This is a genomic window from Microbulbifer aestuariivivens (genome assembly GCF_039545115.1).
GTDB lineage: Bacteria > Pseudomonadota > Gammaproteobacteria > Pseudomonadales > Cellvibrionaceae > Microbulbifer > Microbulbifer aestuariivivens.
Genome location: NZ_BAABRT010000002.1, coordinates 1 through 57,671, shown reverse-complemented (window position 1 = coordinate 57,671; position 57,671 = coordinate 1). Strand labels below are relative to the sequence as shown.

The 57,671-nt window shown below is 57.8% G+C and carries 49 protein-coding genes (1 of these 49 running past the window's edge); 26 read left to right on the top strand and 23 right to left on the bottom strand.

Features of this window, described 5'->3' with window-relative positions:
* The 3 genes from leuB to leuC all read right to left on the bottom strand — a co-directional run.
* Positions 1-969, bottom strand: the 5' portion of a protein-coding gene (gene leuB / locus ABEA58_RS01445) for a 3-isopropylmalate dehydrogenase (protein WP_345548153.1). Its footprint begins 105 nt before the window's first position; 969 of the gene's 1,074 nt are visible here — the first part of the coding sequence; the start codon lies at positions 967-969; its stop codon lies beyond the left edge, outside the window.
* A gap of 484 nt (positions 970-1,453) precedes the next feature.
* Positions 1,454-2,101: a 3-isopropylmalate dehydratase small subunit gene (gene leuD, locus ABEA58_RS01440; protein ID WP_345548151.1), complete on the bottom strand. Its 648-nt coding sequence runs from the start codon at positions 2,099-2,101 to the stop codon at positions 1,454-1,456.
* Complete coding sequence (gene leuC, locus ABEA58_RS01435; protein WP_345548149.1) at positions 2,098-3,555, bottom strand: 3-isopropylmalate dehydratase large subunit; 1,458 nt, start codon at positions 3,553-3,555, stop codon at positions 2,098-2,100. The genes leuD and leuC overlap by 4 nt, the downstream gene beginning before the upstream one ends.
* Before the next feature lie 172 nt (positions 3,556-3,727).
* Here leuC and ABEA58_RS01430 point away from each other — a divergent pair, with 172 nt between their 5' ends.
* Entirely contained in the window at positions 3,728-4,627 is a 900-nt protein-coding gene (locus tag ABEA58_RS01430; RefSeq protein ID WP_345548147.1) for a LysR family transcriptional regulator, read from the top strand.
* A 111-nt stretch (positions 4,628-4,738) separates the two neighbouring features.
* Positions 4,739-5,476, top strand: a complete 738-nt coding sequence (locus ABEA58_RS01425) for a TIGR04219 family outer membrane beta-barrel protein (RefSeq protein ID WP_345548145.1) — start codon at positions 4,739-4,741, stop codon at positions 5,474-5,476.
* A 201-nt stretch (positions 5,477-5,677) separates the two neighbouring features.
* Here ABEA58_RS01425 and aroC read toward each other — a convergent pair whose 3' ends face one another.
* Positions 5,678-6,769 (bottom strand): chorismate synthase, encoded by a 1,092-nt coding sequence (aroC, locus tag ABEA58_RS01420; protein ID WP_345548143.1) that lies wholly within the window; start codon positions 6,767-6,769, stop codon positions 5,678-5,680.
* A 130-nt stretch (positions 6,770-6,899) separates the two neighbouring features.
* Positions 6,900-7,841 carry a 50S ribosomal protein L3 N(5)-glutamine methyltransferase gene (prmB, locus tag ABEA58_RS01415; RefSeq protein WP_345548141.1) on the bottom strand — a complete coding sequence of 314 codons (942 nt, stop codon included), beginning with the start codon at positions 7,839-7,841 and terminating at the stop codon, positions 6,900-6,902.
* 190 nt (positions 7,842-8,031) lie between these two features.
* On the opposite strand from prmB, the gene folE reads away from it, so the two are divergent.
* Positions 8,032-8,571 (top strand): GTP cyclohydrolase I FolE, encoded by a 540-nt coding sequence (folE, locus tag ABEA58_RS01410; protein ID WP_345548139.1) that lies wholly within the window; start codon positions 8,032-8,034, stop codon positions 8,569-8,571.
* Between the two features lie 95 nt (positions 8,572-8,666).
* Positions 8,667-9,011, top strand: a complete 345-nt coding sequence (locus tag ABEA58_RS01405; RefSeq protein ID WP_345548472.1) for a 5-carboxymethyl-2-hydroxymuconate Delta-isomerase — start codon at positions 8,667-8,669, stop codon at positions 9,009-9,011.
* Between the two features lie 6 nt (positions 9,012-9,017).
* Here ABEA58_RS01405 and ABEA58_RS01400 read toward each other — a convergent pair whose 3' ends face one another.
* From ABEA58_RS01400 to ABEA58_RS01370, 7 genes are all read right to left on the bottom strand, one after another.
* Positions 9,018-9,893, bottom strand: a complete 876-nt coding sequence (locus tag ABEA58_RS01400; protein WP_345548137.1) for an alpha/beta fold hydrolase — start codon at positions 9,891-9,893, stop codon at positions 9,018-9,020.
* Positions 9,894-10,015: 122 nt separating this feature from the next.
* Positions 10,016-10,471, bottom strand: a complete 456-nt coding sequence (sixA, locus tag ABEA58_RS01395) for a phosphohistidine phosphatase SixA (RefSeq protein WP_345548135.1) — start codon at positions 10,469-10,471, stop codon at positions 10,016-10,018.
* 16 nt (positions 10,472-10,487) lie between these two features.
* Positions 10,488-11,177: a DUF4389 domain-containing protein gene (locus ABEA58_RS01390; RefSeq protein WP_345548134.1), complete on the bottom strand. Its 690-nt coding sequence runs from the start codon at positions 11,175-11,177 to the stop codon at positions 10,488-10,490.
* 12 nt (positions 11,178-11,189) lie between these two features.
* A complete protein-coding gene (locus tag ABEA58_RS01385; RefSeq protein WP_345548132.1) occupies positions 11,190-12,224 on the bottom strand; it encodes an NAD(P)H-dependent glycerol-3-phosphate dehydrogenase in 1,035 nt (344 codons plus the stop codon).
* Between the two features lie 310 nt (positions 12,225-12,534).
* Positions 12,535-14,448, bottom strand: coding sequence for a molecular chaperone HtpG (gene htpG / locus ABEA58_RS01380; protein WP_345548130.1), 1,914 nt, complete (start codon positions 14,446-14,448; stop codon positions 12,535-12,537).
* A gap of 372 nt (positions 14,449-14,820) precedes the next feature.
* Positions 14,821-16,017: a serine hydrolase domain-containing protein gene (locus tag ABEA58_RS01375; RefSeq protein ID WP_345548128.1), complete on the bottom strand. Its 1,197-nt coding sequence runs from the start codon at positions 16,015-16,017 to the stop codon at positions 14,821-14,823.
* A gap of 267 nt (positions 16,018-16,284) precedes the next feature.
* Positions 16,285-16,887, bottom strand: a complete 603-nt coding sequence (locus tag ABEA58_RS01370) for a peroxiredoxin (RefSeq protein WP_345548126.1) — start codon at positions 16,885-16,887, stop codon at positions 16,285-16,287.
* Between the two features lie 546 nt (positions 16,888-17,433).
* Here ABEA58_RS01370 and ABEA58_RS01365 point away from each other — a divergent pair.
* From ABEA58_RS01365 to bfr, 3 genes are all read left to right on the top strand, one after another.
* A complete protein-coding gene (locus tag ABEA58_RS01365) occupies positions 17,434-17,658 on the top strand; it encodes a bacterioferritin-associated ferredoxin (protein ID WP_425563503.1) in 225 nt (74 codons plus the stop codon).
* Positions 17,659-17,878: 220 nt separating this feature from the next.
* Entirely contained in the window at positions 17,879-19,231 is a 1,353-nt protein-coding gene (locus ABEA58_RS01360; RefSeq protein ID WP_345548124.1) for a DUF2254 domain-containing protein, read from the top strand.
* Between the two features lie 286 nt (positions 19,232-19,517).
* Positions 19,518-20,000, top strand: coding sequence for a bacterioferritin (bfr, locus tag ABEA58_RS01355; protein ID WP_345548121.1), 483 nt, complete (start codon positions 19,518-19,520; stop codon positions 19,998-20,000).
* A gap of 143 nt (positions 20,001-20,143) precedes the next feature.
* Here the strand turns inward: bfr and grxD are convergent, their stop codons facing one another.
* Entirely contained in the window at positions 20,144-20,479 is a 336-nt protein-coding gene (gene grxD, locus ABEA58_RS01350) for a Grx4 family monothiol glutaredoxin (RefSeq protein ID WP_345548119.1), read from the bottom strand.
* Positions 20,480-20,765: 286 nt separating this feature from the next.
* Here grxD and ABEA58_RS01345 point away from each other — a divergent pair, with 286 nt between their 5' ends.
* From ABEA58_RS01345 to ABEA58_RS01300, 10 genes are all read left to right on the top strand, one after another.
* Positions 20,766-21,953 carry an aspartate aminotransferase family protein gene (locus ABEA58_RS01345; RefSeq protein ID WP_345548118.1) on the top strand — a complete coding sequence of 396 codons (1,188 nt, stop codon included), beginning with the start codon at positions 20,766-20,768 and terminating at the stop codon, positions 21,951-21,953.
* A 16-nt stretch (positions 21,954-21,969) separates the two neighbouring features.
* Positions 21,970-22,884, top strand: coding sequence for an ornithine carbamoyltransferase (gene argF / locus ABEA58_RS01340; protein ID WP_345548116.1), 915 nt, complete (start codon positions 21,970-21,972; stop codon positions 22,882-22,884).
* Between the two features lie 802 nt (positions 22,885-23,686).
* Entirely contained in the window at positions 23,687-26,611 is a 2,925-nt protein-coding gene (locus ABEA58_RS01335) for a ribonucleoside-diphosphate reductase subunit alpha (RefSeq protein ID WP_345548114.1), read from the top strand.
* A gap of 423 nt (positions 26,612-27,034) precedes the next feature.
* Positions 27,035-28,321 carry a ribonucleotide-diphosphate reductase subunit beta gene (locus tag ABEA58_RS01330; protein ID WP_345548112.1) on the top strand — a complete coding sequence of 429 codons (1,287 nt, stop codon included), beginning with the start codon at positions 27,035-27,037 and terminating at the stop codon, positions 28,319-28,321.
* A 190-nt stretch (positions 28,322-28,511) separates the two neighbouring features.
* Positions 28,512-28,859: a zinc metallopeptidase gene (locus ABEA58_RS01325; protein WP_345548110.1), complete on the top strand. Its 348-nt coding sequence runs from the start codon at positions 28,512-28,514 to the stop codon at positions 28,857-28,859.
* The gene (locus ABEA58_RS01320) at positions 28,775-29,191 is read left to right on the top strand and encodes a zinc metallopeptidase (RefSeq protein WP_345548108.1); all 417 of its coding nucleotides are present in this window, start codon (positions 28,775-28,777) and stop codon (positions 29,189-29,191) included. Before ABEA58_RS01325 ends, ABEA58_RS01320 begins: the two co-directional genes overlap by 85 nt.
* 302 nt (positions 29,192-29,493) lie before the next feature.
* Positions 29,494-30,315: an oxidoreductase gene (locus tag ABEA58_RS01315; protein ID WP_345548106.1), complete on the top strand. Its 822-nt coding sequence runs from the start codon at positions 29,494-29,496 to the stop codon at positions 30,313-30,315.
* Between the two features lie 314 nt (positions 30,316-30,629).
* Positions 30,630-32,171 (top strand): ankyrin repeat domain-containing protein, encoded by a 1,542-nt coding sequence (locus tag ABEA58_RS01310; RefSeq protein WP_345548104.1) that lies wholly within the window; start codon positions 30,630-30,632, stop codon positions 32,169-32,171.
* Complete coding sequence (locus tag ABEA58_RS01305; RefSeq protein ID WP_345548102.1) at positions 32,171-32,548, top strand: hypothetical protein; 378 nt, start codon at positions 32,171-32,173, stop codon at positions 32,546-32,548. The genes ABEA58_RS01310 and ABEA58_RS01305 overlap by 1 nt, the downstream gene beginning before the upstream one ends.
* 420 nt (positions 32,549-32,968) lie before the next feature.
* Positions 32,969-33,685, top strand: a complete 717-nt coding sequence (locus ABEA58_RS01300; protein WP_345548100.1) for an NYN domain-containing protein — start codon at positions 32,969-32,971, stop codon at positions 33,683-33,685.
* 60 nt (positions 33,686-33,745) lie between these two features.
* Here the strand turns inward: ABEA58_RS01300 and ABEA58_RS01295 are convergent, their stop codons facing one another.
* The gene (locus ABEA58_RS01295; protein ID WP_345548098.1) at positions 33,746-34,429 is read right to left on the bottom strand and encodes a spermine/spermidine synthase domain-containing protein; all 684 of its coding nucleotides are present in this window, start codon (positions 34,427-34,429) and stop codon (positions 33,746-33,748) included.
* 209 nt (positions 34,430-34,638) lie between these two features.
* Entirely contained in the window at positions 34,639-36,519 is a 1,881-nt protein-coding gene (locus ABEA58_RS01290; RefSeq protein ID WP_345548096.1) for a cation:proton antiporter, read from the bottom strand.
* 339 nt (positions 36,520-36,858) lie between these two features.
* On the opposite strand from ABEA58_RS01290, the gene ABEA58_RS01285 reads away from it, so the two are divergent.
* From ABEA58_RS01285 to ABEA58_RS01275, 3 genes are all read left to right on the top strand, one after another.
* The gene (locus ABEA58_RS01285) at positions 36,859-37,449 is read left to right on the top strand and encodes a class I SAM-dependent DNA methyltransferase (protein ID WP_345548094.1); all 591 of its coding nucleotides are present in this window, start codon (positions 36,859-36,861) and stop codon (positions 37,447-37,449) included.
* A 538-nt stretch (positions 37,450-37,987) separates the two neighbouring features.
* On the top strand, positions 37,988-39,376 hold the full coding sequence (locus ABEA58_RS01280) for a glutamine synthetase family protein (protein ID WP_345548092.1): 1,389 nt from the start codon (positions 37,988-37,990) through the stop codon (positions 39,374-39,376).
* A gap of 80 nt (positions 39,377-39,456) precedes the next feature.
* The gene (locus ABEA58_RS01275) at positions 39,457-40,191 is read left to right on the top strand and encodes a nitroreductase (protein ID WP_345548090.1); all 735 of its coding nucleotides are present in this window, start codon (positions 39,457-39,459) and stop codon (positions 40,189-40,191) included.
* A 388-nt stretch (positions 40,192-40,579) separates the two neighbouring features.
* Here the strand turns inward: ABEA58_RS01275 and ABEA58_RS01270 are convergent, their stop codons facing one another.
* The 3 genes from ABEA58_RS01270 to ABEA58_RS01260 form a co-directional block, all read right to left on the bottom strand.
* Positions 40,580-40,774 carry a hypothetical protein gene (locus ABEA58_RS01270; protein WP_345548088.1) on the bottom strand — a complete coding sequence of 65 codons (195 nt, stop codon included), beginning with the start codon at positions 40,772-40,774 and terminating at the stop codon, positions 40,580-40,582.
* 48 nt (positions 40,775-40,822) lie between these two features.
* Positions 40,823-41,944: a transporter family protein gene (locus ABEA58_RS01265; RefSeq protein ID WP_345548085.1), complete on the bottom strand. Its 1,122-nt coding sequence runs from the start codon at positions 41,942-41,944 to the stop codon at positions 40,823-40,825.
* Positions 41,945-42,017: 73 nt separating this feature from the next.
* Positions 42,018-42,482 (bottom strand): hypothetical protein, encoded by a 465-nt coding sequence (locus tag ABEA58_RS01260; RefSeq protein WP_345548083.1) that lies wholly within the window; start codon positions 42,480-42,482, stop codon positions 42,018-42,020.
* A gap of 1,244 nt (positions 42,483-43,726) precedes the next feature.
* Between ABEA58_RS01260 and ABEA58_RS01255 the strand changes: the two genes are divergently transcribed.
* The gene (locus tag ABEA58_RS01255; RefSeq protein ID WP_345548081.1) at positions 43,727-44,113 is read left to right on the top strand and encodes a DUF2750 domain-containing protein; all 387 of its coding nucleotides are present in this window, start codon (positions 43,727-43,729) and stop codon (positions 44,111-44,113) included.
* Positions 44,114-44,641: 528 nt separating this feature from the next.
* Positions 44,642-45,208, top strand: a complete 567-nt coding sequence (locus ABEA58_RS01250) for an SOUL family heme-binding protein (protein ID WP_345548079.1) — start codon at positions 44,642-44,644, stop codon at positions 45,206-45,208.
* 201 nt (positions 45,209-45,409) lie between these two features.
* On the opposite strand, the gene ABEA58_RS01245 is transcribed toward ABEA58_RS01250, so the two are convergent.
* From ABEA58_RS01245 to ABEA58_RS01235, 3 genes are all read right to left on the bottom strand, one after another.
* The gene (locus ABEA58_RS01245; RefSeq protein WP_345548077.1) at positions 45,410-46,327 is read right to left on the bottom strand and encodes a hypothetical protein; all 918 of its coding nucleotides are present in this window, start codon (positions 46,325-46,327) and stop codon (positions 45,410-45,412) included.
* A 282-nt stretch (positions 46,328-46,609) separates the two neighbouring features.
* Complete coding sequence (locus ABEA58_RS01240; RefSeq protein WP_345548075.1) at positions 46,610-49,114, bottom strand: TonB-dependent receptor; 2,505 nt, start codon at positions 49,112-49,114, stop codon at positions 46,610-46,612.
* 398 nt (positions 49,115-49,512) lie between these two features.
* Positions 49,513-50,181 (bottom strand): DNA-3-methyladenine glycosylase I, encoded by a 669-nt coding sequence (locus tag ABEA58_RS01235; RefSeq protein ID WP_345548073.1) that lies wholly within the window; start codon positions 50,179-50,181, stop codon positions 49,513-49,515.
* A gap of 373 nt (positions 50,182-50,554) precedes the next feature.
* On the opposite strand from ABEA58_RS01235, the gene ABEA58_RS01230 reads away from it, so the two are divergent.
* Positions 50,555-51,910, top strand: coding sequence for a 3-oxoacyl-ACP reductase (locus ABEA58_RS01230; protein WP_345548071.1), 1,356 nt, complete (start codon positions 50,555-50,557; stop codon positions 51,908-51,910).
* 272 nt (positions 51,911-52,182) lie between these two features.
* Here ABEA58_RS01230 and ABEA58_RS01225 read toward each other — a convergent pair whose 3' ends face one another.
* Positions 52,183-53,559, bottom strand: coding sequence for an SLC13 family permease (locus tag ABEA58_RS01225; RefSeq protein WP_345548070.1), 1,377 nt, complete (start codon positions 53,557-53,559; stop codon positions 52,183-52,185).
* A gap of 410 nt (positions 53,560-53,969) precedes the next feature.
* Between ABEA58_RS01225 and ABEA58_RS01220 the strand changes: the two genes are divergently transcribed.
* Together ABEA58_RS01220 and ABEA58_RS01215 are read left to right on the top strand one after the other, a co-directional pair.
* Positions 53,970-55,385 (top strand): Na+/H+ antiporter NhaC family protein, encoded by a 1,416-nt coding sequence (locus tag ABEA58_RS01220; RefSeq protein ID WP_345548069.1) that lies wholly within the window; start codon positions 53,970-53,972, stop codon positions 55,383-55,385.
* A 156-nt stretch (positions 55,386-55,541) separates the two neighbouring features.
* On the top strand, positions 55,542-56,180 hold the full coding sequence (locus tag ABEA58_RS01215; RefSeq protein ID WP_345548067.1) for an SLATT domain-containing protein: 639 nt from the start codon (positions 55,542-55,544) through the stop codon (positions 56,178-56,180).
* A 230-nt stretch (positions 56,181-56,410) separates the two neighbouring features.
* Here the strand turns inward: ABEA58_RS01215 and ABEA58_RS01210 are convergent, their stop codons facing one another.
* Positions 56,411-57,289, bottom strand: a complete 879-nt coding sequence (locus tag ABEA58_RS01210) for an aldo/keto reductase (RefSeq protein ID WP_345548065.1) — start codon at positions 57,287-57,289, stop codon at positions 56,411-56,413.
* A 186-nt stretch (positions 57,290-57,475) separates the two neighbouring features.
* On the opposite strand from ABEA58_RS01210, the gene ABEA58_RS01205 reads away from it, so the two are divergent.
* The coding region (locus ABEA58_RS01205; protein WP_486348257.1) for a transposase at positions 57,476-57,671 on the top strand (196 nt) is incomplete at its 3' end.

The window sequence follows — 57,671 nt, the reverse complement described above, 5'->3', positions numbered from 1 at the left end:
GACGGCGCTTTCGATCGCGGAAGCCGCCTCGCCCATATCCAGTGAGTAACGCAGCATCATGGCCGCAGACAAAATAGTGGCCAGCGGATTGGCCACCCCCTGCCCGGCAATATCCGGCGCAGAGCCGTGACAGGGCTCGTACAGGCCGAAACCGCTCTCATTCATGGAAGCGGACGGCAGCATACCGATGGAGCCGGTGAGCATGGCGGCCGCATCGGAGAGGATATCGCCGAACATATTGCCGGTCACCAGTACGTCGAACTGCTTGGGCGCGCGCACCAGCTGCATGGCCGCGTTGTCCACATACATGTGGGACAGCTCCACGTCCGGGTACTCCGGGGCCAGACGATCGAGCACCTCGCGCCACAGCACGGTCACTTCCAGCACATTGGCTTTGTCCACTGAGCATAGTCTGCCATTGCGCTTGCGCGCCGCCTCGAAGGCCGTGCGGGCAATGCGCTCAATCTCAGACTCGCTGTAAACGTAGGTATTGAAGCCCTGCCGCTCGCCGTTTTCCAGTGTGCGAATACCGCGTGGCTCGCCAAAGTAGATACCACCGGTCAGCTCGCGCACGATGAGAATATCGAGACCGGAAACCACCTCCGGCTTCAGGGACGATGCCTCGGCCAGCTGCGGATAGAGGATTGCCGGGCGCAGGTTGGCGTACAGACCCAGCTTGCTGCGGATCTTCAGCAGCCCCCGCTCCGGGCGGATGTCACGCTCCAGTTTGTCCCACTTGGGGCCTCCGACTGCGCCCAGCAGTACAGCGTCGCAGGCGCTCGCCGCCTGCAGCTGGGCATCGGTGAGCGGTTCACCATGCGTATCGATGGAAGCCCCACCAATCAGCCCCTGCTCGAAGCGCAGGCCGAGATTGAATTTCCTGTCGACGGTTTCCAAAACGGCTACCGCCTGCTCAACGATTTCCGGGCCGATACCGTCGCCCGGCAAGATCATGATTTTCTTACTCATATTCTTTCCTTATTGGGAGCTGCTTTTCACTTGGCTCCACTGACGGCACTGCTGCCGGCGACCTGGAACAGGGCACACCGCAACCATATCCCTGCATAATCCCTGCAAACTTGTGAGCGAGGTCCCTCTCGCCGACAGTCCGGCAGCCCGACGGTTATGGGCCACCAGCATCAGCGCCTGCGTATGTAAATTCAGTACAGTTTCAAGGCCGCTTATTTCAAAACGGGGCAATTCAAAACCGGCTAATTCAAAGCTGGCTAATTGAAAGTCGCCTAGCTTAAAGCACATCTCTTGTTAGAAATACGGGCTTAAAACGTGGGCTTATTAAGAGGCGGACCGCAATGACCCGCCGCCTTTTTCGGGCCGGCACCGCCCTGAAGGCGGTGCACAACACCCGGGAAGGCGTATATGGAGTATCCAGCGAAGTCACTTCGCCAGCGGTCCCGAGCGACCGGTTTGTCACCGGAGCCGCTGACTGAAAAAATCACTTCACTGCGTCAAACAGCCACGGCGCCTGCTCACGACGTTTCTCTTCGTACGCGCGAATATCGTCGGCGTCTTCCAGTGTCAGACCGATATCATCGAGACCGTTCAGCAGGCAGTGCTTGCGGAAGGCATCCACTTCGAAATCGATGGTTGCACCGTTCGGCTTGATGATCTGCTGTTTTTCCAGGTCGATGGTCAGCTGGTAGCCCTCCTGCGCGTACATTTCCTCAAACAGCTGATCCACCACTTCCTCGCCAAGGGCGATCGGCAGCAGGCCATTTTTGAAGCTGTTATTAAAGAAAATATCGGCAAAGCTGGGGGCGATGATCGCACGGAAACCAAAGTCTTCCAGCGCCCAGGGGGCGTGCTCACGACTGGAACCACAGCCGAAATTTTTCCGCGCCAGCAGGATAGACGCACCCTGGTAGCGGGGGAAATTCAGCGGAAACTCCGGGTTCAGCGGCCGGTTTGAGCAGTCGGCGCCGGGCAGCCCCTCGTCCAGATAGCGCAGTTCATCGAACAGGTTGGGGCCGAATCCGGAGCGCTTGATCGACTTCAGAAACTGCTTGGGAATAATCAGGTCCGTGTCCACATTGGCGCGGTCCATGGGCGCCGCCAGACCCTTGTGTTGGGTAAAAGCCTTCACGATTGAATCTCCTCTGCGACCGGGGCTGAATCCTGTTGCAACTCCCGCACATCCACAAAGTGGCCGGCAATAGCGGCGGCAGCCGCCATGCTCGGGCTCACCAGATGTGTGCGGCCACCATAGCCCTGGCGGCCTTCAAAGTTGCGGTTGGATGTGGAGGCGCTGTGCTCTCCGGCACCGAGCTTGTCCGCGTTCATCGCCAGACACATGGAGCAGGACGGCTCGCGCCACTCGAAGCCGGCGTCGATAAAGATCTTGTCCAGCCCCTCTTGTTCCGCCAGCGACTTCACAGACTGGGAACCGGGCACGATCAATACCTGCTTGACGTTCTGGGCCTTTTTCCGCCCCTTGGCAACCGCGGCGGCGGCGCGCAGATCCTCGATCCGCGAGTTGGTGCAGGAGCCGATAAAGACGCGATCCACCTTGATATCGGTAATCTTCTGGCCAGCCTCAAGCCCCATGTATTCCAGCGCGCGCTGGAAACCGGCGCGCCTGGTCGGATCGGTTTCCGCCGCCGGGTCCGGCACATTGGCGCTGATCGGCGCAACCATTTCCGGGGAGGTCCCCCAGCTCACCTGCGGCTCGATCTCCTCGGCCCGCAGCTCGACCACCGCATCAAACACGGCGTCGTCATCGGAGTGCAAGCGGCTCCAGGCCTCGACCGCCTTGTCCCACTTGGCACCCTTGGGCGCATAGGGCTTGCCCTTCACATAGTCGAGGGTCACCTGATCCACCGCCACCATACCGGCGCGGGCACCCGCCTCGATGGCCATGTTACACACGGTCATACGGCCTTCCATGGACAGGCTGCGAATCGCTGAACCGCCAAATTCGATGGCGTAACCGGTACCGCCGGCGGTGCCGATCTTGCCGATGATGGCCAGCACCACGTCCTTGGCGGTAACACCCGCACCCAGTTCTCCGTCAACACGCACCAGCATGCTCTTCATTTTCTTCTGGATCAGGCACTGGGTGGCCATCACGTGCTCGACTTCAGAGGTGCCGATACCGTGGGCCAACGCGCCCAGCGCGCCGTGGGTGGAGGTATGAGAATCGCCACAGACGACGGTCATACCCGGCAAGGTGGCGCCGGTCTCGGGACCAATCACGTGCACAATGCCCTGACCCGGCTCATTGATGCCGAACTGGATCACGTCGAAATCGCGGCAGTTCTCGTCCAGAGTCTGCACCTGAATACGGGAGACCTCATCCTGGATACCGGCAACGCCACCAGCGCGCTCGGCGGCCTCAGAGGGCACATTGTGGTCCGGTGTGGCCACGATCGACTCTTTGCGCCACAGCTTGCGCCCGGCAAGGCGCAGACCTTCGAACGCCTGCGGGGAGGTCACCTCATGAATCAGGTGTCGATCGATATAAATCAGTGCAGTGCCGTCTTCACGGCTTTTAACCAGGTGGTCCTGCCAGAGTTTGTCGTAGAGCGTCTGCCCGGCCATGGCCGTTTCTCCTCTTTTTTGGATGCGGGCAGTGTACCGGCAGGGATTGAATAACATCAATTTATATTTATTATAAAGAGCAGTCCGCAGAGGAATAGATTGTCTGGCGCCAATTGCCTGCAGACCGCGCAGCGGCCGCCCTTCAATACAGGACAATACAGGAATACACCCTATGGAAATCCAGTGGCTGAAGGCCTTTCTCAGTATTGCCGAACAGGGCTCGGTTTCCGAGGCGGCGGAACACCTGCACCTGACCCAGCCCGCGGTCAGCAAGCGTCTCGCGGCGCTGGAACAGCAGCTCAGCACGCCGCTGTTCGACCGCATCGGCCGCAAACTGCAGCTCACCGATGCCGGCCGCGCCCTGCTGCCCCGAGCCCGACATATCCTCAATGAAATCAGCGACGCAGAGCGAGAACTGCGCAGCCTCGGCAGCGACGTAAGCGGTAGCCTGCGCATCGCCACCAGCCACCACGTGGGACTGCACCACCTGCCGCCGGTGCTCAAGGATTACAGCAACCGCTATCCGGAGGTGGCGCTGGATATCGATTTCGTCGACTCGGAGCAGGCCTACGAGGCGCTGATGGCGGGGGAGTATGAACTGGCCGTGGTTACCCTGGCACTGAAGGAATACCCGAACCTGGAAGCGCAGGTGATCTGGCCGGACCCCTGTGTGGTGGTGGCGGCACCCGACCACCCGCTGGCGCAGATGGAGACGGTGGACCTGCCGGACCTGGCCCACTACCCGGCCATTCTGCCGGATCTCAACACCTATACCGGCCGGTTGATCAAGCGCGAGTTCGATGCCCAGGGGCTCAAGCTCAGCGCCAAACTGGCCACCAACTTTCTCGAGACCATCAAAATGATGGCTGGCGTGGGGCTGGGATGGAGCGTACTGCCGCGCACACTGGTGGACGAATCCCTGGCGGAATTGCCGGTGACACAGCTGAACGTGGTGCGCAACCTGGGAGTGATCAACCACCGCGCACGCACCCTGAGCAACGCCGCCAGCGCCCTGCAGCAGATGCTGCTGGATACGGCGCGCCACCAGCAGCCCATCAAAACCACTACCTGATCACAAAAATTATCGAATTGACGCGCTATTTATCCCGCCAACGTAAAAACATGAGTAAAATGTCGCGCCACTACAACAAAAAACGGCCAAACCTGAAACGGAGTGAGAATTATGAAAAAAATAACCCTGGCCCTCGCGGTCGCACTCGCCAGCGGCGCCGCCCAAGCGGACACCATTCTCGGTCTTGACGCCAGCGCTGGCGTTTGGATGCCCTCCTACACCGGCGGTATCGGCAAAGACGGCTTCGATATCGAAGCGTTTGAGCCATCGGAAGACAACATCACCTTTCTGCAAGTCGCTCTGGAACACCCGATTCCGCTGGTACCCAACATCATGCTTGCCCGCAGCGACATCAAGACCGATGGCGCAACGGAGCTGGGCGAGGACGTAACCTTCGGCGACATAACCTTCCCAGACGCCACCGTAGTTACCGCTGACCTGGACCTGACCCACACCGATGCCACCTTCTACTACGAAATTCTCGACAACTGGGTCAACCTGGATATTGGCCTGACCGCACGCCAGTATGCCGGCGAACTGAATCTCTCCGGCGAGCTGCAAACGGAAACCATCGAGCTGAACGGCTATCTGCCCATGGTCTACGGCATGGCCCGCTTTGACCTGCCCTTCACCGGCTGGTCGGTAATCGCTCAGGGCAATGGCACCGGTTACAAGGGTGACACCATCACCGACTTCACCGCGAAGGTACGCTGGGACTTCGTTCCGGCACTCGACTTCGCCATTGAAGCCGGCTACCGCGCCATGACCCTGGACCTGCAGGAGCTGGATGAGCTGCAGAGCGACCTCGAAATCAAAGGCCCCTACATCGGCCTCAACCTGCACCTGTAAGCCATCAATCGCTCAAGGTACAGACAGGAAAGGCGGCCATTGGCCGCCTTTCTTTTTAGACTGATTGTCATTCTTGCCGTTTGCGCATCATATTCGGGGATTGCCGTCGGACATCGATGTCCACCCTGCCCCCAACTGTCAGCCAAAACTAACCGGCGCAGGACGAGCCGGGCCAAGACGAGGTAAAAGAAGCTACGGCAATCAGGTGCCGACCGTCACCACCCCGGGCTTCACATCGCCGTTCTGCGCCCGCTGGCGCAACACATGATCCATCAGCACCAGCGCCATCATCGCCTCGGCGATGGGTGTCGCGCGGATACCGACGCAGGGATCGTGGCGCCCCGTGGTCACCACCTCGATGGGGTTGCCGTGGGTATCGATGCTCCGGCCGGGAATACGCAGACTGGAAGTGGGTTTCAGGGCGATATGGGCGATCAGCTCCTGACCGCTGGAAATCCCGCCCAGCACGCCACCGGCGTGATTGGAGAGGAAGCCCGCCGGGGTAATCTCGTCCCGGTGCTCGGTGCCTTTTTGCTCCACGCAGTCAAAACCGGCGCCGATCTCCACACCCTTCACGGCGTTGATACTCATCAGCGCATGGGCCAGGTCCGCATCCAGGCGGTCAAAAATCGGCTCGCCCAGCCCCGCCGGCACCCCGCTGGCATGCACGGAGATGCGCGCGCCGATGGAGTCACCCTCTTTAATCAGCGCCTGCATATAGGCTTCCATCTCCGGCACCTTGTCCACATCGGGACAGAAGAAGGGGTTCTGCTCCACCTGCTCCCAATCCAGTTTTTCCGCTTTGATCGGGCCGAGTTGCGAGAGATAACCGCGCACCTCAATGCCCAGGTGCTCGCGCAGCCACTTCTTGGCGATCGCGCCCGCGGCAACCCGCATCGCCGTCTCGCGGGCCGATGAACGACCGCCGCCGCGATAATCGCGCACGCCGTATTTCTGCCAGTAGGTGTAGTCGGCATGAGCCGGACGCACCTGCTCGGCGATATTGGAGTAATCCTTGGAGCGCTGGTCGGTGTTTTCAATCAGCAGGCCGATGGGAGTACCGGTGGTTTTGCCCTCGAAGACGCCGGACAGGATCTTCACCTCATCGGCCTCGCGGCGCTGGGTGGTGTAGCGCGATGTTCCCGGCTTGCGACGGTCCAGATCCCGCTGCAGATCCTCAGCGGAGATCTCCAGTCCGGGCGGACAGCCGTCGACGATGCAGCCCAGCGCTGGGCCATGGCTCTCGCCAAACGTGGTGACACAGAAAAGCTTGCCAAAGGTGTTGCCCGACATATGCGAGTATCTCCGCCTGCTGGATTTTTATCGTCGAAAGCGGCGCATTATAGAGGATTCACCGCCGGCGCGGCTGCGCCCGGGCGAAAAAGCAAGAACACTGCGCCACGCCCCCCGACCAGGAGAGAAATTACTCCCCAGTGAAGTAGCCTTGGTAGGCGAGCAGCTCCTCGCGGCTGATGACGAAAACCCCGTGACCGCCGTCCGCAAACTCCGGCCACAGGAAGGGCACTTCCGGGAAGGCTGCTTCCAGCGCCTCCCAGCTGTTGCCCACCTCACAGACGAGAATGCCTTCAGGCTGCAGGTGATTGGCCGCCTCACGCAGCAGCTGGCGGGTGAAATCGAGCCCGTCGTCGCCGGACCCCAGGGCGATCTCCGGCTCCGCCCGGTATTCCGCCGGCATCTCGGCCAGATCGCGGGCATCCACATAGGGCGGATTACAGACGATCAGCTCGTAGCTGCAGCCCTCCAGCGCCGAGAACATATCGGACTGCACCGCCCGCACACGCTCGTTCAGCTGGTGGCGGTTGATGTTGATCTGCGCCACTTCCATCGCTCCCGGGGAAATATCGCTCAAGTCCACCCGCGCCTGCGGAAAGGCCTCGGCGCAGGCGATGCCGATACAGCCACTGCCGCAACACAGGTCGAGGATCGCCAGCGGCTCGACGGGCAGCCACGGCTGGAAGTCCTGGCGGATCAGCTCCGCAATCGGCGAGCGCGGCACCAGCACACGACTGTCAACATAGAAAGTCATGTCGCAGAAGTGGGCCTCATGGGTCAGGTAAGCGGCGGGAAGCCGCTCCTCAAGCCGCCGTTTCAGAATCGCCATCACTTGCCGGCGCTCACTCATGGTCAGGCGGGCGCCGAGCACCTCGGGCTTGCTGTCCATGGGCAGATGCAGGCTGTGCATGACCAGCAACAGGGATTCATCCCAGGCGTTATCGGTGCCATGGCCAAACCAGAGTCCGGCCTGATTGAAACGGCTGGCGCCCCAGCGTACAAAATCCAACAGGGTGCAGAGATCACTCAGGTCGTCTGGGCAACCCGGTGCCGTTTCTGGTAAATCGGTCATTGACTCTATCCTTCAAGAGTACGGGGGTTCACCCCCGGTAGGCGCCACGGCGCGTGATCCGCTGACCGTGGCGCAGAGTAAAACGGTCCTGAAGATCCGGCGCCGCGCTGCCGGATCTTTACTCACAAGTGACAAACGCTTAGGGTAGCGCACCCGCCCCTCGGGCCGAGACAGTGGAAAGCAGGACCAGATGAAAGAACAGTACGCACAAATTATTGAAGCAATCGGCGAGGATCTGCAACGCCCGGGGCTGCAAGACACCCCCAGCCGCGCCGCCAAGGCCATGGCCTACCTCACCAAGGGCTATGAGCAGACCGTGGAGAGCGTGGTCAACAATGCGCTGTTCCCGTCCGACTGCAGCGAGATGGTACTGGTCAAGGACATCGAACTCTACTCCCTGTGCGAACACCACCTGCTGCCGTTTATCGGCAAGGCGCACGTGGCCTATATTCCCAACGGCAAAGTGCTGGGGCTGTCCAAGATCGCCCGCATCGTGGATATGTTCGCCCGCCGGCTGCAGATCCAGGAGCAGCTGACCGTTCAGGTTGCCGAGACGATCGAGCGCGTTACCGGCGCCGCCGGTGTCGGCGTGATTATCGAGGCCAAGCACATGTGCATGATGATGCGTGGCGTTGAGAAGCAGAACTCGGTGATGAAAACCTCCGCCATGCTGGGCTCTTTCCGCGATCAGCAGGCCACCCGCACCGAGTTCCTCTCGCTGATCCGCTGAGGTCTAAGCTTGCAGACGGCGGCACAGGATGTGCCGCGCCCCCTCTCGGCCCCTGTTAGCCCCTATTGGCCGCCCTCAAGGAAGGAGTGAAGACCATGCCCCACCTGGTGATCGAATACGCAGAGAAGCTCGAGGAATCGATTTCCATCCCCGCGCTGGTCAGCGCGGCCCAGCAAGCCATGCAAAGCTCCGGGCTTTTCGCCCCCCACACGATCAAAACCCGCGCCACTCCCTATCGTCACTTCGTTGCCGGAGACAAGGGCGGCAGCTTTCTGCACGCGGAGGTGCGTCTGTTTGAGGGGCGCAGCGACCGCGAACGGGAATCCCTGAGTGCCACCGTCTTCAATACCCTGTGCCAGTTCGCCGAGGGTGTTCCCGCTGTCACGGTTGAGGTGCGCGAGGTGGACCCGAGCTGCTATTCAAAACGGCTGCCGTTCTAGGCGGGCCTAGGCCAGTTCGGGTGCCTGCGCACGTAGAAACGGCCCGAACCACTGCGCGATGGCAACAGCGCCCTCCTCCATATGCAGGTGGTGCCCGCCGTGCATTTCCCGCACCTCGAAATTCTCCCGCCCGGCCAGCAGGGGCCGCATCCGCTGAATCATATCCGGTATGCCCTCTTCCGCCAGCACCAGCCGCACCGGCATGGTGACCCGGTCCAGAAAAGCGCGCACCTGGGCCGCGGTGAGCTTGAGCGTGGAAGTGGCCATCAGGCGGGGATCGCTGCTCCAGGTAAGGTGCTGGCCGACATCGCGGGTACCGCGCTGCACCAAGAGCCGCGCAGCGCCATCAGACAGGCTGAACATGCCGTTTTTACGCGCCTCCACCGCCTCTTCAAAAGAGGCAAACTCCCGTGGCTTGCGGTGACCGTAACGGGCGCGCTGGGCGATGGCTCGCGCCAGATTCTCCGGCGCCTCTTCCGCCGTGGCCGGTGGCGGCACCAGGCCGTCGATCAGGGCCAGACGGCTGATACGGTCGGGAAAGGCTCCGGCAGTGAGCATGGCCGCAACCGCGCCGCGGGAGTGGGCCAACAGGGAGAAACGACGCCACCCCAGCGCATGGGTAATACCGATAACATCTTCCACCTCTTCCCAGATGTTGTAGTTGGCATCAACGGAGCGGTGATAGCTGCGCCCGTGTCCCGCCATATCCACGGTCACGAGGTCGAGGCCATCCAGCAAAGGCGCCAGGGGGGCAAAGCTGGCGCAGTTGTCCAGCCAGCCGTGGAGCGCCAGCACCGGCTGGCCCCGCTCAGAGCCATAGCGCCGCGCGGCGATGGTGCGACCGTCAAACTCTAGGGTGATTTCCCGGAATATCTCAGACATGGCAAAACTGCTTGCAGTGTGGAACCACCATGCTGAAGACGCCACGGGCCAGAGACAATGACCGCATAGCTCAGCAGTGGTGTTTTATCGCGGCAGGGAAAAAGGCCTGGGGGCTGGCGCGATCAAAGCTTGTGCTGCAGCCACGCCAGCTCGGCGCAGTTGTTCGCCCAGACCTCGGCGCTCAGGCAGGCCAGTGACGATGTGCCCATCGGGTGCTGGTTGCCGCTGCCACACAGCCCGTTCACCAGACTGCCCACCAGCGGCTGGTGGCTCACCAGCAGGATTGGGAAACCATCGGCTGTCGCCAGCGCTTGCAGCACCGCCGACGCTGGCGTATCCCCAAGCAGCAGTGTTTCGGTCGTGACGGGAAGACCCAAGTGCCGCGCGACAATCGCGGCGGTTTGCTGGGTGCGCACAAAGGGACTCGCCCAGATGGTGCGCACTTCGGACAGTTCCGCAGCGCGGGCGCGGCAGACCGCCGCCACCTGCTCGCGCCCGCGCTCGGTCAGCTCGCGGGAGGCGTCGTCACAGACCAGCGGCTCGGCTTCGCCGTGACGCAAAATGAATAATTTCAACATCGCCTCCCGTTAACTGTCAGCTGTTATTGCTGTCGCTGTCAGTGTCATCCTTTTTGGGGGCTTTCTTGGTCACCTTTCTGGTGACTTTTTTGGCCGCCGGCTTGGTCTCGGCTGCGGGCTTGGATTCGGGCTTCGCCTCGGCATCAGACTTGGCCTCGGGCTTGGTCTCGTTATCGGCCTCGCTATCGCCGCTATCCTTTTCGTCTTTTACCGTGCCTTTATCCGCATCCTTTGCCGCGTCTTTTACCGCATCTTTTACCGCGACCTCGGTGCCGGCGTCGGCTTTGTCGCCTTGGGAGCTATCGCTTTGGGTGCTATCGCCTTGGGCACTGCCACTATCCAGCCCTTCGACGGCCTTGTCGTCCGCCGCCACGATAACCTCACCCTGCACTTCCTCGGCGCTTTCGTAGCCGTGAAGATCCTCAACCTCAGACTCCGGCCACTCGGAAAAAGGGAAGGGTTTCTCTTCGGAGTTGTAGATCAAAAACTGCAGGGCCTGGTAAACATAGGAGGCGAGCTGGTCGCCGAGCCGGCGCAGGTTATCATTTGCACTGCCGGTGAAAAGGGCGAACAGGAACTGCAGCAGCACCACCGCCAGCAACACCAGGCCGGCGATTTCCAGCAAAAAGAAAAACAGCACCATGTACAGCAGTCGCATCCACTGGCTGCCAGAGGCGATGTTTTTCTTGAGTTCTTCGTTATCCATGTGTATTCCCCATTAAGGCTTGGCCGAATAGGCCACGTCGAACGTTTGCGCACCCGACATCAGATCCCTGATCACCTCGGGAATGGGGCGCTCTTCAAATAATATGGCGTGAATTGCCGAAACCAAGGGCATATAAACCCCCAGCTCATCCGCCTTGGCCTTGATCAGCCGGACCGTATTCACCCCCTCGGCAACCTGGCCGATTTCCGCGACCGCCTGCTCCAGCGGCATGCCCTTGCCCACCAGGTAGCCAACCCGATAGTTGCGGCTCAGGTCGGACGAACAGGTCAGGATCAAATCCCCCACGCCGGCAAGGCCGATAAACGTCATGGGGTCAGCCCCCATCGCCTCGGCGAAACGCATCATCTCCGCCAGCGCGCGGGTGATCAGCAGGCTGGTGGTGTTACCACCACGCCCCAGCGCCTTCGCCATGCCGGTGACAATGGCATAGATATTCTTCAACGCGCCGGCCAGCTCCACACCGAAGACATCGCTGCTCGAATACACGCGGAATGTCTCGGAGTGCAATACGCTCTGGATGGTTTTGCACAGTGCTTCGTCCTCACTGGCGATCACGGTTGCGGTGTAATGGCCTTCGACAATTTCTTTCGCAAAATTCGGGCCACTCAGCACCCCCACGCGCATCCCCTGAGTCTCCTCGCGGAGGATATCGCTCATCAGGTGGAAACTGTCGTGCTCTATGCCCTTGGTGGTGGAGATCAGCATGGTGCCGGGGGACAGCAGCGGGGCAACCGCCCGCACCACCTGGCGGAAGGATTTACTGGGGATGGACACAAACACTATGTCGCAGCCCGTGACCGCCTCTTCCAGGTCGTAGGTGATATTCAGCAGCGGGTGCAGAACCACCCCGGGCAGATAAAACGTATTCTCCCGGAGCTTGCGGCAACTGGCGGCCTTTTCCGGGTCACGCATCCACTGGCGGGTATCGTGTCCATTGCCGGCGATAATGTTGGCAATCGCGGTACCAAAACTACCGCCGCCCAATACGGCAATCGAGAGAGGCGATGAGGCTTCCGTCTGTGTCATAAAAGCTCGGGGTCAGTGGATGTTATTCAGTCGTTGCTTGGCCGATTATAGAGGCCGCGATCCCGCAGCCCAATGAACGAGCGAAAAAAGTGCGGACTTCGGTTGTTTTGCGAGCAACGGCGGGGACTATAGTGAGCACCGGGGACTATAGTGAGCACTTAGTAAGCACTCAGCGGGCACCCGCCAGGCTTTTAACCCGCTTGGCGACAAACAGCTACAGGCCAGGCAAGCGTTTTTTGACCTACCGTTAGCATAAAAGCAATGGCAATAAAAAGGGCGGCCTGGGCCGCCCTCTGTGCTTTCACCGCACTCAGCTGTTCAGCTCCAGCAGCAGCGTATTGAGACGCCGGACATAATCCGCCGGGTCTGCCAACTGGTTGCCCGCGGCCAGATTGGCCTGATCCATCAGGATATTGGTGAGGTCCGCAAAGCGGTCCTCATCCTGCTCCTGATCCAGTCGCTGCACCAGCGGGTGTGACGGGTTCAGCTCGAAGATGGGCTTGGCTTCCGGCAGCGCCTGCCCGGCCTGCTCGAGGATGCGGCGCATCTGCGGGCCCATATCCTGCTCGCTGACCACCAGACAGGCGGGGGAGTCCACCAGGCGAGTGGTAGCGCGCACATCTTCGACGCGACTCTTCAGCACTTCCTTGACCCGCTCTACCAGCGCGCCGGCCTGCTCTTCAGCCTTCTCGCGCTCGGCCTTGTCTTCCTCGCTCTCGGCCTCGCCCAGATCCAGCGCGCCCTTGGCCACGTCCTGGAACGGCTTGCCGTCGAAGTCGTGCATATGGCCCACAAACCACTCATCGATCTGATCGGTGAGCAGCAACACCTCGATACCCTTCTTGCGGAACACCTCCAGATACGGGCTCGACTTGGCAGTGGCGAAGTTGTCGGCGCAGACGTAGTAAATGTACTTCTGCCCGTCCTGCATCCGCCCCACATAGTCCTCGAGGGACTGGTCCTGCTTCGGCTCATCGGTATGGGTGGAGGAGAAGCGCAGCAGCTTGGCGATCTTCTCTTTATTGGCGAAGTCCTCCGCCGGGCCCTCTTTCATCACGCTGCCGAACATGTCCCAGAACTTCTGGTACTTCTCGCCATCCTTTTTCGCCAGCTTCTCCAGCATATCCAGAATACGCTTGGTCAGCGCGCTCTTGATGGCGTCGGTATTGCGGTCCTTCTGTAGAATCTCGCGAGAGACATTCAGGGGCAGATCGTTGGAGTCGAGCACGCCCTTAACAAAACGCAGATACAGCGGCAGGAACTGCTCGGCGTCGTCCATGATGAAAGTGCGCTGCACATACAGCTTCAGGCCGCGGGCCGCATCGCGCTGGTACAGGTCAAATGGGGGGCGCGCGGGGATATACAGCAGGCTGGTGTAATCCAGCTTGCCCTCCACGCGGTTGTGGCTCCAGGTGAGGGGATCTTCGAAGTCGTGGGCAATATGCTTGTAGAACTCCCTGTACTCCTCGGGCTTGATGTCACTGCGGGAGCGGGTCCACAGGGCCTGGGCAGCGTTGACCGCCTCGAACTCCGGCGCCTCCTCCTGCCCCTCTTCCCCTTCCGCGGCGGGTGCTTTCTCTTTCAGCATCTCCACCGGAATGGCGATATGGTCCGAATACTTCTTGATGATGGAGCGCAGGCGCCAGCCATCGGCAAATTCCTTGCCATCTTCTTTGAGGTGCAACACAACACGGGTACCGCGCTGCGGCACTTCGACATTTTCCACGGTGTACTCGGCCTCGCCGCTGCACTCCCAGTGCACTCCCTGGTCCGCCTCGGCGCCGGCGCGGCGGGTAAACACCTCGACCCGGTCGGCGACGATAAAGGCCGAATAGAAACCCACCCCGAACTGACCGATCAGGTGCGCGTCTTTCTTCTGGTCACCGGTCAGATTCTGCATAAAAGCGGCGGTGCCAGAACGGGCGATAGTGCCCAGGTTCTCGATCACCTCATCGCGGCTCATACCGATACCGTTATCGGTGATGGTGATGGTGCCGGCGTCCTTGTCGAACTCGATGCGGATGCGCAGATCGGGGGCCTCTTCCAGCAGCTCGGGCTTGGAGAGGGCCTCGAAACGCAGCTTGTCGGCGGCATCGGAGGCATTGGATACCAGCTCGCGCAGGAAGATCTCCTTGTTGGAGTAGAGCGAGTGGATCATCAGGTGCAGCAGTTGCTTGGCTTCCGTCTGGAAACCGTGGCGCTCTTTATGGGCCTCAACAGTCATAAATTGGTCTCCCCGTACACTTCTATTCGGAACAGGGTGCAGATATAGGGGCCTCCGGCTGGGTTTCAAGGGCAGCCTGGCCAGTGGCGGGCACTGTGAAGGGGCCAGGTGAGTGCGAAGGGGCTGGGTGGGTGCGAAGAAACTGGGTGAGCGTGAAGGGACTGGGTGACAGAAGCGGATAAAAGGGTTAGGGAGCGAAGAGGCAGAAGCGGCGGCAACCGGGACCCGACAAAGCTGCCTCGCCGATGCCCGCTGAGCCGATTGAATAGCGGAGCCGCACGCAAGGCTGCTCAGATCGGAAGCAGGCGGTAGCCGGTATGCGGCTCTGGCGCTCTCGGTTATCCCTACCCGCCGCCTATCGCAGGTGGCGGCCTAGTGATTGACCATGGCCCTGACCAGTTCACCGTTACCGGTGATATCGATCACGAAGTTGGCGGTGAGGTCGGCGATGGCGCGGGACTCGGCGTTCATGAGGATGGCGATCCCGATTTTCTGCTTCTCGGAATAGGCCACCGCGGCGCGGAAGCCCGCCACCCAGCCTCCGTGATAGATGATGCGGTCATCACCCATGGTGTACAGGCGCCAGCCCAGGCCGTAACCGGCGTGGGACAGATGATCGCGCCAGATCCGGTGACGCATATGGCGCCGGGTCTCCACCCGCTCGGTGGTGATGTCCTGGATCACCTCCGGCGAGAGCACCTTGGGGTAGTAGCCCATCTGCGCCTTCAGCCACTGGGCCATATCGGAAATACTGGCGTTGACGCCGGCAGCGGGAGCCGCGAAATAGTACTCGCGCTCCACCTTCACCGCCCGCCAGCCGCGGCCGGTCTGCACATGCGGGGCCGCCCGGTTGTCAGACGCCATAAATCGCTCCCAGCCCACCGAAGCATCCTTCATTTTGAGCGGAGTGAAGAAGCGCCTCTCCAGCTGGCGCTCATAGCTCACGCCGGTGGTCTGCAGGATCACATCCTCGATCAGGCTGAACAGCACATTCTGGTAGCCGTAGCATTTGCCGGGCTTGCAGCGGGGGTCGATATTGGCGAACTTGGGCAGGATCTTGCTGAGGGGTTTGTCATCCTCGAGATAATTGTCGTAGGCATTCGGCGTCAGGCCGGAGGAGTGACTGAGCAGGTGCTCGATCTTGAGCTCCCTGGACAGGGAGCGGGTCTTGAAGCGCAGCTCGGGGACGAAATTGACCACCCGATCCCGCCAGTCGAACTTTTCCTCATGGGCAAGCACCGCCGCCATACTGCCGGCGAAAGTCTTCGACACCGAGGCCAGCCGGAAAACCGTATGGGTGTCCACCCTGCCTCTTTTGCCGCGCACCCGGACCCCATAGGTGTCCATCGCCACCACTTTATCGCCGTCCACGATCACATAGGCGCCGCCGGGAATTTCCTTTTCCTTCAGCAGCTGGCGGAAATAGCGATCGAACTGCTTGGCTTTCGACTGCACATCCGCGGCGCGCACGGGCGCGCAGACACAGAAAAATGCCAGCAAAAGGGTCCAGTAGCGGGCGCCTGTCAGGCGTCCGGTCGCGATCATGGTGAGGAAAGGTAGTTTCTTCATGCCGTACTTCGCGCCGCCGCGGCAACACATTGTGTTGTACTAAGACTAGCAGGCCGCCGAAAAATTCTCCCGCAGCCCGCAGCGTCACCGAGAATCATTGTAAGTGCAAAATCATGCCAGCGCACGGCGCATGCCTGACCGCACGACCAGTCACCGAACACCCGGCAGCGGGCACAAAAAAACCGCCTCGCGGCGGTTTCTGCTGAAGCGGAGGCCGAAACCCCCGCCACCTGCTGCAGCCCCGGCAATCCCGGGACCGCATTCAGCTTACAGCTTGTCGGAATTCTCGCTCAGGTACGCAGCAACGCCTTCCGGAGATGCGTTCATACCCTTGTCGCCTTCCTGCCAGCCGGCCGGGCAAACTTCACCGTGCTCCTGGTGGAACGCCAGGGCATCAACCATGCGCAGCATTTCGTCTACGTTGCGGCCCAGCGGCAGGTCGTTGACGACCTGGTGGCGAACAGTGCCTTCCTCGTCGATCAGGAAAGAACCACGGAAAGCGACACCACCCTCGGACTCAACGTCGTAGGCCTGGCAGATTTCATGCTTCACGTCGGCAACCAGGGTGTACTTAACCGGGCCAATGCCACCCTCGTTCACCGGGGTGTTACGCCAGGCGTTGTGGGAGAACTGGGAGTCGATGGAAACACCGATCACCTCAACACCGCGCTTCTTGAACTCTTCAAAGCGGTGGTCAAAGGCGATCAGCTCGGACGGGCACACAAAGGTGAAGTCCAGCGGGTAGAAGAAAACAACCGCTTTCTTGCCCTCGGTGGCTTCTTTCAGGTTGTAGTTGTCAACGATCTCGCCGTTGCCCAGTACCGCAGCAGCGGTGAAATCCGGTGCAGGCTTGCCTACCAGAACTGCCATGAGAACCTCCTCGTTCCAAATGATGGGTTGGTCAAACAGAAACCATAGCGACAGCGACTTGGACCGGCCGCTACGGCCAAAACAGGTGCAATAATGGGCCGCTATGATACACAGGCACTTTGGCCAGTCCCATTAAATTTTTATATCAGCTCGATAGCAGTGCCCCATGGCTCGCAGGGACCCTCGGCCGAACCCCAAGAGCTCCTCGCCCTGAACCAGACGCACTGCAGACACGCCCCTCGCAGATAGTCCGCAAGGTCCGCCGCTGCGAATGGGGCCCGCTACGCCTCTTCCCCGCACTCCGCTCACTGCGCCACTAGGCCCCATACCCCATGCCCCATGCCCCATGCCCCATGCCCGCCAGCTTCCGGCTTGGCCCAGCATCCAGTCATGGCGAACAGCAGAGCCCCGAACGGCAGAGCTGACCTGCAAGCCACCAACCTGCAAGCTAGACTATTTATTGATCACCGGGAATCTTGTTGACAATCATTCTCAATTTCAATACGATCTCCCCAAGTTACTTATTTGGGCCACTGCGCGCCAAGGTTGAGCGAGAAGATGTACGTCTGTATCTGCAAAGGCATTACCGACCGTCAGATCAAAGAGGCCGTCTATGATGGCAACACTTCCGTGCGCGCCCTGCGCCGCCAGCTGGGCGTCTCCTCCCAGTGTGGCCGCTGTGCCGAGCTGACACAGGAGATTATCGACGAGACCATGGGCGCCGGCGTGATGGCCACCGCCAACAGCGGTCTGTTCTATTCCGCCTCCTGATACAGGCTAAGGGCATCCACCCCGCTGCCCCGGCTCCCTGCGCCGCTTCCCACGGCGCATGCCCCCCCCCTGCCAGCGTCACACCAGTATTTCCTCCCGGCGATACACCCACAAAGCCCCCTCACGCAAACCGTGCCCCACTAACCTATCTTTATGCCCTGAACCATGGGCCGACACGACGTGAAGCCCCTTCACGCCGCAGCAAATCACGAGGGCTTTCATGCACCAGCGGCTGATTCTGATTGGCGAGCGCATGCGCAGCAGCTTTTGGGTGATTCCCGCAGTGATGATGGCTGCTGCCATGGGATTGGCACAACTGATGCTTATGCTCGACGAAACCACGACTCTCAGCGATCTACCCGGCCTTGGCTGGATGGGCCTGCGTGACCCCGATAGCGCCCGCTCCCTGCTGACCACGATCGCCGCCTCCACCATCTCCGTGGCCGGCATCGTATTCTCCATTACCGTGGTAGCGCTGACCCTGGCATCCAACCAGTTCGGCCCGCGCCTGGTGCGCAACTTCATGCGCGACCGCGGCACCCAGGCCGCACTCGGGGTTTTCGTCGCCACCTTTATCTATGCACTGATGGTTCTGCGCGGCATCAACGCCGTCGAGGACGAGGGCAGCAGCCACGACCTCGCCGCTCATACCGCAGTTGTACTCTCGGTGCTCAGCATCGGGGTCCTGGTCTATTTCATCCACAACGTGGCCCTGTCCATCCAAGTGGACAGTGTCACCTTCCATATCAACAGGGAGTTCAGCACTGCAATTGATAAGCTTTACCCCAGTGAACGCAAGTGCGACCAACGTGTGCAAAGTTATCCGCCGGAAAAATTACAGCTGGGCGAGAACTTCCTCAGCGTTTTTACCCGCAAAAGCGGATATCTGCTGGCAATAGACAAGGCGGCGCTGTTGAGCTGGGCCGAGAAACACAACTGTTGTATCCGGATGGACAGGCATCCGGGCTGCTTCATCAATCACTGGTCGCGGCTCGCGCGTATTTACCAGCCACCAAGACAACTGGACAGCGAGGAAATCAGCAAGGCCATCAATAACGCTATCAGCCTGGGACCGCAGCCCACCGCAGAGCAGGATGTGGTGTTTTCTGTCCACCAGCTGGCACAGATCGCAGTTCGCGCACTCTCGCCGGGCATCAACGATCCGTTTACCGCCTACACCTGCATCGATCGCCTGGTGGATGGTATCGGCAAAGTGTTGCAGCGGCCGCAACTGACAAACTGCTTTCACGATGAAAAAGGTGAATTGCGCCTCGTTACCTCCGTGCTTGGCTTCGGCGACCTGCTCAGTGCCGCCTTTGACGAAATCCGCGAGTATGGCCGCGAAAGTGGCGTGGTCATGCGCCACCTGCTGAAGTGCCTGGCCGAGCTGGCCCAGATCTGCACCCGCAAAAATGATGTTCTCGCGTTTAATGCCTATCTCGACCGGCTGGCGGAGGACATCGCCACCTGCATGGAGGACCGCTTCGATCGCACCGCGGCAGAAGAAATGATTGCCGGCACCCGCCAGATCCTCGCCCACCATCAGCCTTCGCTGAGCCAGTTATGCTTATAGCTCACCCGCACATTGAACCAATCTAAACAGCAATCGTTCTCGTTGCTTTTACCGGAGAAATCCCTGAAAAAACTGTGTGTTCAACGCGCCAGTATTATTTTTAGCCGCGCTTGACACGCCCCGGGCGTCACCGCAAACTCGACCGATATAGCGAAGCCGGCCCTATTATTTGCGGACCAGTTGAGCGCAATCCCTGAGAACACCCCTCAAAACAGCAACAAAGAAAAAATTCCGGAGAAATGACTGCGAACCCGCATCTTCTCCCGGGGCCAAAGGAGCAACGGCTATGAAAGGCGATCCCAAAGTCATCGAACATCTGAACAAAGCACTGGGCAACGAGCTGGTGGCCATCAACCAGTATTTCCTGCACTCACGCATGTTCAAGGACTGGGGCCTGAAGGAACTGGCGGATAAGGAATACGAGGAGTCCATCGATGAAATGAAGCACGCCGACTGGCTTGTCGAGCGTATCCTGTTCCTCGAGGGCATCCCCAACCTGCAGCACCTGGGCAAACTCTATATCGGTGAGAACACCCAGGAAATGCTCGAGTGCGACCTGAAACTGGAACTAAAGGCCATCCCCGATTTGCGCGACGGCATCGCCTACTGTGAATCTGTGCGCGATTACGGCAGTCGCGAATTGCTGGAGAAAATCCTCGAATCCGAAGAGGAACACGTGGACTGGCTGGAAACCCAGCTGAGCCTGATCGACAAGGTCGGTCTGCAGAACTACCTGCAGACGCAGATGGCAAAAGCCTCCGAAGAGTGAGTCTTTTGCTGCTAGCCGGAGCCGCCAGCGGCGGGAGCGGCCCAAAAAAAACCGCGGTAATGCCGCGGTTTTTTTATTCAGGAGACTTTTATTTAGGAGACTTTAATATTTAGGAGAGCGGCAGACGGCCTGTATTCTCCCTCTTACTCTCCTTCGCCCTCGCTCTCGGCGGCGGCTTCTTCCACCAGCGGCTTCAGCTCGCCGTTCTCATACATTTCCATAATGATGTCACAACCACCGATCAGCTCGCCTTTTACCCATAGCTGCGGGAAGGTCGGCCAGTTGGCGTACTTGGGAAGCTCCGCGCGGATTTCCGGGTTGGCCAGGATATCCACGTAAGCGAAACGCTTGCCGCAGGCCATCAGTGCCTGGGAAGCGCGCATGGAAAATCCGCACTGCGGCGCGTTGGGGCTGCCCTTCATATAGAGCAGGATGGCGTTGTCGGCGATCTGCTGCTTGATGTTTTCCAGTGTATCCATAGGGAAGACTAACCTCGGGGTAAATGAGACCGTTGATGCTGTTGGGTGCGGCACCAGCGCTGGGCAGCGGCGCGCGGGCGGCATTGTACCCTACTGTATCGCCGGGTACGAAAACGCAGCGGCAATCCACAGTAACCGCTGGCCTGAAATCCGCCTTGTGCTAGTATTGCCCGCCCCCGGGGAAAATGCTGGCCGGAAACACAAATTCCGCATTTTCTGCGGCAATACTATTCATGTCCTTTCGGTTAATTAAAGACCTGTTCAGATCATAAGAAGGAGACGTACAGTGGCAACGCCCGCCCTGATGCAAAACTATGGAGAGCGGACCCTTACCCTTGTCCGCGGTGAAGGCAGCTATGTGTGGGACGATGGCGGCCGCCGATATCTGGACGCGCTCTCCGGCATCGCCGTATGCGGGCTCGGCCACTGCCACCCGGCGGTGACCGCCGCACTGTGCGAACAGGCGGGCACCCTGCTGCACGTCTCCAATCTCTACAACATCCCGGCCCAGGAGCAACTGGCGCAGCAGCTGGTCTCGTTGTCGGGCATGGACAATGTGTTCTTTTCCAACTCCGGCGCCGAGGCCAACGAGGCCGCCATCAAACTGGCGCGCAAGCTCGGCAACGAGCGCGGCCTCGCGGTCCCCAAGATTCTGGTCATGGAAGGCGCCTTCCACGGCCGCACCCTGGCCACCCTGACGGCCACCGGCAATAAAAAAGCCCAGGAGGGCTTCGCGCCGCTGACCGAGGGCTTCCTGCGGGTGCCCTTCAACGATGTGGCCGCGGTGGAGAAAATGGCCGACGCCCACGATGACATCGTCGCCATCCTGGTGGAGCCGGTGCAGGGCGAGGGCGGTATCCGGGTCCCCGACGCCGACTATCTCCCGCGCCTGCGGGCAATCTGCGACAGCCGCGACTGGCTGCTGATGCTGGATGAAATCCAGACCGCCAACGGCCGCAGCGGCAAACTGTTCGCCTATCAGCATAGCGACGGCCTGCTGCCGGATGTGGTCACTACCGCCAAAGGACTCGGCAACGGCGTCCCCATCGGCGCCTGTCTGGCCCGCGGCAAGGCCGCGCAACTGTTTGGCCCCGGCGCCCACGGCTCCACCTTCGGCGGCAATCCCCTGGCCTGCCGCGCCGGCCTTGCGGTGCTGGAAACCCTGGCTGGCGAGCAATTGATCGAGCGCGCGGGCATACTGGGCCGGCAACTGCTGATACAGTTACGCGAGGCACTGGGCGACTGCGCCGCGGTGACCGAGATTCGCGGCCTCGGCCTGCTGCTCGGCATCGAACTCGATCGCCCCTGCGCTGCATTGGTGGAGATGGCCCGCGCGCAGGGCCTGCTGATCAACGTCACTGCCGGCAATGTGGTGCGCCTGCTGCCGCCGCTGACTCTCTCCGACCAGGAATGCGACGAGATCGTCGGTACCGTCTCCACACTGATCAAACAATTTGCCCGGGAAACGGCCTGAATCAAGGGGAAACACCATGGCCATAAGACACTTTCTCAGCCTGATGGACCTGTCCAGGGAAGAGCTGCACAGCATCATCGAACGTGCCATTGAACTCAAAGCCCTGCGCAACCAGGGCATCGCCACCGAGCCGTTCCGCGACAAGGTGCTGGGGATGATCTTCGAGAAATCCTCCACCCGCACCCGGGTCTCCTTCGAGGCGGGCATGGCGCAGATGGGCGGCAGCGCCCTGTTCCTGTCGCCCCGGGACACCCAGCTGGGCCGCGGCGAGCCCATTGAGGACAGCGCCCGCGTCATCTCGCGCATGGTGGATCTGGTGATGATCCGCACCTTTGGCCACAACGTGCTGGAGCGCTTCGCCGCCCACTCGCGGGTACCGGTGATCAACGCCCTGTCCGACAGTTTCCACCCCTGCCAGCTGCTGGCAGATATCCAGACCTACGTCGAGCACCGCGGCAGCCCCGCCGGCAAAGTCGTCGCCTGGGTGGGTGACGGCAACAACATGTGCAACTCCTATATCAACGCCGCGCGCCTGTGCGACTTCGAGCTGCGCATCGCCTGCCCGGAAGGTTACGAGCCGGACGAAGCCGTACTGGCCGCCGCCGGCGACCGCGTCACCGTCGTGCGCAACCCGGTGGAGGCCGTGCGCGGCGCCGACTGGGTGGCAACGGATGTCTGGGCCTCCATGGGCCAGGAGACCGAGCAGGCCATGCGCCTGAAGGCATTCGAGGGCTTCCTGGTGGATCACGAGCTGATGAGCCACGCCAACGACCGCGCCGTATTCATGCACTGCCTGCCGGCCCACCGCGGCGAGGAAGTCAGCGGTGACCTGCTGGAAGACGAGCGCATTTCCGTGGTCTGGGATGAGGCGGAAAACCGTCTGCACGCGCAGAAGGCACTGATGGAATTCCTGCACGAAAACAGCCACTGAGATTAGCGCCCGCCCGTTAAAGTGCGCGCTGCTCAAAAACCGGCAGCGCGTATTTTGCCTTTCACTTTGTTATGCCTCTGGCTGTGTGCCGCTCTTCGTTTTGTCCCCGCTTTGCATTCTTGGCGCACTCTGGCGCGAATTCCCACAATGACCGCACAGTACAAAATGGTTATTGCTCTGGTTAATTTAAAAAGCCCCAGCTATTAAAAAATATTCTTAACTTTCACGCCGCCCACTCCGAGCTGTACACAATTCAACCACCCCCAGTAGTGACGGGCGCTCGCGCCCGAGTGACTACTGACGCACACCAAATCCCCACAAGTTATCCACAAAAAACCAAATGCTTATTCGCCTTGAATTAGCCCCCTCACCGCATTATCTTGTTGCCCAGTCGAGCAGACACCCCAACATATTGGGTTTCGGGCCGGAAACCACCCCAGGTCAGGTGGCACCCAATCCGCCTCAGCACAATGCACTCGGCACACTGCAGACACGGCAAAGCCGCGGGTATTTCACCCGGCTGTCGGCGTCAACAATCTGACGCAGCGTATTCCAAGCGATTTCGATTTCAGAGGTAACCCGGCGGAGAGGATGCTCCGCTGCAGGCATTGGGCCGGTACACCTTCGGGAAAATCCGTCCATCAGGCGGCCTGTCAACCAGTGGCTCCCGGCACCGCCGTGGCGCCACCGGCACCACGAAGGATCCGTGCCGCAACCCACAGGGCCGCCGTTCGCGGGGGTGCTGTCCACAGGGCAGCAGCGGAACAACAAACTGTATACATCTTTTCTTGCGGAGATCTTCATGCACACAGAGACAGGGCGCTCTCAGTCCGTGCCTACCGAAAAACAGGGCACCACCAGGGAACAGGCCGATAACACCACACTGACCGCCACCGCGCCGGGTCAGATTCGCGTTATCAAGCGCAATGGCACCGTGGTGCCCTACACCGACAGCAAGATCTCCGTCGCTGTCACCAAGGCGTTTCTGGCTGTAGAGGGCGGCACCGCCGCGGCCTCCAGCCGCATTCACGACCTGGTTCAGGATCTGGTGGAGCAGATCTCCGCCACCTTCCACCGCCGCATGCCCTCCGGCGGCACCATCCACATCGAGGAAATTCAAGACCAGGTGGAACTGGCGCTGATGCGTTCCGGTGAGCACAAGGTCGCCCGCGACTACGTACTCTACCGCGAAGAGCACGCGCGCCTGCGCGCCCAGAAGGAGCAGAGCAAAGCCGCTTCTGCCGACCCCGCCGAGGCCCATCCGAGCATCCGCGTGAAGCAGGAAGACGGCACCATGATCCCGCTGGACATGGAGCGCCTGCGCACCATCATCACCGAAGCCTGCGAGGGCCTGAAGGATGTCAACGGCGAAGCCATCCTCAGCGAAGCCCTGAAGAACCTCTACGACGGCGTTTCCGAAAACGACATCAACACCGCGCTGGTGATCACCGCGCGCACCATGGTCGAGCAGGAACCCAACTACACCTATGCCACCGCCAGCCTGCTGCTGGACAAGCTGCGCTCCGAAGCGCTGCGCTTTCTCGGCGTCGCCGAGCGCGCCACCGCCCACGAGATGGCCGAACTGTACGCCACCGCCCTGCCCGCCTATGTGCAAAAGGGTATCGAGCTGGAGCTGCTGGACCCGGCGCTGGCCACCTTCGATCTGGAAAAACTGGGCGCGGCCATCAAGGGCGAGCGCGATCACCAGTTCACCTATCTGGGCCTGCAGACCCTGTACGACCGCTACTTCCTGCACAGCAACGACATCCGTTTCGAACTGCCGCAGATCTTCTTCATGCGTGTCGCCATGGGTCTCGCCAACAACGAAGCCAACAAAAACGAGCGCGCGATCGAGTTCTACAACCTGCTGAGCTCCTTCGACTACATGAGCTCCACGCCGACCCTGTTCAACGCCGGCACCCTGCGCCCGCAGCTGTCCTCCTGCTACCTGACCACGGTGCCGGACGACCTGCACGGCATCTATGGCGCCATCCAGGACAACGCCATGCTGTCCAAGTGGGCCGGCGGCCTGGGTAACGACTGGACCCCGGTGCGCTCGCTGGGCTCCTACATCAAGGGCACCAACGGCAAATCCCAGGGCGTTGTACCGTTCCTCAAAGTGGCCAACGATACCGCCGTGGCGGTCAACCAGGGCGGCAAGCGCAAGGGCGCGGTCTGCGCCTACCTGGAAACCTGGCACCTGGACATCGAGGAATTTCTCGAGCTGCGCAAGAACACCGGTGACGACCGCCGCCGCACCCACGATATGAACACCGCCAACTGGGTGCCGGACCTGTTTATGAAGCGCGTCTTCGAGGACAAGGAGTGGACCCTGTTCTCCCCGGCCAACTGCCCGGATCTGCACGACCTGTTCGGCAGCGCCTTTGAAGAGCGCTACGAGCACTACGAAAAGCTGGCCGCCGAAGGCAAGCTGAAGCTGCACAAGAAAGTCCGCGCACTGGACCTGTGGCGCAAGATGCTGGGGATGCTGTTCGAAACCGGCCACCCCTGGATCACCTTCAAGGACAGCTGCAACCTGCGCAGCCCGCAGCAGCACGCCGGCGTGGTACACAGCTCCAACCTGTGCACCGAGATCACCCTGAACACCAAGGCCAACGAAGAAATCGCGGTGTGCAACCTGGGCTCCGTCAACCTGGCGCAGCACATTGGTGAAGACGGCAAGCTGGACCAGGCCAAGCTGGCCCAGACCGTGAAGACCGCGGTACGCATGCTCGATAACGTCATCGACATCAACTACTACTCCGTGGAAACCGCGCGCCAGTCCAACATGCGTCACCGCCCGGTGGGCCTCGGCCTCATGGGCTTCCAGGACGCGCTGTACAAGGCCGGTATCTCCTACGCCAGCGACGAGGCGGTGCAGTTTGCCGATACCTCCATGGAGGCCATCAGCTATGAAGCCATCTCCGCTTCCAGCGACTTGGCGCTCGAGCGCGGCAAATACCAGACCTACGAAGGCTCCCTGTGGAGCAAGGGCATACTGCCGCTGGATTCCATCCAGATCCTCCAGGAGCAGCGCGGTGAGCAGTTTATCGAACAGGACACCAGCAGCACGCTGGACTGGGACAGCCTGCGCAGCAAGGTAAAAGCCCAGGGCATGCGCAACTCCAACGTAATGGCGATCGCACCCACCGCGACCATCGCCAATATCACCGGGGTTTCCCAGTCCATCGAGCCCACGTACCAGAACCTGTACGTGAAATCGAACCTGTCCGGCGAATTCACCGTGGTCAACCCCTACCTGGTCCACGACCTGAAAGCGCGCGGCCTGTGGGACAAGGTCATGGTCAACGACCTGAAGTACTACGAAGGTTCCGTACAGAAGATCGACCGCGTACCGGCAGACCTCAAAGCCAAATACGCCACCGCCTTCGAAGTGGAACCGCGCTGGATCGTGGACGCCGCCAGCCGTCGCCAGAAGTGGATCGACCAGGCGCAGTCGCTGAACCTGTACATCGCCGGTGCCGATGGTCGCAAGCTCGACCTGACCTACCGCATGGCCTGGTATCGCGGTCTCAAGACCACCTACTACCTGCGCGCCCTGGCCGCCACCAGCACGGAGAAATCCACCGTCAACAGCGGCACACTGAACGCAGTCAGCGCCCACGGCAGCAACGGCGCCGCGGCCGCAGCACCGCAGCAGCCAAGCGCGGCCCCGGTTCCCCAGGCCTGCTCCCTGGACGACCCGGACTGCGAAGCCTGCCAGTAAATCTCTCGGGGGAGAGCGTCACGACCGTGTAAACGGCCAGGACCACGCACCGGCCCCGGTCTCCCGCACCGCTCGACAAAGAGCGGGCGGGAACAGTTGACCGGGGTGCGGGTGCGCTTTAAGAGGCCGGCAAGCTGCCGCAGAAAAGCCGGGCAGCGAACCGGCAAACAAAAAAACACACAAAAACAAACAGACCGAAACAAAAAGAAAAGACAAGAAAAAGAAAAACCCACAATTGATCTGGCGCAGAAGTTAAGGCGCCCAAATACGAAAGAATGCGCTCACAGGGTTCGCAGCGCTGGCGCCACACACCAGCGCACAGAATCAAGAGCCAAAAACTTTCTGGGATCGCGCCCACCGGGCCGCGGCAATTATTTGAACACACACAAACGTTCTTACGTTTCCAAAACGGAAGGCAACAATATGCTTAGCTGGGACGACATCGAACAACCGTCACAACAACCGAACAAAAACGCCGAACCGCGACCGGCGCCGGAAGTGCTGCAACAAGAAGTATCCGAACCGGCTCCCTCTTATGAGAGCCACAGTGCCCCGGCGTCGCCCGCGGCCCAATCCGATGCCAACAGCGGCAAAGCCAGTGCCAGCGCACCGGCCACCAGCGCAGTGGCAGCGGCACGGGCCGCCGTAGCCGACCTGGACCCTGCCCCGGGTCTGGAAGAGCTGGAAATGGGTGCTGCCCGTATCCAGGTAGACGAAAAACGCATCATCAACTGCCGCGCCGACCTGAACCAGCTGGTGCCATTCAAGTACGACTGGGCCTGGCAGAAATATCTCGACGGCTGCGCCAACCACTGGATGCCGCAGGAAGTCAACATGAACAAAGATGTGTCCATGTGGAAAGACCCCGAGGGTCTCACCGCGGACGAGCGTCGCATCGTGGAATACTCCCTGGGCTACTTCTCCACCGCAGACTCCCTGGTGGCGAACAACCTGGTGCTGGCCATCTACCGCCATATCACCAACCCCGAGTGCCGCCAGTACATCCTGCGCCAGTCTTTTGAGGAAGCCATCCACACCCACGCCTACCAGTACTGCGTGGAGTCACTGGGCATGGACGAAGGTGAAGTGTTCAACATGTACCGCGAAGTCCCGAGCGTAGCCAAAAAGGCTGCCTGGAGCCTCGCGCATACCGGCTCCATCAGCGACCCCAACTTCAAGACCGGCACCCTGGAAACCGATCAGGAACTGCTGCGTAACCTGATCGCCTTCTACGCCGTCACCGAGGGCATCTTCTTCTACTGCGGCTTTACCCAGATCCTCTCCATGGGCCGCCGCAACAAGATGACCGGTGTTGCCGAGCAGTTCCAGTACATCCTGCGCGACGAGTCCATGCACCTGAACTTCGGCATCGACGTAATCAACCAGATCAAACTGGAAAACCCGCACCTGTGGACCGAAGAATTCCAGCAGGAAGTGACCCAGATGGTCCTCGAAGGGATGGAACTGGAAGTGGCCTACGCCCGCGACACCATGCCCCGCGGCGTACTGGGCATGAACGCCAACATGATGGAAGAGTACCTCCACTTCATCGCCAACCGCCGGCTCTCGCAGCTGGGCCTCAAGGAGCAGTTCCCCGGCGCCCAGAACCCCTTCCCGTGGATGTCCGAGATCATGGACCTGCGCAAGGAGAAAAACTTCTTCGAAACGCGGGTCATCGAATACCAGACCGGCGGCGCGTTGCAGTGGTAACAGGAACAACCAAGAAGCTATAAAGCAAGGAAACTACAACCAAGTAGTCGCTCACAGGGAAGAGGTCTTGAAAGCGGGCGTTATGCCCGCTTTTTTTATGCATTCAATAATGGGAGCCCTTAGTAAAAAAACAGTAATACTGACGGTTCCCTACGCTCACCCCACGTTGCTATGCGTATGACAATACAATATGCCTTATGTACTGATCACCCTAGGCATTATTGCCCTAATCGCCGGCCCTCAATTGTGGGTGCGCTTTGTGCTCTGGCGGCACTCCAACGAGATCAGTGATATGCCCGGCTCCGGTGCGGAGCTGGCCGAACACCTGATCGAGCGTTACAAACTCGACGGGGTGAAGGTGGTGAAGGCTGGCAAGGACCAGAACTACTATTCTCCGTCAGAGAATTCGTGGCACTCAGCCCGGATATCTACCACGGCTAGTCGATCACAGCCGTGGCGGTGGCCGCCCATGAGGTTGGCCATGCCATCCAGTTTTGCCGCGAGGAGCCGGTTTCCAGGTTACGGGAAAGGTATATGAGCAAGGCCAATCAAATCCAGAGGGTTGGCACTGCCATTTTGATCACGGCGCCCATTCTGACCATTCTCATCAAGTCACCGGTGCTGTTCATCTCGATCGGCATTGTTGCGGTCATCACCATGCTCGTATCCGCACTGATGTATGTGGCGATACTGCCGGAAGAGTACGATGCGAGCTTTAACAAGGCCCTGCCGATACTGAGCGAGGGCTACCTGCCGGAACACTTGCTCAATTCAGCCCGCAGCGTATTAAAAGCCTGCGCCCTCACCTATGTGGCAGGCGCACTGTTGGATGTACTCCGGTTGTGGCGGTGGATTAGATTTCTGAGATAGAAGCAAGCTCAATTTTTTCTCAAGTGCGCGTGAACGCTATGCAATTTCCCCGTGGAAAAAACCGGATTTTAGAAACCCGATAGATTCCGAAAGATACTACTGCACAGAATGATGAACTCTGCGCGCTTCGACTCCCTCACACAAAAACCCATTCCACTCCTACCTCCCCCCGGCTCACCAGTGCCCGCCATCACTCGTAGGCAGGCATTAGTCGCCGCTGACTATTTTGTCAACAATTCAGTGAGCACCTATGCTTTCAATAGGCTTTTGCAGTCCAGTACTTCTTACTCAAGGTGAATGTGATGGAGAGAAAAGTCATTGTGGTTACTGGTGCCTCCTCGGGGATGGGCAAGGACTTTGCACTGGCGCTGCTGAAAGAAGGGCATCTTGTGTATGGGCTGGCCAGACATGTTGAAAAGATGGAGAACATCGTTAAAGCGGGTGGCAAGGCTATCGCCATGGACATTATGGATGAAAGCCAGATTCAGCATGCAGCCGATCAGGTGATCCGCGATCAGGGTCGCGTGGATGTGCTGATAAATTGTGCGGGATTTGCCGTATATGGAGCGGTGGAAGAAGTACCGATTCCGTTGGCGAGAAAACAGTTTGAAGTTAACCTCTTTGGCCTGGCCAGTCTGACACAGAAAATAATCCCCGTGATGCGCCAGCAACATTCGGGAAGCATTATCAATATCTCCTCCATGGGCGGGAAAATGTATACGCCCATGGGCGCCTGGTATCACGCGACCAAACACGCACTGGAAGGGTGGAGTGATTGCCTGAGGTTCGAACTGGAACCCTTTGGTATTCATGTGGTGATTATCGAGCCCGGCGGTATTGCCACGGATTTTGGCAAGGTCTTTATGGAAAACCTGCAAGGGGACATCACCAATGGGCCCTATGCGGACATGTTGCAGAAAACCATCCAGCTCACCAAAGACATGGATAAAAAAGGCCGACTTTCTCCGCCCAATATTATCACCAACCTCGTTTTAAAAGCGGTGCACAGCGCAAAACCAAAGACTCGATATGTCGCCGGCGCTTATGCCAGACCGCTGATGTTCGCCAGGAAATATCTCGGTGACCGGCTGTTCGAAAGGATACTGAAAAGCCAGTATCAATAAGTGGATAAAAATGCAGGGCTTCAATGCAGGGGATGGTTAAGCAGCGGACAGACAATGCGGAGCAGGACTTCAGCTCAAAGAGCCAGAAAAGACTGGGCTGCCGGCGCACTTTTTCAGCATTAAGGGACTGCCTTAAGCTCCTCAGCCCGAGCTTTATGTGGAGCTGATGATCAAAATTTGCCCTGCAACAGGGTGGACACGGGAGACTTAGCCGTACCCTGCCCTTAATTTTCCGACATGGACTTGATTGACATCATTATGGCTGGCCAGCGGTGCGAGTAGAATAATCTGCTTCTTCGTGTTGGAGGCTATAGATGAAGATAATCAACCCTTTTCCGGGCTCTGGCCTGGTGCTGTCAGCAGTGCTTTTCAGCGTTATTTTCGCCGGTTGCAGCAGCACGCCTAAAATTCACTCAGATCCGAGCCTGACCTCCGATGAGAAGATTGCGCGTTATCTATCTCTGCAACCACTACCGGCGTTTCTGGATCCCAGCAAGCCAGTAGCGGAACGTATGCAAAGTGATAAACGCGAGGGCATTTTTCTGGGCTGCGCAACGGCCTTGAGCTGTGCGATTCAACAGCGCGATTACAAACTGGCCAAATGGCTGCTCGGCTATGACATTCCAACACGGGGGGTCAGTTCGCGTGCTTATGGCTGGCATTATGTTGTCGCCTCGCCCTTGCTGTTTGATTTGAGTGATACAGAGGCCAGCCGTTTTCTGGCGCTGTTGCTGGATGCCGGTTACGACCCCGACAAGTGCTCTGGCTATGTGGAAACACCGCTTAAAATTGCGGTTAGCAAGGGCTATGTGGAATCGGTGAAAACCTTGCTGAGTTATCATGCCAGTATTGGCCAGGTCAGATGCAAAAACACCGATCATTTGTATACTGGCGACAACAGTGACGCCCGCGTGATCAGAAATTGGCAGACGCCACTGGCGCGAGCCATTGTTGAGGCCGAGGGAGATGACCCGGTATCTTTGCAGATTCTGACCTTGCTGCTCAGTCACGCCAAAGATCCCACCCGCACATCAGTGTATGAAAACCGCTGCTCGAAAAACGGTAACCTGCTGTCTTACGCCAATTGCAAAAACAAGCCGGCAGTTTATGCCTTTTTGGCCGATTATTATCGCCACTCCGACAAGGTTACTGAGGCGCAAAGAGTGGCGGCTTTTGCCAATGAAAAACGCGATTATGAGCTGCTTCGTCAAGCCGTGGCCAAAAGCCGGGCCATCAGAGAAGCCAACCGGCAATATGAAGCGAAAATCAGACGTCAACTGGACGCGATGGATGATGATACACCGACAATAAATTACAACTACCAGACGGTGGCCGAGATGTTACAGGCCTCGTCGGTATCAACACCGCAATCTATATCGTCGCCCGGGCTAGGCGGCGGCGCTACAGCTGCGAACGGAACATTGGTATTAACAGCAGAGACTATACCTGCTGCGCCAGTCAAGAAAGTGGATAACAGCTGTAAAGAGCGGCCTCATGACTGCAAGGCCCATCCAGGCAGCTCCAGCCGCTATATGAAAAAGCTCAGCCAAAGTCTTGATTACCGCTATGGCTCTAATGCGCTGAGCTGTGCCAGTTTAGTCACCAAAATCAAAGCATCCAGATTGTGCGAGACACAAACCCGTGAGATTCGGGACTGGCAGCTCGGGTATGACGACGATAAAAAGATGGTTGGCACCCAGGCCGTGATACGCACCGTAAAGATGCGTACACAGGCCATTGATATTTCTGCATGCGCCTGTGATGCCTCTGGCATGTGCAGCCGTGCGGCAACCTGGTATTGCGGCGACCCGGATCGAGGCAGTGGCGAATCCACAGGCAAGGTAAGGGTGGAATAATGAAAATGTTATACAAAGGGCTGATTGTCGCCTTTCAGGTGGCGTTTATCAGCCAGAGCTGGGCCGGGGAAAATGCCGCATCCTGTTTATCCACCGTGCAGTGGCGTGAGCAGACGGAGTTTATCAACCGGTGTGATTACAGTATTACTGTGTTCTGGTGTGCCAAGGACACGCCTTATATCGGCGAGCGCTGTGGCGCGCATGAAGGCACCTGGAGTGATTACTATTCACACCTGATCGTGATCAAAAAAGATACTATCGCGGTCAGGCCCACCTTGTCGAAGTTGGCGATTGCTGTTTGCAAGGGGCGTATCGTGGGCGCTGATCTTAATACTAAATTTCTCAGCGAATCCAACGGGGACTATCAGTGTTTGTAGTTTTTGCTGGCGGTGTGGATTTTCTGTAAAACAATTGAACAATTGAACAATTAGGGAAGCGCAAAATTTTGCACATTGCTTCTCTGCTCTACATCAAGACGCTATCGTGACTAAGAAGTCATCGTGACTTTGTCACTGCGAACTTATTGCGGATTTGATGGCCAAGTTTTTATGCAGAGTGTTTTTTATACAGCGTGATGAACACGGTTCCTTAATTTTGCTCTGACCTCAACTTTCCAATCTCCAACCTCAATGCCGGGTCTTTTTCATCCTCTCACCTGAGCGCTCGGCATAAGTGTTGACGCGAAACTAGACATTTACGCAAAGACAGAATACAACAATGGCGGAAGCGATTGCTTAAGGTCAGAATCAAGGTTGATACACAACAATTCCCCCTCTCGAGATAACAACAGGCACCCTATGGATGAAATCAAACAGAAAATTGCCCTCTTCATTGATGCGGACAATGCGCCGGCGGGAAAGTTTGAGGATGTCCTCAGCGAGGTGGCCAAATATGGTGTCGTCACTATCCGCAAGGCTTATGGCAACTGGAAATCACCGACCCTGAAGCCGTGGGAGGATCTTCTGCACGAGCACGCCATCCAGCCGGTACAGCAGTACGACCTTACCAAGGGAAAAAATGCTTCCGATATCGCCCTGGTAATCGATGCTATGGACGTGATGTACACTAAGAACATTGACGTGATGTGCTTCGTCTCATCGGACTGTGACTTCACCCCCATGGTCACCAGGGCCCTGGCAGAAGGTAAGGTTGTACTGGGCTTTGGCGAGCGCAAAACACCCTCCCCCTTCGTGAATGCCTGCTCAAAATTCCTCTTCCTCGATCAGTCAGAAGAGGTCAAGGAGAAGAACGGTGAAAAGCGCAGGAATATCAAGTCGGACACCAGGCTGATCACCCTGCTTCGGCATGCCATCGAAGCCACCGAGGACGATGAGGGCTGGGCCGATCTCGCCGCAGTGGGCTCCAACATTTCCAACCGCACGTCCTTCGACTGCCGCAACTATGGCTTCAAGAACCTGAGCAGCCTGTTCCGGGCCATCGACCTGTTTGAATTGAAGCGAGGCCAGGGCAAATCTTATTTGGTCAGGGACCTCAGAAGAAGCAAGAAAGGCTGAGCCGGGGTTTGGGATCCAACGAGGTTAATAGGGGTCAACCCCGACACATTAAGTCCGGGCTCACACCGACGGCTTTCTGGCCAAAAAGATCGTATGCCGCGCCCCTTTGCCCGGGCGTTCGCGTACCGTTTTAACCTGTACTGTAAAACCGGCTTTCTTAAGCCGCTGAGTGTAGGCACTGTCCGGCCCAGCCGACCACACCGCCAACATGCCGCCCGGGGCCAGGCTTTGGTAAATACAGCCGGTTCCTTCCAGGGAATAAAGCCAGTTATTGTCACTGTGGGTCAGCCCCTCGGGGCCGTTGTCCACGTCCAGCAGGACGGCATCGTATTCACCGTCCCCCTTCTCCAGCAGGCCGCACACGTCGCCGATATGTACCCTAACCCGGCTATCGTCCAGCGGTCGGCCTGCGCAGGCGCCCAGCGGCCCGCGATTCCATTCCACCACTTCGGCAATCAGGTCCGCAACCATCACCTCAGCATCCGCAGGCAACACCTCCAGCGCAGCGGCAAGGGTGTAGCCCATGCCCATGCCGCCAACCAGAACGCGGGCCTTACTGTGTTTTTTCAGATGGTCGCAGCCCAACAGTGACAGTTCACGCTCACTGTTAAAACGACGGCTGTTCATCAGCTCCCCGCGGGGGCCGGACAGCGAGATAGAAAACTCCTGATCACGCTGACGCAGCGTGAGAACGCCGCCAGCATTGGGAATCTGCGCGGTGCCGAGTTCGATCCAGGGTTTCATAGGGCGTGCCAGAATTGGGGGGGTTGAGTGGGAGCGCAATGTAACATAAAGCCCCGGCACATTGGTCGGCCAGCACTAGTTCGCTAAAATTTGACCTGCAGCAGCAAGAGGCCGGTCAGTGGTTTTCCGCCGCCACAGAGCTTGTGGCTCACCGTAGAAAGATCGGGCAGCCCTGACGACAAGGCCACGGAGAGAATTTCGACACGCCTCTAACCCGTCGGCGCATCACCTGATAGCTCACCAGGTAGCTCACCGGGCGATCGGGGACTATCCTCGGAAGACTTTTCCTTCAATTCCTCCGGAGCAATCAGGCTGACAATCTGCCAGTCCTCTTTGAGCGCATATTCGTGTGAAACCGTATTGATATACACCCGCCCCTGAGGGTCTATGACATACAGTCGCGTGGCGCGGTTGCCATAGGTTTTCCGGTAGTCTTCGAGCGTAAAAGTTTCGGTGATTCTTGTGGTGCGGATGCTTGCGCCCCTGGCCACCAGGCTGGCCAGTCGACCATAGGTGGCATTTTCCGAGAACAGCTCCAGTTTTTTCGCATAGTCATCCGACACCTGATGGCGGGCACTGCCCTCCTGTGTGCCGTAGCCCAGACCCAGGACCATGCCTTTGCCCAATACGTGTTCAAAGTGATAGGTCACCAGAGGATTGAGCTGCTTATAGGGTGACAGCACCAGAACCCTACCCACTGCGGAAAGGTCCATGGTTGTGCTGGCGTGCTCGGAGATGGGGTTGCCGTAATAAGTGGGGATATTGGCCATTCGGGCTTCGCGGATCGCGTTCCAGTCGGTGTCGGCAATAACCACCGGCACGTCCTTTTCCATCAGGTCTTTTGCCAGCATACGGGCAAACTTGCTGCCACCGAAAATCAGATAGCCGTTGGGATAGCGGGCGCGCACCCCGAGAAACTTGGCGATCCCCTTGGAGGTGAGGCTCTGCAGGACAACCGTGGTGATAATCACCAGAAACACCATCGGTACCAGCAGTTCCGATTTGGGCAGGCCGAAAGCTTCCAGCTTTAGCGCAAACAGTGCCGACACTGCCGCAGCGACGATGCCCCGCGGGGCTATCCAGCTCAGCATGGCCAACTCACGCCCGTTCAGACCGGAACCCGGTGACGATAGGAACACGGCGAGCGGACGGGCGACAAACATGATCGCGGCCAATACCAGCAGTGCTCCCCAGCCCAGTTGGGTCAGGGTGAAAAATTCCACCCGCGCGGCCAGCAGAATAAACAGAGCCGAGATCAGCAGGACGCTGAGGGTTTCCTTGAACTCGAGAATGTCATCGACATCCAGCCCTTTCATATTCGCCATCCAGATGCCCATCACCGTGACCGTCAGCAGGCCCGATTCATGGCTCATCAGGTCTGAGGCGGCGTAGGCACCCAGCATCAGGGTGAGCACCGCCGTGTTGCGCAGGTAATGGGGGATCCAGTTGTTTCTGAGCACCACCCCCAGTAGATAGCCAACCAGCGAGCCGAGCCCAAAGCCGATAGCGACCACCTTGAAGAAAATCACCAGGGTGTGTTCGATGGCGCCCTGCGCGGCAACCACGTATTCGTACACCAGTACGGCCAGCAGCGCGCCGATGGGATCGATGACGATCCCTTCCCAACGCAGGATATTGGCAATGCGGGCATTGGGGCGCACTGTGCGCAGCATGGGCACGATCACCGTGGGCCCTGTTACGGTAACAATGGCCCCAAACAGCGCCGCCAGCTGCATGGGCATGCCGAGACCATAATGTGCAGTGGGCGTGACGATCACCCATGTCACCAGGGCCCCCAGTGTGCACAGGTTGCGCACCATGGTGCCGTGCCCGGCCAGATCGGAAAATTTGAGAGTTAGCGCCCCCTCAAAGAGGATGATCGCGACTGCCAGTGACACGAGAGGGAACAGCAGGCCGCCGAACAGGGCGTCCGGGTTTAACACTCCGGTCACCGGTCCCAGCACCAGACCGGCCAGCAACAGGGGCAGAATGGCGGGCAATTTGAGTACAAAAGCCAGGTACTGGCAAGCAATCGAGACAAGGCCCACCATCACCAGCAGGGCCATCGGGTTCGTGAGGATCTCTTCCATAATGCTGCTTGGCCGGTTGCGGTGTTTGGGTGACCCGAGATGATAAGTTAGCCAATTGCTCGCAAAATTCAAAGGACCGCGCCTTGGAGCCCAACAGCCAGGCACTCGCCGGATTTGCGGGCCTTGATTGCGCTGGAACCACTCGTACCCCCGTTCCCGCCCCGTTCCCGCCTGACACCCAGCCTTACTCCCCTATGTGAGCTGACAATGGGGAGTTAGTCCGGAGTTGCAGCGGTTGAAATACCCCGCACCGGCGGTGCATATTGTCACCAGGCAGAACGAGTCACCTGGCATGCGTCCAGCCCTGACATACAGAAATCAACCGCGAGTCCAGCAGTCATGAGCGACGATAACTGGGATGATTACGCCGAGGGCTGGGACAGCAATCCCGCGGCCATCACCTATGCGCAGCAGGCCTTTCAGTCACTGGGGGAGGCCATCGATTACAGCGGCGCCCGAATCCTGGATTTCGGCTGCGGAACCGGATTGCTGACAGAAAGACTGTCGGCACAGTCCGGGGCCATCGTCGCGCTGGACCCTTCTGCAAAAATGCTGTCGGTACTGGCCGGCAAGCAACTTCCGAATGTTGACACCATTCACAGCGAGCTGACCCGCAAGCTCATAGAACGGAACACGCATCTGCAGACCCCCTTTGACCTGATTGTCGCCTCCTCCGCACTGGCGTTTGTGCCGGAATACCCACAGACACTGTTACTACTGAGACAGCTACTCAAAAAAGGCGGCACGCTGGTTCAGTGGGACTGGTTGAAACCAGCCGGAGATAACGGCATCGGCTTTACACCGGAAGACATTGCCGGCGGCTTCAGCGACGCAGGTCTTGCCGTGGTGCAGGTAAATCAAGCGTTCGCGCTGGATACGGGCGATGAACGCCGGGAAGTTGTCATGGGTATCGCTACCAATACCCGTTAAGCTGCTTCCCACTAGGGCCGCAACAGCCGCATTGGCGTGCCGGTTAATCATCAAGCGGCGGGCCCTGTTTCGCATCGAGCGGGGTTTGCGTTGTTGATGAGGAGCGCTGTAGGCTTTGGACTCTCCTTATTTATTCATTAGGACTTCTTCGAATGTTCATCAGGGTCTTCCTCTCTAGTTTTCCGAATTCGCTCTGTATATGTGGTCTTTTGTTGCCGTGCACAGAATCGTTTTTGATCAGGATGGGAAAGTAACGGTCAAAGAGTTTTGATCCGACATACAGAAGGTTCAAGCACAGGGGAGCTAGTGTGAGCATTTTAATTACATCGCCCACGGATACTCCCAGTATGATAGTGCCGCCTACGCCGTAGCTAAGCGGCTGGGTTAGTTCGTGGGTCGTCTCCGCTAGTGTGCTCTGTTATCAGGGGCTGCTCGTATGGATTGTTGATTCGCCTGCTGACTTTGCTTTTTGATGTTATCTGCCGAGCCATGGCAAGTCGCCCGCCCAGGCTGTTTTTAATTTTTTGTAGGAGTTCATATGAGTCAGTCTTCACCTTCCTCCTGGCTGGATAATTTACCCGCAGCTTTCCAGGCCTACCGCGACGGTCGCCGACTGGATGAGGTGGAGTGCATTATTCCCGACCTGAATGGCATGTCGCGCGGCAAGGCCATGCCACTGAAGAAATTTTCTCCGGATATTTCGCTCTTCCTGCCGATTTCCATTTTCTACCAGACAATCACCGGCCAGGATGTGGAAATGGATATCGCCAACCAATGGGCCGAGAGCGATATGGTACTGGTACCGGACATGTCCACCGCGATGGCTGCCCCCTGGGCCAAGCAACCAACGCTGCAGATCATCCACGACCTGCAGGACTTCGATGGCAAGCCGATCTTCTGTGCACCGCGGAATATCCTTAAGCATGTGATTGAGCTGTATCGGCAGCGCGGCTGGAAACCGGTGGTGGCACCAGAGCTGGAGTTTTACCTGACCAAGCCGAATATCGATCCCAATGAACCTATCCAGCCTCCGGTGGGCCGCAGTGGGCGCTCGGGAACCGCGCTGCAGTCCTACTCAATGACCGCTGTGGACGAGTACGGCCCGGTCATCGACAATATCTACGATTATGCCGAAGACGCAGGGCTGCATATCGATTCGGTGATTCAGGAAGATGGCGCCGGCCAGGTGGAATTCAACCTCACCCACGGCGATCCGCTGTTACTGGCGGACCAGGTGTTCTACTTCAAGCGCATCATTAAAGAGGCGGCTTTGAACAACAATATGTTCGCCACCTTCATGGCCAAACCCATGCGCGACCAGCCCGGCAGCGCCATGCATGTGCACCAAAGCGTGGTGGATATTGCCAGCGGCCAGAACATCTTCTCCGATGCACAGGGTAATGAGACCGATCTGTTCCGTTATTTTATCGGCGGCACCCAGAAGCACCTGATCGAGGTCATGCCGCTGATCGCCCCGCATGTGAATTCTTATCGGCGTTTCGAGTCTGCGGCCAATTCCAGTGCACCCACCAATATTGCCTGGGGCTATGACAACCGCGCCACCGGCTTGCGTGTGCCACACTCCGGCGCCCAGGATCGTCGCCTCGAGAACCGGGTAATCGGTGTGGATACCAACCCCTACCTCTCCATCGCCGCCAGCCTGATCTGTGGCTACCTGGGCATGGTGAATCAAGTGGCACCCCACGCACCGGCTGAAGGCGAGCTGAGTGAAGAACAGGAGGCCGAATCCTATATTCCGACAACATTCGACGAGGCACTGCGTATCTTCGCCGATGCCGATGAAATCCAGCAGGCCCTGGGCGAAGATTTCTGCCGACTGTTTGCGGAAGTCAAAGCAGAAGAACTGCGTCAGTTCCACCGCGAGATTTCCCCCTGGGAACGAGAGCACCTGATGCTGAACGTCTGAGCCAAAAACCGAAAATCTTGAAACCTTGAATGCGCGCCGCTTGCGCTCGCGCGCCATTGCAACGAAAACGAGGTATCTCCATGAGCGCCACCGTCAAACAGTCACCCGCAAGCGCCACTTTCACCGCAAGCACCACCTCGCCGGCAAGCAACATGAGTCTTGAAGCTGCCATCAGGAACCGCCGCTCTGTGCGCGGCTACCTGGACAAACGCGTTCCTCAACAGGTTATGGAAAGCATCTTCAAGCTGGCCCAGCACACGCCCTCCAATTGCAACATCCAACCGTGGAAGGTGTGGGTGGCCTCCGGCCGGCTCAAGGAGCATCTTCGCCAACAGATGGTCGCCAAGGTTGTCAGTGGCGTCCCCTTCAATGCGGATTACGAATATCCCGGGAAATTCGATGGCGACTACCGCCGCCGGCAGGTGGAGTGCGCCATGGAACTCTATAACAGCATGGGGATTGCGCGGGACGACAAAGAGGGGCGCATGCGCGCTTCGCTGCGGAACTTCGAGATGTTCGATGCGCCGCACGTCTGCTTTATCGGCATGGACAAGCGCTTCGGCGCTTCTGTCGCGCTGGACGTAGGTATGTACGCACAAAGCCTGATGCTGGCCATGACCGCCCACGGCATCGCCAGCTGCGCCCAGGGCGCACTGCGTTATTACCCTGACCTGGTGCGGGAAACCTTCAATATCGGTGACGACACTAATATTTTGCTGGGAATTTCTTTTGGCTACGAAGACACAGCGGTTCCGGCCAATAATGCCCGCGTGGGGCGTGAAGAGATCAGTAAAAGTGTTGTTTTTGCCGAATAACGCACTGCACTGCCATTTGCAGCAGACCTGCCAGACTGACTGGGGCTTCCGGCTTTTTGGCTCGCGTCGCCGATACAGGCGCAACCGACCTTCGCCGCTGCATTGACCCCACCTGATCCTACAGGTTGAGAAACCGTATATAAGATTGGACAAGGAATACCATGCAGCGAGGCATTAAGCGAGATCGCTACTTATTGCTCGCCATACCCCTCAAAAAACACTCAACCATATACAAAAATCACCAACAGTATCTATGGCACAGAAAAAATGACCAACCGGAAAGCAAATTGAATAGCGCCAATTACGACCAAGAAAACATTTCCCACACTCACAAATATAAAAGGCCACCAGAGCAGCCTTTTATATTTTATTAGTTTTTCCTCCTCTATTACCTTTCCCAGCCTGCTTCCATCATCGACTGCATTAACCTCACTACGTTCTTACCACTCATTCTCTTTGCTGAGCTCTCCACCCTCTTCACCTTCGTTACTCTCTTCACCTTCGTTACTCTCTTCACCTTCGCTACCCTCTTCATCTTCGCTACCATCTTCACCTTTGTTACCCTCTTTAACTTCGCTACCATCCCCACCTTCAAATATTTACTTTGATAGGGGAAAATGATGGAGCAGCCTTAGAAAGAAATCTGGTATCCCAGGGTCAACATACTATCCATGGCCATTTGCACCCCATTAACCTTCTGGCTGATTGGCATTGTGTACTCCAATCCAAAACGGTATCCACGCAACCGGCCGGACTGAACCACATAGTTAAGCCCCAGCACACCGTCAATAAACCTGCCCCCATAGTAATCTGGATTGGCAGTTTGCACTGGCGCTGAGATTAAGTCGTCAGCACCTTCAACACTATCTTCATCCTTAAAAGATAGGCGGACGGAGGCACTTAACCCAGGCATAAATCGATAGCCACCCCAAGCGGAAACCTGCTGCTGATCCCCTAGGGTATAATTTTCGCTATTTTCCCCAACCCTGATGGTCGCCATATACTGCCCTCCCCAACTCCAGCGTCCAACATTACTGAAGTAGGTAATCCCCGGCAATAAATCATAAGTGCCAGACCCCAACTGCATGGCGTAGGGCATACGCAGCTGCATTGAGTCCATCATGAGGTTGGGTGGCAGCACACTATCATTTTCAGTGATGGAACCCGTTGGTAGGCTGACCCCTGCATTTAAGTGGATATTACCCATTGCACTTTCGTACAACTTGATAAGTCCGGATAATTTAATATCACCAAAACCGGCAGAACTGGTGCCGAATCCACCCCTGACAGTGACACCCATCATTCCAGAATATGTAATATGCTCCATTTCCTTATTTAATACTGGAACCATTGCCATGAGCGTCAGATCATCTGTTGGCGCATACATTAATCCAAACATATGCATCTCTGTCTCCATGGATTTTGGCACTACACGAAGCGTTTCTGTCACGCCGGTAGGATTTGAGATAGTCGTAACGACCTCATCTGGGGAGATCGATTTGGCACCTTTGAGGTTGTCCGACATACTCATCCGCATAAAGCGGTAGGAGAACATCCACTCACCTTGTTTATGCCGGTGGTCTCCCATGACACCTATCGGCCCATGACTATCTGCATAAACCGGTTGCCCTCCAACACTGACCGCTTCAGCGACAACACCAGAAACCCAGAACGATAAAGATACTGCCGTTGCCAGCAGAAAATATTTCGGCCGATTAACATAAGAGCCTCTCGCAAAAGTAAAATTCTTCATAAAATCCCCAAAGAAAAAGAAGGCGTCGAAAAAACACGCCTAAAATTAATATAAATTAATGACAACCCGGATTTTATGAATCTATTGGAGGAGCCCTGGAGGGTAATAAGATAAACGCACGCTTTATTATAAAGACATCGACGCTAGTTGAGCCGCTGACTAAATCTAATATGCCCGCAAGCGTAGCAGCAGGGCTGAAGCCTATTGAATCACCAAATCCTCCTGTACTGAATGAACAGAACTTACCACCTGAAGGTGAGTGCTCTTTGGGATATTTACTTTCGCTAACACCCAGAGCAGTAAGAAGCTCAGCACTACCACTATGCCCTGGGCATAATGTGAGCATTCCCTGCTGTTGAGGATTTCCCGACTTGGCAGGCGTCAGCATTAACCCTGTGGGGACAAAGGCTCTAAAAGCAATGACGACAAGAAGAAAACATATCCACGGCCTTTGGCAGGCACCAATAATATTATTAATCCGCGGATTATGACCTGCCATCAACAAAAACACATAGATAATTGAACACTTGCCTTTCAATGACCATCTTACGGCTTACGGCTTACGGCTTACGGCTTAACTAGATTTTCCGACATGGCCCAAATACACAGCCAAAGGCGCTCACCAGAAAACCATTCAAAGGTCCAGCATGCAGCGGCTAAAAATACCAAACCGCTCGAATATGGCCATAATTAAGCGAATGAGATCATTACACATTAATTCAGTTGCGGTCAACGAAACATGACCGCCCAATATAGACTATCTACCATCCAGATTTCATATAGCACGCTCTGGGTTAGATCCGGACAGGAAACTTAATGATATAGATGCAGGTATAGACATATGGATTTCTCGATGAGACACATATAATTACTGCTAGAATTTGTAATAACCACCGACCATGGCTGCCTAGAAAGGCCAACCTAGAAACTCCAACCTAGACGTCATCGGTGGAGCCATAAACACAACCCAACAACATCCACCCATTAAGCCTTCAACTCATACTGGCACTCTTACCCTCTGATATTGCCGTTACGGCTAAGCTCTCCCGCAAATATCTTTATTCTCTATGACTGCGATATCAGGCAGCTAGGTTCCTGATACCCAGCTGTACTTCCCCTTGATTTTATTAGCGCAAGAAGGATATCTGCCCTTACCAGGCAGTCTCACCGCGGAAGGCAGCGTCGTGCAACTATCGGAGTTGAAAAGGTGAAACCGAATCTGTACACACAGAATGATAAATGGCAGAGCACATCCTTCTCGCATGGCTGGGCGGGGTCGGGCTGGCAGCGTATCGGCCGCACCGAACTGCTCTACCCCAGCTTGCTCGAACACTCGGTATTGAAGATCCGCCGCCCCGCATCACACTTAGCAGTACCATAAGGGCAAACTATCCTGCCCAGTGACCTTCTCCCGGGCGCACCACTTTCCATCAAGGCCGACCACAAGCGCCGAAGTGCGAGTAACCACCAGGGATCTCAACACCTTTCTTTCACCTTTATCCAAGGATTCCACCACCTCACCTATGAATGGCCATCACTGGCGTGGCTGGTATTGGCAAGAGCATCGATTGCCCCCCAATACTGACGATATAGTCATGGGAAAATGGCGCTATCATTACCCTACTGATACATTGCGCACTGATAGCCCAGCCTGCCTCGGCAGTAACTTGGACAGCCCCTCGGGCAGTACTTTGGGGGTACCTTGGATAACACTTAGGCTGCCCCCGGCAAGCGCCGGCAACGAAAGCGCTAAACAAAACCCACACACGAAAGAACCCGCAAATGGCTAACGAAGAACTTGAGACAATTCTGAATCTCAGCTGCGAAGATCGCTATGACTATTTTCTGGACTTGGTCGGCGAAGAACGCGAGATCTGGATTCTGATCAACAGCGATGAGCACTTCCTCAAGCTACACTCCGACGAAAAAGGCGCGCCGGATTATCTGCCCATCTGGCCAACGGCAGATTTTGCCGCCCACTATGCCAGCGCTGATGCGGACCTGACCCCAAAGAGTGTTGCCCTGCCACAATTCCTCAACAAGTGGTTACCGGGACTTGATCGGGACGGTATTGATGTCGGTGTATTTCCCGGTGCTGACGACAGCGTGTGGATTATGGAAGCCGCAGAGCTGGAGAGAGACCTGCGGGAGGAACTCTCCCGGTTTTGAACCCCGATGGACATATAAGTGAATAGAATCCGGCCCCCGCCGACGGAAAACCCTCCCGCGTCACCGCAGGCAACAGCACGACTACAGGACGTAATCTCGGCTCGGCCAGCCCTGCCACAGGGGCCAGGATTAGCACCCTTATGCCATATGGCACCTTCGCTCCCCAGCCAACATTGCCCCTGACATTGACGCACCCTTTTTAGCCTGAGCCTTTTTTCAGATCAATCTAACTCTGTGGCTCTTGCGCTTAAAATCAGTTACACAATTCTAGCGATACCCCCAATACCGTACTTCCAGCTGTACTCAGCCACCAGCCTCCGAGGTTCGCCCCCAGCCACCAACTAGTTCTCCACCTATATTTGCCAAGCCTATTGCCATCGAGCATGGTTCCCAGCTGGGCGATCTGGGCCCGACGGTGATCCCTGCCACCTATACTGTGCGTAACACCGCCTATAGTGGAGCAAAATTATGCGACTTTTAATTCGTTTTTTACCGGGGGTGTTACTGTCCCTGTTTGCAGGTGGAGCCATGGCGATTGAGGAACCCAAATACACGATTCTTGAACAGGCCAAGCCTTTCGAGCTGCGAATCTATGAGCCGAGGATCGTCGCGGAGGTACAGGTGTCGGGTTCGATGGATCAGGCCTCTGGCAGGGGCTTTAAGCTGCTGGCCGATTATATCTTCGGCAATAACACTGCCCGCAGCGGCGGGAGCGAGAAGATTGCCATGACGGCGCCTGTTGCCATGGAGCCCCGCTCCGAAAAAATCAGCATGACGGCCCCAGTCAGCATGGAGCAATCTGGCGGCCAATGGCTTGTTTCTTTTGTAATGCCCAGCAACTTCACTATGGACACCCTGCCCCGCCCAAACAATCCGGCGGTCAACCTGCGAGAAATACCGGCGAAGCACTACGCAGTGATCCGCTTTTCAGGGCTGGCGGGCGAGGAAAAGGTTGGCAGTAAAACTACCGAGCTGATGGAGTGGATGAACAATAAGGGGCTTCAGGCAGTGGGAGAACCGGAACTGGCCCGCTACAACCCACCGTGGACGCTACCATTTATGCGTAGAAACGAAATTATGGTGGAGTACCGCTAAGGGGCGGGATACCGAAAACTTTCAAAGTCCCTAACAGCACTGCCAAAATGGATTCAAAGCGGATTCAAAGAACCTTTAAAGTATTCTCAATGCAAACTCACATAATCCTCGTGGAAGCAAAATCCTAGCAACCCAATGACCTGCTATCCCAGGAATTATCGGAGCGGGTCTATCCGTTGAGCATGGTCTGTCGATCTTCCTTCAGCCATTTTCGTCATCACCGTTATGGTGACACGCAGCCCTTTCACTCTGGCAAGCATACTCCCACATGGCCTCAGCAAGACCATCAAAAAGCGGCGCCGCCCATTGGCGGCCAGCCTCGATCGAGCCCGCCTGCTCGATGATATCGATAGCCCGGGCAGCCTCCATGATGGTAACCGTCGGCCCGTATTCCGCGGCCCGCTCTATCAGGGGGTGCCAGGCGGCAGAAGACCCCTCCACATCCGAATGCCCCCCTCGTACCCGCGCACCGCGATTGCCGAGACCGACCTGGCGATAAAAAGGCTCCACATTCCGCTGGATCACCGCCTCCCAGGCCTGATTACGCGGGTTGGTGCCAGTGACCAGCATCTGCGCACCCGGAAGTGGGTTCTGGGCATTGGGATTGTGCGCATCTGCGGTCAGTAGCACGGTCTGGATATTGCCGTTACCCTTGTGAAGGCCGGCAATAAAGTGTTCGAACGCCTGGTAGCCATCAAGGTTTTCGCCATAGTCGCTGATCGAAGGGGTGAAGACCACAAAGCCCAGTTTGCACAAGCGCTTTGCCAGCTCGGCCTGGGTGATCAGGTTCCACTGCTGCCCGATTGATTGACCACCGACACTCGCCCCCGGCATCATGCGGCCCGGCTTGGTGTACTGCATGGGCAGCACGGCGATCGGCTTAGGGGTATCCACCTCGATCGCGGCCACATCGGCATGCGTCCAGTTTTCACCGGTATAGTTGAACTTTACCTTGTAGTCCCCCTCCCCCTTTCTGAAAGTCCATTCACGCCGTTCATCCGCGATCTTGATGGGAGGCAGAGGTGTACCACAGACACTTTGCTCCGGGTAAGCGGCAGCAGACAAGCTCAACAGCCCAGCAAAACAGAGAATGGCAACTGACCAGGGGGATTTATCCATATTTCTTACCGTGACAAACTAAGTAGCTACTTGGGATATTGCGAAGCAGGCGCCATAGGCCATGCTAGCGAAGCATGACACTCGAATAGACAGCGAGTACTCATACTTAGAATTTTAACAACAGGAACCAGCAAGCCGTTGTTGGCAGCTATCGCTGCAGCCGATAGCGGATGGTGAAGACAGTAAAGCAGGAAGAGAGTTAGGTAGGATGAGATAATCGCAGGTGAAAAATAAAAATGCGGCCCCAGTCAAAGACTGGAGCCGCATCTTATGACGCATCGATCAGAAGTTGTAGCGCAGATCGACGCCAAAGGTGCGCGGCGCGGAAATATTCAGGTAACCGGTACCGTACACATTCAGCGTACGCCCACCGACACTGTCGGTCACTTCGTTCTCCAGCAGGTTCTGTCCCCAGAGTGCGGCCTCATAGTGCTCGTCGTTACTCATCCAGGACAGCCGGGCATTCAGCAACTTGGTATCTTCACCAAAGCCGGGGACCGGAGTCTCCACGCCATCGATCAGAACCGAACCAATCAGAGCGGGATCACTCTCGTCACTGTTCTCGGCGAAGATGTAGTCCGCATACAGGCTCACGGAACCGAAGCTGACTTCCGGTGACCAGTCAAACGTCACGGTATAGGCGGTATCGGTAGAACCGCTTTCCTTGCCATCCTGGAACTCACCCTCTGCGTTGTAGAAGGTCTCCCACTGGGACTCGGTATCCCGCACCGTGGTCACAAGACCAAGACGCACATCGTCACGGGGCAGCCAGTCGAAAGTCAGTTCGACGCCGTCAATACTCTGGTCACCATTGATCAGACGCGGCAGAGCGTTGGTCTGGCCTGGGGGCAGGGTCTCAACACTGCGCTGGCGGTCATCGACGGTCATATCGAAGTAGCTGAGCTGAATGCGGCCGCGACCATCAAACAGATCGCCCTTCACACCGAGTTCGATATTTTCCACCGACTCAGGCTTGACCGGATTTTCCGCGGAAGCCTGATTCAGGCTGTCAAAACCGCCAGACTTGTAACCGGTGGCATAAGACAGGAACACCATGGCCTGATCGGTAATGTCGTACTGGCCAACCAGACGGCCCGTCACCTTGTCCCAGTCCTCTTTGGCGACCCGGGTAACATTATCCACCAAATAGCCATCTTCCACGCGGAAGATCAGGGGCTGAACCGGCAGAGTATTGGGGACAGTTTCACGATCGAACTCCACACCGGGTACCAGCCAGCTGAACTCTTTCTCGTCGTAGCTATAGCGCAGCCCCGCTGACAGACGGAATTTGCTGGTGAACGCGTACTCCGCATCGGCGTAGAAACCATAATTGACGAAATCGCCATTATTAGTCACAGACTCCTGCCATAGCTGCCCCGCATACTCCGTGCCATAGATCATGCTGGAGCCAAGTTGCTGAGCAAGACCATCGTAGACGGGGCCAACCTGAGGTGGAGTGGAGGGCTGCCCCAGTAATGAGTTGAATAATGCCCAGTCACCCTGATCCCAAAGGTGATCGATGGAATCCAGTAGACTGAGAGCGTATATTCCCGCCATGGGATCACCTCCGGCCTGAGCAATAGCACCCTGCTCAATCTGGGCCCGAAGGATTGGGTTCTTGATCACTTCTGACGTGGTCACCCGCATTGCGGAATCCGCAAGCGCAGTAGCGGTGACATTCTGGTAAATTCTCTCGGAGGAGTAGTTAGCGCCGAACACCGCGTTCAGCTTATCGGCATTGTAGTTAAACTGAATTTCGGTGTAGCTGATATCGTTATCGAAACTGTTGTTGGTATCGAGGTAAGTGGTGGGATCGGCAGTACCGTCCTCTTCCTCGCGATTCGTGGTCTCATACGAGCGATAGCTGTGCACGGCTTTCATACTCAAAGTATCAGAAAATTCGTGCAGCAATTTGAGGCTTACCGCATACATATCCCGGGTTTCTTCGCCATCGATAATGTCGTTGGCGACTTTGCGGGAAAAGGGATCGGTATTGAGAGAAAAATCGCTGAAGCCGATGGCCATGCGCGGGGAGTTGTCGACCCGGTCCCAGTCGACGGAAAACTGCAGGTCTGTTGCGGGGTTCACATCCCATAGCAAAGACACACGCCCGGTCACCACATCCTGCTCGCCGGAATCACGACCGGCCACATTGTCGACATAGCCATCGCGCTGGTTGGTGAGCAGATTCGCGCGCATATACACATTATCGGCCACCGCCGTGTTGAGCATGGCCTCACTGCGGACCAGACCGTAGTTACCCAGCCGGGTGGACACGAAAGCGTCGAACTCCTCACTCGGGCGGCGCGGCACCAGGTTCAGGGTACCGGCGGCGGAATTCCGACCGAACAGGGTGCCCTGTGGCCCTTTCAAGACCTCCACCCGCTCCATATCGGAAAAAGCGATGGTGGCCGCAGGAGAAGGCAGATAGGAATCATCGTAAAAAGTTGAAACCGAAGGGTCTCCGCCGGCGCTGATGTTGGGACTGGAGATACCGCGAATCGACAGGGATACCTGGGTGAGGCCTTCCTCCGCCTCAAAGCCGGGGATATAGGCATCCATTTCTGACAGCGTCAGAGCTCCGGTTTTAACGATTTTATCAGAGGAGAATGTATCGACCGTAATCGGCACATCCAAGCTGCTCTGCTCCCGTTTCTGCGCAGTAACGGTGACCTCTTCCAATAAAGAGTCTGCCGCGACGGCAAAAATTGGGGTAGTGGACAGTGGGGCGAACAATGCAATGGCCAGCGGCAGCTTGGCCTTTTTGAATAACTCAGGCTTCATCATCGAGGGTATTCCCTTTCATTATTAGGATGACAGGGGCGGGTCGATACTGACACTTAAACCCAGGCCAGCCCGATCCTCATTTATTATTTATGGATTCCTTTTGATTAAAACGAGATTTTCACCAAGCAGAAAATATTTTCTTATGAGCCTCGATCTAACCAGACTTGAATCCAGTCCTTGTTTTTACAACGCCTCAAAGCTATCAACAAAGTTCGGCAAAGTAAAACGTGAAATCGCGTTGTGTGAATAACGTTGGCATGTGATACGACGAGCTGTGAAAAACAACGCAAAACGGCAACGATTAAGTGAAAAACGCGCCAACTTATCGAATTAAATTCACTCCAAAATTTCATTTACAATAACTAGCCCCGCCTAACCAGAACCCCTAGCCAGGCCCCCTAGCCAACAGAAAACGCCAATATCTGACTGATCTCATTCAGGCTGCGGCCGGATTCCCGCCGCCACTGCTCCACTGCTTCCTGCACTGAGGACCAGTCCTTTCTGGATGAGGGGGTTTTCCGCGCCACTCCTTCACGCACAAGAGCCCGTACCATATCCGGAGAAAAAATCAGTGTGTCCACCCCCATGCGCCGCAGGAACACCTGAGCCGTTCTGCCGCCGAGGCGCGAGCCACCTTTCTGTAATGCGCGGAGATTATCGGCATAATCCTCCGTTTCCCATGCGGCAAAAAAGTTACCGAGTCCATCATGGGCGCGCGACAATTCCAGGAAATAACTGGCGTTATCACGAATGGCTTTTGTTTTGGCCCAGTGACGGATCATGCCTTCCTGTTTCATCACTGCCTCCAACTCTTCATCTGGCATAAAGGCACAGTGATGGAGGTCAAAGTCGTGAAAGATTTCTTCGATACGTGGCCATTTTTTCCTCACCACACTCCAGTTGAACCCCGCCTGCATGACCGCCAAGGAGGCTTCGGAAAGCCAGCGGTTATCGGGGGCCTTACGCAGCGCAGCAGCGGACTTTGGCTTATTCAGTTGCGCTTGCAGCGCCTTGCGACCGCCAAAGCGCTCGACAACGGGAAGTTCAATCTCTGCAAACGGCCTCATGTAATTCTCCTCTGCTGACCGAACCCGATTGATGGGAGCTATGAAGCGAACCCACGTAACCCGTCCCAATTATGCAGTACATCCAAACCTTTCATCTCGGGCTGCCCCCGGGCTTTATTTAGCCCCAGAAAGCTCCAAGGCCAGATCACGCACAGAATCACTCACAAGATTACTTTCCCCCGAACACTTGCTTTTATCGAATCCTATATCGCGGCTGTCTCACTTTAACCTGCCCGCTGGCATCCTCACCGTATACCCTAAGCTGAGTGGAGGTTGATCCATAGATGCCAAGAAGGCGCCATTGGAATCGGAGCCCGTAGAAGATCGCGCCAGCACTGCCATTTTAAAAGTCACCGAGTAGCAATAAACATTTATGTCTGACCTGTTAAAAGAATTGAATCGCAACACCTTCACCGGCTGGCTGGTAAGAGCCTTGGGAATGCCGAACCCCGTCAATTTGCTGCGGCAAGATAGCGGCTACTCTGAATATCCCTTTAAAGGCAAAACCGCGCTACTGGCGACCTCTGGCGGCTATCTTGAAGGCGATGTACACGGAATGCTGACCAGCGGCGGCGCGGATGTTCGGAACGCTTACAACCTGAAGGATTCCGAGCGCCCGGACATCCTGGTGGTGGAGGCCTCCGGAATGACAACGGTGGAGGATTACCCACAGCTGTACGAGCAACTCCAGCCACTGGTGCGGCGTATCGCCGTCAACGGGCGGGTACTGGTGCTGGCACCACTACCCAGGCAAGCGGAGACTGCAGTCGCCGCTGGGGTGGCCCGCGGACTTGAGGGCTTTGCCCGCTCACTGGGCAAGGAGCTGGGGCCCAGAGGTGTCACCGTCAATCTGGCCTACGTGGCCCGGGATGCGGCGGACCGGCTCGACATGGTGCTGCGCTTTTTCTGCGGCCCACAGACGGCTTATGTCTCCGGGCAGGCGATCACCGTCACCGCAGAGACCCGCGCCCCAGCCGAGCTGCCCCGCGAGCGTTTGCTGACCGGTAAGGTAGCCCTGGTCACCGGCGCAGCCCGGGGCATCGGCCTCGCCACCGCACAGCGCCTGCGCCAGGAGGGCGCGGAACTCATTTACCTGGATATTCCCACTGCCGCCGGGGAACTGGAAAAGGTCTGCCAAAAGCTGGGTGGCACGCCGCTGGCACTGGATATCGCCGCGGAGGATGCACCGCAACAGTTAATCGCATTTATCCGTGAGAAGTTCGGTGGGCTGGATATTCTGGTACACAACGCCGGCATCACCCGCGACAAGACACTGGGTAAAATGCCGGTGAGTTTCTGGCGACAGGTAATGCAGGTCAACCTCGCGTCCATCGTCGCCATCGATGAGGCGTTGCTGAAAGCAGAGCTGTTGCGCGACAGCGGGAGGCTGGTGTACCTCTCCTCCATCAGCGGTGTGGCCGGCAACTTCGGCCAGACCAACTACGCCACCACCAAAGCCGCCCTGATCGGTTACGTGGCGGCACTGGGATCGCAGCTGGCAAGCCGCGGTATCTGCGCCAACGCGGTGGCGCCGGGCTTTATCGAAACCGCTATGACCGACGCGATGCCGTTTTTCACTCGCGAAGCGGGCCGCCGCCTCAACTCCCTCAAGCAGGGCGGGCAGCCCCGGGATGTGGCGGAGCTGATCTGCTTTCTAACCTCGCCGGGAGCCTGCGGCATTAACGGCAACACCATCCGCGTGTGTGGCCAGGGCCTGATCGGCGCCTGACGGCGCTGGCGTTATGAGTCCCGGGGCGGCGCTGATACCAGTAACACCCAGCGCCCGCCCCGGGAAACCAGCCGCAAGGCCATTCATTGCTGTCCGTCTCTTTCAGCCCGCTCCTTGCTGCCCACTCCGTACAATCCATTCATCAGCGCCCAGCACTTTTTTGCCCAACACGCTGTCGGGCAAGGATTCGCTCCCGGTGGTAACCGCCATCGAGGGAATCGCCACTTAGCCTCGCTATCAGCCAGCAGCACCAGAGCCGCAGAGGTTTGCCCTCAAGTGAGCAGCAGCCAGCTCATGGCGGCGATAATCACCGCCGCCAACACACTGAGCACGGCGCCTTCGCGCACCATCTCCTGCATCCTGATCATCCCGGTGCCGTAGGCAATGGCGTTCGGCGCAGTCGCCACCGGCAGCATAAAGGCGCAACTCGCGCACATGGCGGCGGGGATCATCAGCACCATGGGGTCCAAGCCGGCCGACTCGGCGGCTGCGGCGAGGATCGGCATCAGCAGGGTGGCGGTGGCGGTATTGCTGGTAATCTCGGTCAGGAAAGTCACCGACAGGCACAGCAGCAGCAACATCAACCACAGTGGCATGGCGGCGAGGAAGGACAGACCATTACCGAGCATGGCGCTGAGCCCCGAGGCGGCAAAGCCCTTGGCAATGGCGATACCACCGGCGAATAGCAGCAGCATGCCCCAGGGGATATTCTCGGCGGTCTCCCAGTCCATCAGGCGGCCTCCGCGCCCGTCGGGCACTATAAACAGCAGCACCACCGCAGCCAGTGCCACGGTGCTGTCACCGGCGCCCTCGATCCCAAGCCAACCGCCCCAGCCCCCAAAAGGCTCACTGCGGGTTACCCATGCCAGAATCGCGATACCGAATACCGCCAGGGTGCGCACCTCCTCCGGCCGCCATGCGCCAATGGTGGGGGGCTCGATGGCACGCTCCAGCTTCACATTGCGGGTCAGCCACAGGGCCATGATCGGCAGTGTTACCAAGACCACCGGCACACCGATCAACAGCCATCTGAGGAAGCTGAAACCGCGCCCGGTCAGTTCCTCATAAACCCCCATGAAAATCACATTGGGAGGCGTGCCGATAGGGCTGCCGACACCGCCGAGACTGGAGGCATAGGCGATACCCAATACCAAGGCCACCGTGAGCCGGTGGTTCTCTATACGGGAGAGAATCGCCAGCGCAATAGGCAGCATCATCAGCGTGGTGGCGGTATTGGAGATCCACATACTGAGCAGCCCCGCCGCCAGCATAAAGCCCAGCACCAGACGCCGACCACTGGACACCCCCACCAGCCGCAACATGTACAAAGCCAGCCGCTCATGGGCACCACTGCGCTCCAGTGCTTTGGACAGCATAAAGGCGCCCATCAAAAGCAAAATCACATGACTGCCGAGGGATGAGGCCACCAGTTTGTGATCGGTCACCCCGAAGAGCGGCAACAGCACAAAAGGCACCAGCGAGGTGGCCGGTATCGGCAGCGCCTCGGTAACCCACCAGATCACCGTCAGCAGGGTAATCGCCGCAGTCACTGCCGGCAGATAAGGCATACCCACGGCCGCCAGCGAAGTATAAAAAGCGAGCGCCAGAAGCGGGCCGAGAACGATAAAGTGCTGCCGTGCAAACACCATGAAAAATCCTTTATGAGGCCGCTGGGGCGGCATTTTTATAGTTTTAATTTTTCGCAACCACGCCGGCGCCGGTCAATCGGTTCACCGTACAACTGCGGTTTGGGGCCCGATAGTGGAGAGAAGACAGGAACCAAAGAATAACGCAGCGGAAAACTGCGGCCAATTTGTGCCTCGCCCCCGATTCGCGTCCAGCCTATTGATGCTTCCCCTATTAACGCTTCCCCTATTGACGCATGCACCCCGAACCGCACAGCCCGGCCAGGTTGGAACCAGAGGCTTGTATCGGCAAAAATTTCGGCATCCACAATAATTTCGCCCACCAGGCAGAGGACGATTGGTCAGTTTGTGATCGGCCTTTATAATCCCGCGCCTTTGCCTTCCGAATCCCTATCCGTGTCGAAGCTGTATCCATGACCAAACCCTCCGCCCCGGCCCTGCTGCCCCTCGCCCTGTTCCTCGCTCTGTTTGTTGGCAGCGGCCTCTGGTTCCAGACTGAGGGGGTGGAATATGCCTTCTACCAGGTATCCGCGCCGGTGGCGATTCTGCCGGCCATCGCCCTGGCGGTCCTGCTGGCAAAGGGCCCATTGCACCAGCGCATCGATACTTTTGTGCGCGGTGTGGGCGACCACACCATTGTCACCATGGCGCTGATTTACCTGCTGGCCGGGGGCTTTGCCAGTGTGGCGAAGGCGGTGGGAGGCGTGGATGCCACAGTCAATTTCGGGCTCAGTGTGATACCCCCGGCACTGGTGCTGCCGGGGCTGTTTGCCATTGCCGCCTTCGTCGCCACGGCCATGGGCACTTCCATGGGCACCGTCGCCGCCATCGCGCCAATTGCCGTGGGCGTGGCCGATGCCACCGACCTGCCGCTGCTGCTGACCGTAGGCACGGTGGTGGGCGGGGCCATGTTCGGGGATAACCTGTCGATTATCAGCGACACCACCATCGCCGCCACCCGCACGCAGAATGTCGAGATGCGGGATAAATTCCGCATGAACTTACGTATCGCCCTGCCCGCGGCGTTGCTGACCATGGCCTGGCTGGCCTTGCAGGGCTCCACCGCCGCTGTCGAGGCGCCGGGAGACTATGACCTGCTGCGGGTAATGCCCTATGTGGCGGTACTGGTTATGGCTGTCCTGGGCGTGAATGTACTGCTGGTACTGTTCACAGGCATTCTGTTGGCTGGTGGCATCGGGCTGGCCCTTGAGGCGGACTACAGCCTTGTGAGCCTGTCCAAGGACATCTATACCGGCTACACCAATATGCAGGAGATTCTTATCCTGTCACTGCTGATCGGAGGACTGGGCGCACTGATGAAGGCCGGCGGCGGGCTCGCCTGGCTCTCCTCTGTCATCGACCGGCTCAGCCGTGCTCGCGGCGGACAAGGCGTCAGGGGAGACGCCGGCAAAGTCCGCGAGAAAAATAACGGGAAGAATAGGGACAAATGCAGCGAGGCCGGTGGCGTGCGCAGCGGTGAGCTGAGCATCGCACTGGCCGTCACCGCCACCAATGTCTGCGTGGCCAATAACACCGTCGCCATTTTACTGAACGGTGATCTGGCCAGGGATATCGCCGCGCGCTACCGGGTCGATCCGCGCCGCGCCGCCAGCCTGCTGGATATCTTCTCCTGTGCGGTACAGGGGCTGCTGCCGTGGGGGGCACAGATCCTGCTCGCCTCCTCTCTGGCGGCGGTCTCGCCGCTTGCTCTGGTGGCCAGCATCGAGTACTGCTGGCTACTGGGGCTGGCAGGCCTGATATCGATTTTTATCCGTTCACCGCGGAGCCTGGCTTCTGCCCCCGAACTGACCGGCTCTGACCCATCCTGACCGGCTCGCCCGAGCCGGCCCTCTTTCTGGTCCCTTCGGTGCGTTTCCGCTGAGTCGCCACTTCCGGCGAGCTTTTTTGCTGGCAATCGAGTGGCGAAAAGGCACAATGGCTTTTTTCGCCCGCAGTTAGCCGCAGCAAAAGGAAGCGCTCGAACCATGGCGAGACACGATGCACCAGCACCCAGCCACACCTCGGACAATATCCCCAATACCGTAGCGGTACTGGATAAACTGCGCTGGAATGCCCATCTGTGCAAGCACAGCCACTTCCGCGCCTCCATGAAGGGACGCAACCTGCACGTGCTCTGCGGCGTGCCCATTGTGGTGATCAACCTGTTCCTCGGCTCCCTTTTCTTCTCCCTCGTCAATGCCGAGCTGCCTGACTGGACCATGTGGGCCGGCGCCGCACTGGCCCTGCTGACCGCCCTCCTCGGTGGTATCCAGACTTTTTTCAACTTCAAGAAAAACTACGAGGGGCATCGCGAAGTGGGCAACGAGTACCTGGCCATTGCCCGGGAATGTGAACGTCTGATCGCACTCTACTTCGATGGCATCCTCGATCTGGAGCACCTGTCGACAAAAATCTCCGAGCTGAATGGCCGCTACAGCGATATCAACCAGCAGGCCGAGGAATATATCGTGTCGGACAAGGTTTACCGTGAGGCTCTGCGGGTGCAGAACCTGAAAGCGCAGCGGGAACCCTCTCTGGTGCAGTTGGCGCGCCGCGGCCAGCTGACTTCCGCAAATGTTCCGGGGGTTGCAGACCCGGCCCCAAAACGCAGAGAAACTGCCTAGAAAACACCCAGCGAGAACCACTCATTGCCCCCCCCTGCGCGGGCGAGCGGCCAGTGGTTATTCGCTCGCCAAGGTGAGACCCGGTGGCGATTACGCCAGCCCGAAAATGCGTATCCGCATAAAAACCTGAGTGCGAACCTGAGTGAAAAACTAAAGAGAAAAACCTAAGAGAAAAACCGGCCGAAAGAAATATTAAAAAACCCCAGTGGAAATTCACGGGGATAAAGCAGTCAGTCCGGCACCCTGATTTTTTTGTTGCTCTCATGAGCCGTCGCTGGATCACCGCCGAAGCGATGATTGCGATTCAGGGCATTGATTGACTGCATGTCATCGTCGCTCAAGGAAAAATCCCACAGGGAAAAATTCGCCACAATGTGTTCCAGTTTTTCCGCTTTGGGAATGACAATGCGCTTCTGCTGCAGGTCCCACTTGAGAATAATCTGGCCCGGACTCACACCGTATTGGTTCGCCAGATCGACGATCACCGGGTCGGCGATGGGTTTCTCCGTTGCCGCAACGCCACTCCAAGTGCCGGAACCCAGCGGCGACCAGCATGACACCGCGATCTTGTGAAACTGGCAGTATTGCACCAGCTCCTGCTGAGTCAGGTATGGGTGCAGTTCCAACTGGTTATAAGCGGGCCTGACGCGGGCAAAACTGGCCAGCTGTTCAATGTCTGCTTTGCGGAAATTGGACAGACCGAGCGCGCGAACTTTTTTGTCATCGTACAGCGATTCCATCGCCTCCCAGGTCTGCCGGGTAGATGCCGGCACCGGCCAGTGCACCAGATAAAGGTCCAGATACTCGAGGCCGAGCCGCTCAAGGCTGCGCTGGAAGGCATCGGCGGTTCGGGCCCCCTGCTCCGTATCCCAAACCTTGCTGACCACAAAAAGCTCATGGCGAGGGATACCCGACTGAAGAATCGCGCGTCCCAGGGCGCGCTCGTTGCCATAAACGGAAGCGGTGTCGAAGTGACGGTAGCCAACCGCCATGGCCTTGAGAATCGTGTCGGTAACGAAACTGTCGTCCTGCTGCCACTGCCCGATAGCGGCGGTGCCAAAACCTATCTGGGGGATTTCGACGCCGTTATGCAAAGTCAGAGTGGTCATGTCTTATCCCTCTTAACAGGCGCTGGTTCCTGGATTTACGGCTGCCGCTCTGTGCTGGCAGGCTCCCGGCGCTGATAGGCATGCTGTGCTGATGTGTACTAGATGTGTGCTAGATGTCTGCTAGGACAACTCTGAAAAATAGCCCATTTCTGGCAAAATACAGTTTTCCAACCGGGAACCTAGAAAATGACCCAGCTGACCTTCGCTGAAGCTGAATATGCAGGCAAGAAACGAAAAACCCGGCGGGAAAAATTTCTGGAAAGGATGGACAGGCTGATCCCCTGGGAAAAGCTGGAGCGCCAACTGGCCAAGAAGTACTCAAAGGGTAAGGCTGGACGCAAACCCTACCCACTGCCTGTCATGCTGCGTGTTCACGTCATGC

Excerpts from the sequence above, each read along its gene's own strand:
- leuC (WP_345548149.1), bottom strand. The coding sequence starts at position 3,555 with ATGGCCGGGCAGACGCTCTACGACAAACTCTGGCAGGACCACCTGGTT.
- ABEA58_RS01430 (WP_345548147.1), top strand. The coding sequence starts at position 3,728 with ATGGAAATCCAGTGGCTGAAGGCCTTTCTCAGTATTGCCGAACAGGGC.
- ABEA58_RS01425 (WP_345548145.1), top strand. The coding sequence starts at position 4,739 with ATGAAAAAAATAACCCTGGCCCTCGCGGTCGCACTCGCCAGCGGCGCC.
- aroC (WP_345548143.1), bottom strand. The coding sequence starts at position 6,769 with ATGTCGGGCAACACCTTTGGCAAGCTTTTCTGTGTCACCACGTTTGGC.
- prmB (WP_345548141.1), bottom strand. The coding sequence starts at position 7,841 with ATGACCGATTTACCAGAAACGGCACCGGGTTGCCCAGACGACCTGAGT.
- folE (WP_345548139.1), top strand. The coding sequence starts at position 8,032 with ATGAAAGAACAGTACGCACAAATTATTGAAGCAATCGGCGAGGATCTG.
- ABEA58_RS01405 (WP_345548472.1), top strand. The coding sequence starts at position 8,667 with ATGCCCCACCTGGTGATCGAATACGCAGAGAAGCTCGAGGAATCGATT.
- ABEA58_RS01400 (WP_345548137.1), bottom strand. The coding sequence starts at position 9,893 with ATGTCTGAGATATTCCGGGAAATCACCCTAGAGTTTGACGGTCGCACC.
- sixA (WP_345548135.1), bottom strand. The coding sequence starts at position 10,471 with ATGTTGAAATTATTCATTTTGCGTCACGGCGAAGCCGAGCCGCTGGTC.
- ABEA58_RS01390 (WP_345548134.1), bottom strand. The coding sequence starts at position 11,177 with ATGGATAACGAAGAACTCAAGAAAAACATCGCCTCTGGCAGCCAGTGG.
- ABEA58_RS01385 (WP_345548132.1), bottom strand. The coding sequence starts at position 12,224 with ATGACACAGACGGAAGCCTCATCGCCTCTCTCGATTGCCGTATTGGGC.
- htpG (WP_345548130.1), bottom strand. The coding sequence starts at position 14,448 with ATGACTGTTGAGGCCCATAAAGAGCGCCACGGTTTCCAGACGGAAGCC.
- ABEA58_RS01375 (WP_345548128.1), bottom strand. The coding sequence starts at position 16,017 with ATGAAGAAACTACCTTTCCTCACCATGATCGCGACCGGACGCCTGACA.
- ABEA58_RS01370 (WP_345548126.1), bottom strand. The coding sequence starts at position 16,887 with ATGGCAGTTCTGGTAGGCAAGCCTGCACCGGATTTCACCGCTGCTGCG.
- ABEA58_RS01360 (WP_345548124.1), top strand. The coding sequence starts at position 17,879 with ATGCACCAGCGGCTGATTCTGATTGGCGAGCGCATGCGCAGCAGCTTT.
- bfr (WP_345548121.1), top strand. The coding sequence starts at position 19,518 with ATGAAAGGCGATCCCAAAGTCATCGAACATCTGAACAAAGCACTGGGC.
- grxD (WP_345548119.1), bottom strand. The coding sequence starts at position 20,479 with ATGGATACACTGGAAAACATCAAGCAGCAGATCGCCGACAACGCCATC.
- argF (WP_345548116.1), top strand. The coding sequence starts at position 21,970 with ATGGCCATAAGACACTTTCTCAGCCTGATGGACCTGTCCAGGGAAGAG.
- ABEA58_RS01335 (WP_345548114.1), top strand. The coding sequence starts at position 23,687 with ATGCACACAGAGACAGGGCGCTCTCAGTCCGTGCCTACCGAAAAACAG.
- ABEA58_RS01330 (WP_345548112.1), top strand. The coding sequence starts at position 27,035 with ATGCTTAGCTGGGACGACATCGAACAACCGTCACAACAACCGAACAAA.
- ABEA58_RS01325 (WP_345548110.1), top strand. The coding sequence starts at position 28,512 with ATGCCTTATGTACTGATCACCCTAGGCATTATTGCCCTAATCGCCGGC.
- ABEA58_RS01315 (WP_345548106.1), top strand. The coding sequence starts at position 29,494 with ATGGAGAGAAAAGTCATTGTGGTTACTGGTGCCTCCTCGGGGATGGGC.
- ABEA58_RS01310 (WP_345548104.1), top strand. The coding sequence starts at position 30,630 with ATGAAGATAATCAACCCTTTTCCGGGCTCTGGCCTGGTGCTGTCAGCA.
- ABEA58_RS01305 (WP_345548102.1), top strand. The coding sequence starts at position 32,171 with ATGAAAATGTTATACAAAGGGCTGATTGTCGCCTTTCAGGTGGCGTTT.
- ABEA58_RS01300 (WP_345548100.1), top strand. The coding sequence starts at position 32,969 with ATGGATGAAATCAAACAGAAAATTGCCCTCTTCATTGATGCGGACAAT.
- ABEA58_RS01295 (WP_345548098.1), bottom strand. The coding sequence starts at position 34,429 with ATGAAACCCTGGATCGAACTCGGCACCGCGCAGATTCCCAATGCTGGC.
- ABEA58_RS01290 (WP_345548096.1), bottom strand. The coding sequence starts at position 36,519 with ATGGAAGAGATCCTCACGAACCCGATGGCCCTGCTGGTGATGGTGGGC.
- ABEA58_RS01285 (WP_345548094.1), top strand. The coding sequence starts at position 36,859 with ATGAGCGACGATAACTGGGATGATTACGCCGAGGGCTGGGACAGCAAT.
- ABEA58_RS01280 (WP_345548092.1), top strand. The coding sequence starts at position 37,988 with ATGAGTCAGTCTTCACCTTCCTCCTGGCTGGATAATTTACCCGCAGCT.
- ABEA58_RS01275 (WP_345548090.1), top strand. The coding sequence starts at position 39,457 with ATGAGCGCCACCGTCAAACAGTCACCCGCAAGCGCCACTTTCACCGCA.
- ABEA58_RS01270 (WP_345548088.1), bottom strand. The coding sequence starts at position 40,774 with ATGGTAGCGAAGTTAAAGAGGGTAACAAAGGTGAAGATGGTAGCGAAG.
- ABEA58_RS01265 (WP_345548085.1), bottom strand. The coding sequence starts at position 41,944 with ATGAAGAATTTTACTTTTGCGAGAGGCTCTTATGTTAATCGGCCGAAA.
- ABEA58_RS01255 (WP_345548081.1), top strand. The coding sequence starts at position 43,727 with ATGGCTAACGAAGAACTTGAGACAATTCTGAATCTCAGCTGCGAAGAT.
- ABEA58_RS01250 (WP_345548079.1), top strand. The coding sequence starts at position 44,642 with ATGGCGATTGAGGAACCCAAATACACGATTCTTGAACAGGCCAAGCCT.
- ABEA58_RS01245 (WP_345548077.1), bottom strand. The coding sequence starts at position 46,327 with ATGGATAAATCCCCCTGGTCAGTTGCCATTCTCTGTTTTGCTGGGCTG.
- ABEA58_RS01240 (WP_345548075.1), bottom strand. The coding sequence starts at position 49,114 with ATGATGAAGCCTGAGTTATTCAAAAAGGCCAAGCTGCCGCTGGCCATT.
- ABEA58_RS01235 (WP_345548073.1), bottom strand. The coding sequence starts at position 50,181 with ATGAGGCCGTTTGCAGAGATTGAACTTCCCGTTGTCGAGCGCTTTGGC.
- ABEA58_RS01230 (WP_345548071.1), top strand. The coding sequence starts at position 50,555 with ATGTCTGACCTGTTAAAAGAATTGAATCGCAACACCTTCACCGGCTGG.
- ABEA58_RS01225 (WP_345548070.1), bottom strand. The coding sequence starts at position 53,559 with ATGGTGTTTGCACGGCAGCACTTTATCGTTCTCGGCCCGCTTCTGGCG.
- ABEA58_RS01220 (WP_345548069.1), top strand. The coding sequence starts at position 53,970 with ATGACCAAACCCTCCGCCCCGGCCCTGCTGCCCCTCGCCCTGTTCCTC.
- ABEA58_RS01215 (WP_345548067.1), top strand. The coding sequence starts at position 55,542 with ATGGCGAGACACGATGCACCAGCACCCAGCCACACCTCGGACAATATC.
- ABEA58_RS01210 (WP_345548065.1), bottom strand. The coding sequence starts at position 57,289 with ATGACCACTCTGACTTTGCATAACGGCGTCGAAATCCCCCAGATAGGT.